Below are 57,671 nucleotides of genomic sequence, written 5' to 3'. Positions count from 1 at the left end.
AATGATAATGTACCAGACCCAACAGGCAGTTTTCCAGAAGGAAAGTATGGGAATCAGATTATTGAAACGTTTACAATTGGTTTCGGAACAGGTGCAGGTACCAATACAGAGTCTTATTTAAAGAGTCTTGCCACATATGATGATGAGAACTCCGGTACCAATGATGATGGTTATTTCTTAGCCTCAAGTCCTACTGAGCTAGCTGCGGCTTTTAAGAAAATTCTTGAAGAAGTAGTAGAACCTAAAGGTACGTTAGCCTCGCCAGGGTACAGTGTAAATGTTAAGAACGGCCTAGAGCACGAAAAAGATATTTATATTCCTGTGTTTGATCGTAAGAACACATCACGCTGGTCTGGTAACTTGAAGAAGTTTAAAATTGTAGATGTCGATGGAAGGCGTTTAATTCGTGGTAAAAACAATCAAAATGCAACAGATGAGTTAGGGGGGTTCACTGCAAGTGCCCTGGATTACTGGTCAGATAGTCCAAATTCAGATCCAGATGGAAAAGCCGTTGAAAAAGGTGGTCTGGCAAATAAATTAACGGATCCTGCTGCAAGAAAAATTTACTCGAATCTGACCGGTGATACAAATATTGCTCTAAGTGTTGGTAATGATAATAAGTTAGACATGTCAGTAAACCCCAATATTTCAAATGCTGATCTGGGTTTGTCTTCTTCATCAAACCTTGCGTATCGTACTCAAATCGTTAACTTTATGCGTGGTTGGGATCAAGGGCTTTATAATGCCTCATCTTCTTCGCCTGGTACTCCGCGTCTCCATATGGGCGACATGCTACATTCAGAGCCCTTGGTCGTAACGTATGAGAAAGGCTCATCTTCTGGAAGCGGCAAGCAGCAATATATATTTGCTGGAACTAATGAAGGATATCTTCACGCTTTTGACACTGAGACTGGAGAAGAGAAATTCGCATTTATTCCCGCTGAATTATTAAAAACACTTTCAGAGCCGCAGTTCCTAAACACAGGTAATCAAGATGATCATAAATATGGTGTTGATGGATCTTTAACTTACTGGTTTAAAGGTGGAGATGACGGTTCTGTTAATAGTGGTGATCAGATAATAGTATATTTCGGGCTTCGAAGAGGTGGTTCATCCTACTATGCGCTAGATGTTACTGATATAGATAATCCAGTGCTTTTGTGGAAAAGGTCATATGACTCTAGCATAGTTGGAAATAAATCAATGGGGCAATCTTGGTCTGTACCGTACCTTGATAAAGTTGGAGTGACTGGTTCTACTTGTATTGACGGCAGTCTGAACTGCCAGGAAGTAGTTATTGTTAGTGGTGGTTATGACGAGGATGAAGATAGAGATAGTGGTGAGCGTACTTTTTGTGCCAACGAAAATTCTATATGTAATATACCTACAGGTAAGTCAGTTACTGTTTGGTACGGAGCAAATGATACTTGGGTATCAAGAGAAAACGTAACCGGCGATATTGCTTGTAGAAATAGTGTATTTGGTGATCCTCTTGTTGGTGTCTTCAAAACATGTGAAATTGAGGAGGATGATGGAGGTTATAATTCAACAATGGAAGTGACAGCAGATGTAGGAAATGACATACAAATTTATAATGCTGATAATGGTGATTTAATTTGGTCTATGCCTGATTCAATGAGGTCGCAGATTCAAAGTAGTATTCCTGGTGGTGTTCGAGTTCTTGATACGAATTATAATGGTTTAATAGATCGTATGTATTTTGCAGATACAGGTGGTAACGTATGGCGATTGGATCTAAGTGAAACATTGAGTTCATCTGATAATTCTTCTGTTTTAACTAAACTAGCATCCTTAGGCGGGTCAGGTAGTAATTCACGTAAATTCTATAATGAGCCAGATGCCGCAAAGATGATATTGAACGGTAAAACGGTCTTTGCAATTTCTATAGGTAGTGGTTTTAGAGCTGGTCCATTAGATAAGGCTATCTCAGATAATTTCTTCGTATTAATCGATGAATCTCCTTACACTGCTTACACGGATGTAAACCCTAAAGCGACTTCGGCGATAGTAACAAGTGACTTGGCAACGTTAAATGTTAGTCTTACAGGTTCATCACAGGTAGATTCTATTAAAGATGCCAATAAAAGAGGTTGGGTTGTTAACTTTGCTGATGCTGGAGAAAAAGTGTTGGGTGGTGCTTTAACCGTTGATGGTGGAGTTATTTTCACTACATTAGTACCTGAAGTAATAACTAATAACAGTTTAATAGATCAATGTGCAGCACCTGCAACTCAATCTAGGTTATATGCGATAGATTTACTAACAGGTGGAGCAATTCTTGATTTGAATGGTGATGGTGTAGTTACAGCTGACGATATTGGCGAATTACAGGGTACAGAGATTCTTAACAAAGTTCAGATTGTCTATAACCCGCCAGTAATAACTGAAGAAACGAGTGATGATGGTGAGCCTACTGGCGATAAATCATGTACTCACCCAGTTGATATTCGTGCAGGTAAGAAGCTGTCTCAATCATCAGGGTATGATGCATGTCGTTTAGAGTCTGTTTATTGGAGTGATCCTCAAGCAGAATAGAAAGTTTTAAGTCTAATATAAGGAGAGGCTCTGAATATGAAATATAAATACAAAATGTTAGCTACTGTTTTAGTATTAAGTGCGCAAGCTATACTTTTTACTAAAACGGCTGATGCTGCAATATTTAAATGTGTAAATGAACAAGGGGCAACTTTCTATAATGATAAACCTTGCCCTAAAGAGAATGTTGAAACAAAGATGAAAGCAGTTAAAGCACCTAAAGACCCATATATTCCTCAGGATATTAAAACTGTAAATATAAATAACGATGTGAATGCAAATGGAGTTTTTGTCGGTGTAAGTTCAAAAGAAGGAGAACTAAATAAGAAACCAAAGGGCAGTAAGTTGTCCCATTATGTTGGTGAACAAGAAAAAGCTACAATTTCAAAACCTGAGTCAGGAACTAACATTGACGTATCGAATTCAAAAAATAAAAACAGTAATAGTTCTCAACCTTCTCTAAAGTCAACGGAGCCTCCTGGAATTATTGAGTAATATAAGGGAGGAATTCCCTTTCTTTGTATGATTGAATATTATTGAGAAAGCGTTCTCTTATCTCGCTTCTGTTTATATAAGAGTATCTTTAGTTGTTTGATTGAAACATGCTTATTAATAGTTTTATCTTCAAACTATATTAATTTATTTATGTCTAAGTTTTTGATCACTCCCATTAAATAAAGTAAAAGAATTCATTTTTGTTTGACTAAATTTATTATGCAAAAGTAATTTTTTATTGGTGGGGTAGTTCCTTAATATATAAATCCTGTTTCGCATAAGGTATTTCAATATTTTCTTCATTGAATCTTTTGTAAACGGCACTATTCAACTTGTGTAAGGTTCGGCCCCTTAATTCTGGGTTTTCTATCCAGCAAAGAAGCTCAAAGTCGAGACTGGATGCGCCAAATGTACGAAAGCGTACTCGAGGTTCGGGTGACTTGGTAACCAAAGGCTCATTCTCTGCAATTCGCATCAAGATATCATCTACCTGGTCGATATCAGTGCCATAAGCCACGCCAACTTTTACTTCTATCCTGAATTTTGGATGTGGTCCGCCACTTTGATTGGTGACTTTACTATTGCCCATAATTGAATTTGGTACAGTTACCTCCACATCTCCACGAGTTATCAAGCGAGTGCTGCGCAATCCAATATGCGTAACTTTACCTCGTTGGTTGCCATCTAAAACAATATAATCACCAATTTTATAAGGTGTATCTGCGAGGATAAATACGCCAGAAAAAAGGTTGGCAAGTGTATCTTTGGCTGCAAAACCTACAGCGATACCGACGATACCCGCAGAAGCTAACCAAGCTGTCATATCGACTCCCCATATTTGGAAAATGATATAAACAGCAACTGCGACAATTAATAGTTTTGATACGTTATCAAATAACGGAAGTGTCTGAGGTTGGATGAGCCTTACGTTATTATTGCCAGCACCCCAAGCCAATTGTTGCAGAATAATTTTGGATACTCTCACCAAAGCAATCATCCAGATAATGACACCTAGAGTTTTAAATCCGAAGATTAAATAATCGGTGAGTTTATCAGTCAGAGGCATTCGATTAACGCCAGCAGAAAAGCCAGTCATCAATAGTGAATAGTAAATAGGGGGTCTGGCTATGGCGAGTAAACGATCATCGAGAAAAGATTTTGTTTTACTGGTTAAGAATTTTAATATGCGGAAGATAAACCAGGAAATAATTGATGCAAAAAGAAAAGTCGCACACATAATGGCAATACCTTGAGGCCAGGGTTCACCATCAAAGTAAGCCAGTAAAGGGGCAAGATACTGTTCAAAGTTTTCCATTGTGTTTCTCGGCAACTCAAATAATTTCGCAACTGTAGCAGATAGTGTTGTAAATAGAAAAACACACCCCCCTACTTATAGGCACTTTTTTATAAGCTATTTTTCATAGTAAATAAATACCACCGTTTGATTTAGAAAGCTTGTGAATCATTTTTAATAACGATAAAATCCCCACCTTGCTTTTTTAGTAGCAAACTTAAATCCTTCTAAGAAGTGCAAATTTTCTTGGGGATAGTTACTAAAAACTTTGCAGGCGCGTAGCTCAGTTGGTTAGAGCATCGTCATGACATGGCGAGGGTCCTCGGTTCGAGTCCGAGCGTGCCTACCAAGCACTAATATCTAGATGTTTAAAAATATCCTAAGAATCAATAATAACAATGGTTTAGCTAGTATTTAAGCATCTAGGTATTCATTTAAGTTTGCTGGTATTAAATTTTAAAGCTGGTATATTTGCTGGTATTACAAATAATACATAAAGTTCATACCAGCACTTATGGCTAAGTACACAACTAGCAACCTCAACATATCAACAGTTACCAAGGCAAAGCCAAAAGACAAGCTTTATCGTTTGCGCGATGGTGGGGGATTATTTTGTGAAGTTTTAACTACTGGCGCTAAGGTGTGGCGGTATAACTATCGCATTCATGGTAAGCAGAAAACTTTCACTATTGGTAAATTTCCTGATACCAGCATATCTGAAGCACGTACCAGCAGAGATGAAGCTAAAAAGCTGGTATCTTCTGGAATAGATCCTTCCCAACAAAAACAAATTAATAAGAAAGCACTGACGGAGAACACTTTTCAGAAAATAGCTGAAGTTTGGCTAAAGCATCAAAAGCCTGAGTGGTCAGCAGAACATTATCGAAGAACTAAGAGCTATTTAGAACGCGATGTTTTCCCTTGGCTTGGTAATAAGGAAGCAAAATCAATCGAAGCTCCCGACATAATACCAATCATTATGAAAGTCTCAGATAGAGGTGCTGTAGATGCTGCAAGTCGTGTAAAGGGGTTTATTCAGCAAGTATTTGATTATGCTTTAGTGCATGGTAAAGCTTCAAGAAATCCAGCTAAAGATATTAATTTGCAGTTGATACTACCAAAACGAATTAAAAAGCATTTTTCAGCAATTACCGACCCTGTAAAGCTTGGCGAATTGTTAAGAGCTATTGACGGGTATCATGGTTCTATTGTAGTTAGGCAGGCTCTAAAACTTGTGCCAATGGTTATGGTCAGACCTAGCGAATTAAACAATGCAGAGTGGATTGAGTTTGATCTTGATTCGTCTATGTGGACGATACCCGCAAAACGCAGAAAACTACCTACTCATATAAAAAACGCAAATAAGCCAGAGGATGAACATCAAGTTCCTTTAAGTTCTCAGGCGGTGACAATTTTAAAAGAAGCCTATCAATACACTGGTAAAAGTAAATATGTTTTCCCTTCTGCTAGGGGTCGTTCAAGACCAATGAGCAACAATGCAATAAGAGTAGCTCTTAGATCAATGGGTTTTGATAACGATACTATTACTACTCATGGTTTTAGAGGCGTTGCATCTACATTTTTAAATACATTAGGTTACAGAAGCGAAGTAATAGAAGCTCAGCTTGCTCATAAAGAAAAAAACCATGTTAGGCGTGCTTATAATCATGCAGATTACTTGCAAGAAAGAACAGTTATGCTTCAAAAGTGGGCTAACTATTTAGATGATTTGAAGAATGATTGTGAAGATTCATTAATAGTAAAAAGTGTTTCGCATTAAAAAAGTTGATGGTTAATGAAAATAATAATAATTAAAGCTGTTATTTTGATTGTAAATTGTTTATTTACGATAGGGGAGAGGTTACGTCATGTCTTCACGTTTTTTCTAAATAATTTTTTTGAAAAACCAATTCTCGAAGAGAAAAAATTTAAAAAATACAAAATTTTACCTTTTTTGCACCATAGGACAAAAGATTATTATCCTTATCCAATTCATGATTGGAAGGATGAGACATTTTATTTGAAAAGCCGTTCTACAAAGGAATGGGCATGGGAATTTCTTAGAAGGAATAAAAATTATCAATATGATTATGATAGATGTAAATTAAAAGGGCATTTTCCAGAGTTCAACAGAATTAATCCAAAACACATTACTTTAGAATTTCAAAAAAAGATAACAGAAAGGTTTAACGAAAGTGGTTCAAGCTCTGGAGAAATTGAATTTATAAACAACCAAATTTTTGACTACTACGCTCGATCGATTGAACAAAAGGATGATACGACTGTTTCACTTTATGAAGCAATTCATGAAAAATATGGACTTTCATTTATAGGTCATCATTCTGACCTAGATCCTAGGTTCGAGATCTCAGAAATTGGTTTTTTTTCGGCAAAGACTGAGTTCATAGACCAAAAATACTATGATTCTGTTCTAAGCAAGCAAAAGAGTCTAGCTCCTATCAGTCCCGAACATTTTGTAATGAGATTTAATGCTAAAGAAGATATATCAAGTCAAATAAGCATTGCTAAAAAGTCTCTTGACATGTTGCGTGAAAAACATGGGAAGAATCATGAAGGTAAATTAACTGCTGAAAAAAACTATATTAAATATATAAGGGTTTTAGATGCTATTTCAGCAGGGATGAATCTTGACGATGATTATAAAGAAATTATGAAAGTAGTAGACCCTGAGACATGGGATGTATGGATTGCTAATCAGACGAGTACATATCCTAAAAACTATGTTGATGGTTGGATAACGTCGGCAAAAGAATTATCAAATACTAAGTATCTCACTTTGTTAAATAAAAAATTATTAATTTAGAATTCTCTATAAAACGATATTTTTCCACTGTATTTGTTTATTTTTGAAAGTAATACAGTGAAATATTATTATTTCAAGTAGACCATTCTCCTATCTTTAAACAACCTGATAGGTGAATATGATGCAAGAAAGTATTTCAAACGCCGAGCTATTAATCACGCTTGGTAACATTAGCAGTTCAACTTTAAATCGTGAAATCAAAGAAAATGGATTCCCAACTCCTGAAAAAATAGGTGCCTCTCTCTACTTTAAATCTGAGTCGGTAGCTAATTGGTTATCAAACATAGCTAATAGAAAAGTATCCTTAAATGATCGCTTACTTTCCTCCAAGCAAATAGAAGTAATATTCAATCGCTCTTCTGCTTGGGTTTGGATGCACTTTCAGAAAAATAAAAAAATGAAAAAGAAGGCTATTTATATTCGTAGTCGTCCTTATTGGCTTGAATCAGATATTCATGCAGATCAAGAGTTGTGCAAATACCTTAAATTGCTGAACCAATCTGAAGTTCGGGAGGTTGCATCATGAATAATCTATATAAATTAGCTCACGTAAGTACTAAATCCCTCAAAAAATCGCACAATATAGCTAAGCCTATTTTATGCATTGCTCATAACCAAAGCACAAATAATGTGAGGGGGAAGAATGACATACATTAAAAAACCCGCTTTCAGTGCTGGTAACACTGAGCGGGCTTATAAAAAGACTATTGAATCAAGTCATGTTAATTCTAACACAACAAATTTATATGATGCTATCTCTGCATTTCAGTTAGTTCTTGAAGATAATGAATTAGGTTATTTGAATGATATTAAAGTAGATGCAGGTATCCAGCGATTTAAATTGGACTCTGATAAAGGTAATGCAAAAAGTGGTTGGTACGTTTTCTATTCGAATGCAGTTGTTTTTGCAGGTGCTTACGGGAATTGGAAAACCGGACTTAATGAGAGTTGGCATTTTAAAAGGAATAATAAACCCCTTTTAATAAAAGAACGTTCAGCATTAAAGAAAATTCGTGATGATATGTCTAAATATCAACAGGCTGAAAAAGAGAAGAGATACGTAAAAGCGAGACGAATAGCTAATAGTGTTTGGGAAAGTAGTTTGCCAGCATCCCCGAATCATCCTTATTTGTTGAAAAAACATTGTATGGATGCTGCTAAGTCATTAAGGGAACAAAAAGGTAATTTACTGGTACCTCTTTACAATCAAAAGCAGCTTGTATCAATTCAGTACATAAACAAACATGGTAAAAAATTCTTTGCTAAAGGTAGTCAATTAAAAGGCTCTTATTTCATGTTTGGGAATATCAAGCAGCCATTTGATGTTGTTTATATTTGTGAGGGTGTTTCTACAGGATGGACAGTTTACATTCTCTCAGGATTTTCCCCAGTATTTTGTGCCATGAATGCAGGTAACCTGACAGCCGTTTCTCTTTCCGTAAGAAAGTGTTGGCCTGATATTAAAATTGTAATCTGTGCAGATAATGATGTTAAAGAGAATAAAGATGTACCAAATATTGGAGTTGAAGAAGCGACAAAGGCAGCATTAGCAGTCAATGGAAGGGTGTCTACGCCTAATATGCCTCATGGTGGGAAATGTGATTTTAATGACCTATATATTTTAGCCATAGAATCAGAAAAGAAATCAATCGGAGGCGGATCCGATGAAAATTAATGATGTTGAAAAACAATTAATTAATGATGATGCGCCTAAAATACAGAAAGAGAATAACGATCAAGAAGTTAAAAAATCAAAAGCAGATAAGCTTGTTGAATTGATAAGTATTAATGCATCTCTATTTCATAATATGGATGATGAAGTATTTATAAGCTTCGAAGTCAATTCAAACGACTCATCAGAAACTCACTTTGAGAACTGGAAGCTTGGTTCCCAAGGTTTCAAAAATTGGGCTTCATACCAGTTTTATACTCATTATGAAACAACTCCTGGCGACGCTTCAATTAAAGATGCAGCAGATACCTTATATGGTTTAGGTTTATACAGAGGTGATGAGATAGAGGTTTATGCTCGTTATGCTCTTCATGAAAGTAAGGTGTATGTAGACTTGGGATGTCCAAAATGGAAAGCAGTTGAAGTCTCTCGTAAAGGTTACAAAGTAATAGAAAGTAGCAATGTTCCTGTTAAGTTTGTTCGGTCAAATACAACTAGAGAAATACCTATTCCGGTCAAAGGAGGTAATATCTCTTTGATATGGAAGCATCTGAATATTGAATCAGAAGATTCGCAATTCTTGTGTTTAGCATGGATTTTAGAATGTATGCGAATTAATAGGCCATACCCTGTGCTTGAAATCACTGGTGAACAGGGTTCTGCAAAGAGTACTTTCCAAAAGCGTCTAAAAGAAATAATTGATCCTAATAAGGTAGATCTTAGGAGTGCGCCTCGTGATGTGGAACGAATTTATTTCACAACACAACACAATCATCTAATAAGTTATAACAATCTTTCTCATCTGACTGCTAACACACAAGATGCACTTTGTGCGCTATCAACGGGTGGAGGTGATGCTTCCAGGAAACTATATAGTGATAGTGAGGAAAAAGTTTTGGAAGCTATGCGTCCAGTTGTGATAAACGGCATTACGCCGCTTGCAACACGTCCTGACCTAGGTGATAGGACTATTGCAGTTCAACTCCCAAGAGTCGTAGGTTATATCACTGAGTCAGAGTTAAATAAAAACTGGGAAAAAAACCAGCCAATGATAATGGGCTCTTTGTATGAGCTGCTAAGCCTAGTACTCGCTGAGTTGCCTAATATAAAAAGACTTGATAAACCTCCACGAATGGCTGATTTTGCTTATTTAGGACAAGCTATGCTTAATGTACAGGGCATTGAGAAATCATTCACTGAAATATTTAAAAGAAATCGTGACAGAGTAGTATTGCGTGTAATCGAATCATCTGTTGTTGCTCAGGCTCTAATCAACCTCATATCAAATGAGGGTGATTTCTATGGAACAAAGGGACATTTACTGGAGCGACTTACTAAATATCGACCAAGATACTTTGATAAGGCTTCATGGCCTAAATCAGCACAGGGATTGATGAATCTTCTTAATAGGATTGCACCCGCATTAAGAGTACATAAGATTGAAATGTTTGAGGAGAAGAATAGGCGCAATGATGGTTTTAGGGTACAAGTCAGGAAAACTATAACTAGAAATTAATTACATCGGGGAAATTTCCATTACATTGAGGAGTTTCTTAGTGTTATTTTTTTGTTCTTACTTAAAAAGATGCGGCCAATGTTCACCATGTTCACCTTTCACCTATAATAACTTTAAATACAATAAGTTAGGGGGTGAACATTGACTCTTTTAATGTTCACCATATGTTCATCATGTTCACCTTTTAGGGTGAACTTTGAATGCACCGGGTGAACATAGGGTAACCCAATGTTCACCCCATTAGACATTGATATAAATAATAAATTTAACTTTGGTGAACATGGTGAACATTGGTCGCTACTCTTTTTATAAAAACTTCAGAATAGGGTGCTGATTTAACTTTTTTGTAGATACAGTTAATTCCTATATTTTATAAAAACTAAAAACTTTTGAGGTATTCATATGGAAAAGATTATTCATGTAGAAGTCTTGGGGGATTTGTCATCTGATGAGATTCAGTTATGTAAAATGTATTGGGAACTATCGGAGGAAACAAACAGATTCAAATATAATATTAGAGAGTTGCTAAAACAATCTCCAAATTACGAAGGAAATGAATACATCTTGTCAAAGATGATTAGTGAAATGACTCAAGCAACTAGCTCCGGTTATTTATGCTCTAGTTGCAATAAACCTGAAATATATAAAAACAGGTCTGCCTATATTCAAAGCTCTAAAAGTAAAGCTTCCAGTTGTAATGTTTGTATCGCTAAAGAAAAGGAAAAGCTATTACTTGAAGAAAGAAGAATGATGCAGCTACAAAGAGAAAGCAAAGAGCGAGAGGAAGTTGAGAGATTTGAGCATATTAGAAAAATTTTTAATGCTCAGTTAAATCAATCAATTCATTTATCTTTTGGTGAGTCAGAAATATCTTTTAAGGACCTTATTTATTTATTGGGCCTTATAAAGCATCAAGTACGAGAAGATTTTGAGATAATCGATACTTACTATTCGAATTTAGAAACTTCTTTGACTCCAGATAAAGATAATGATGTTCAGTTAATTAATAATTTGTTCAAGAAAGGAATCATTAACATAAGTAAAGAAACTTCGATTGAAACTATGTCGATAAGTAACCTTACGGGAGAACTCAACTATTCACCAGCAGAATCAAAATACACGGTGCTTTACGATAAAACAAAATTTGGGTCTTTAAGTCAATTTGTCACTTATCACGAAAATAAACTTATTGATTTTGAATGGGAAGATCATTGGTATGGTGAAGCCAAAGAATTGATAGATACTCTTCGGTTTGAAGAGTGCACTGCTTTTTTAAAACTCATGCAGTCTCAGCATGGTTTCGATTATCGTGTGGGGAAAAAAACAGCTCATGTTTTAAAGCAGTTACTCAATACTTTAAGCGTAGCCCAGGTGTATAGTTTTATTTGGTCAAGCGCTAAAGATTCTGCATCTTATTATCTTCGAAAAAAAGTATCCAAAAGACAGGCCTCTAATACTGTAATAGGTAATATTGAGAGAAAATTTGACAGATTTATTGCTAATGAATGGGATATACCGGCTTACAAGAGAAACTTTGAATTACCTATTTCAAGTGTAAGCCTTGTTTTGTTTAATAAAATTTTTAAATCAGATGATGGAGGATTTAATAAAACAACGGAGCAGCTTATTAGTACTTTCCCAAAATACTATTAGTTGAACTGAGATTAAATTTTTTAATCGTTTCAAAATGATCATTCTAAATCATGATTACGTGAACTTTATACATACTAGCTTTCTTAGGAACACCTCCAACAGCCTTTTTTGGACTTTCTTTATTTCGGGCATAGTCAATAACATTTTGACCAGCTTTTTTACCTTCTTTAGTAGCTACTGCTAAATAACCACCGATCATTCCTAGGCTTCCTTTTATGACAGCAACATCAAAAATTAATAATATTTTAAATTACTTATTTATAAAGAATAAAAATAAATCTGACAAGATTTGAAAAATGGTCATTACTCTGTGTATAGTGATAACCACTCATGCATGAGGTTATTTATATTGAACTAACCTTAGAGGACGTAAAGATGAAATATTTATTAGTATTATTGATTACACTTGGTCTTATGAATACAAGTATAGCTAGAGCTGAACCTGGTCTTGCTAACACTTTGATTAAGTTTAAAGGAATTCCAGATCCCGTAACAAATGGAATTATTATTGGGGCAACTGTTGTTGCTATTGCTGTTGAAGACCCTGAAGTTAAGAAAGGCGGACAGAATGCTATTGATTATGTTCGTGGTAAAAAGAATGGCTTTAAGGCTATTGATCGTGCTTCTAAAAGAGCTCATCGTAGTGTTAAAAGAGGGGCAAAAAGCATAAATAAGCGCATTAAGAAAGTTTTTGGCTGGTAAATGTAAATCACTTATGAAACAAAATAGTCAATATTGTTTCATTTATATTAACTACCTAACCAAACAATAAGCCCTATCGAACTGGTAGGGCTTTCTTTTTAGCTTATACTGAATCAAATCTTATAAATATTGTTTTAAATAAATTACCATACGGCATCATAGCAAACATTCTACAAAAGGGTCATTATGTAAAATGTTTAATAATACAAATCTGCTAAATAATTTAGTGTCTTAAATTGCGTAGCAATTACTTCTTGGCTAGACTGTTTATTTTTAATTACTAAATAGAGAATATATGCTTAAAAGTAGGTGTCTTTTTTATATTTTACCCATTTTCCTAACATTCATTTGGGTATCTCAAGTAAACGCGGCTAGTTGGTGTCCGAAAGATTTAAAAAAACTTAAATCGAAGTATGCAATCGCAATATGTACTGATAATGAATTAGAGAAAGTTTATGATGAATATAGGTTTTTATGGAACAAGGCGAAACGATTACCTAATATAAATCTGAGTAAACTTCATACTACAGACTATGAAGAAGAGGTGTGGAGGGATAAAAACTGCAATAGTACAGCGTGTTACATTAAGTGGGTTAATAAAAGGATTAAAGCATTAGAAAAACTGGTTGGTAAAACAAACCCAAAACAAAAATTTAATATATCTCATAAATCAAGCAATAAACCTGCACCTCAAAAAATTAGTAATAATACTCAGCATTCACACAATGGTCGCTCCCACAGCCATCTTCTTCCTAAGCAGGGTATAAATCATCGTCATGGCAATGGTGCATTAGGTAAAGCAGTAACAAGAAATAACAACATTGCTACTTCATCAAGGCAGAAACAAAACACTTTTAGTAAGCCTGCAACGGCAGGAATTTCAAAATATATAGCAAGAGATCAAAATAATTGTATTCACTATGTGAAATATCCTGAAGAAGGTGTTACTAAAAGAGTTAAGTGGACTGGTAAATGTGTAAATGGTTATGCGAAGGGTGCAGGAAAACGTACGTGGTTTTCAAATGGTAAACAAGATGGGTCAACATCATGGATGAGAAAAGTTAATGCAAAGTCTAGAATAGATCGTGAAATTAAGTATCAAAAAAAGAAGGAACTAGAGAAAAATGAAGTTATAACCAGAAAGTCTCAAATGCTTAATTTTGTTAACAGATATAATATTCGCTCAATACTTTCTCCAGATCCAAAGTCTAGTTCATCATGGGATGTTGATGGAGCTGCGGATTGGGCTTCTACATATAATTTTCCTACTATGGATACCGCTGGAAAGACAGGTAATATATATTTAACTTTTAGTTATAAAGGAAAAAGATATGAAGGTAGAATCTACGGAAAATTTGCAGATGGTTCGCTAGTTGGCGAAGGTTCAGTGAACATTGAAAGAACAGTAAAAGGTAGTTGTGGATTTTGGAGTTGTGAAAGAATTTCTAAAAATTATAAAATCACAGCATCCTCTGATATTAGAGCCAAACTATTAAGCGGTGCTGCTCATATTGCTCCTCAGTTAGGCCCTGCGGCTAGAAGAGTTGCTAGGGAAAAAGCAGCAAAAGCCTCTAGTTCATCAAGCTATAGTTCATCTTCTCAAAAATATGGTTGTAAGTTCTATTGTGAAGGTTCTTTTGGAGCTAGAAAAAGCCCTAGATTTCAAGAAAATACTCCTATGACAAATTCAAGTGATGCTCAAAAATACATAAAAGAAAAATGGGATTCAAGGTGCAGTAAAAACTATTCAGGAGCTTATGGGGTGAATATACCAAGTTGTGAAACTTATTATTACGAATGATTTGAGGAAGTGGCTCAACAGATTGTAGATAGAGCATAATAAAATTATTTTTTATAAATACAATAGCCAATAGCGATTCAAAACCTCATTGGTTGAACATACTAAAGAGCCTTTATCGAAAGATTTAGGCTCTTTTTTTAGGTTTATTTGCAACAAATTTAGTAGTTTTGGTGCATATAACATTCTACATAATGACTATTCTGTAGAATGTTTGGTAGTTAGGTCAATATAAATAGGCGCTTTCTATGGATACTGTAACAAACAAAAATAATCGTAATGTAGAAAGTTAAAGCGGGAGAAGTAATAGCCAACTGCACCAAAAAGGAACCCTTTTAGGGCATAAACTAAATTTAATCCTTTAAGTCCTAACTCCTTGCTCAGCGAAAAAATGCGGGCGAGAGCGAGTAGTTTTTCCGATGTGGCAAATTGTTATGTGATATTAACTTAAGGTGGATAATAATAGAACATCACAGATGTGCAAAAAAACAAAGCTACAAAAGCTAAACCAACGCTAACTGCAACCGACTAAACGCACTGGCAATACTCAAATACCACAAAATATTTTTTGTCTCGCAGAGACAATAACGCCTAGATCATTACAAGCGTGTAATTTTTCTAGTTAGGTATGACCAACTGGTCTTCATACCCTCTCTCTATGGAAAGTTTTATGACTTCTGAATCGGTATGAAACATAATTTTAGAATAATTATAAGGCCTAGGTTTAATTTCAAATAAAGCAGGCACGTATATTGTAATACTTTTATCTTCTTCTAATGAAGCTTTGAAAGGAGAGTTATTATTAATATAGGGAGTCAACGATTTTAATAGTCTTTCGTCCATTCTTTGACGATTCATTCTGGCTTTAATTATATTTTTTTCTAAATATACATTAAATCCAAAATCAGATTCTTTAAAGCGGACTGCATGATCTTGTTGAAATAATCTTAATTGATTAATTATAGAATCAAGTGACTGTTGGTCTGATTTTTTCATAGTACCTCTCTTTAAAGTCAATTTGGGAGTTAAACTTCCGTATCCTAATCAATTATTTTTCATTATTATATTGAAGTTGATATAACCGTATTAATAATAAGATAAACGGTAAATTCCTTACTGGCTATGTTATTTAATTTTGAAATGACACCCTGTGAATTCACCCCCCCGTACTTTTGGGTACTTTTTCTATTTCGCGTCGCAGACACATATCGCCTTGCTAAGCGGAAAAATGTGAGCGCGAGCGAGTCTTTTTTCCGCTTAAGCGACTTGTTAGGTATTTTATTTAATATTAAGTACATACAACTTAGATTACCTTAATAATTTTACCATTTCCAACATGACGAGAGCCTTCTTGAATACGCCAAACTACACCGGAAGCTAATTTAATTTTTAGTTCTTCATGTAATAAAAATTGAATTACTACATTCTTTGATTTTCCTGGTTCTATCCATTCATCTTTTGGAACTGTGATTTGTCCCATACCAAAAACAGGATTTTCAGTAGAACCGAAATTATGATTAGGTCTGTAACCAGATGTAATACCTTTTTCACGACCTGACTGACTGCTTGGTAAAAGAGTTACCTCAGCTTCTACATCTATTGAATGCCAGTCATTGTCCATTGCCATTACTTATTTACCTAACAGTTTATTAGACGCAGTCTGTATTTTGCCTGTTATTACAGATTCCGTCTAACTCTTGGTAGGTTTGTTTCAAAACTCACCGCTACCACGCGGCTAATACCTCTGCGCGTTCCTCTTCGCCTACTAAGTCCATATAAATAGCGGTAGTCTCTAGGCTCTTATGCCCTAGTAGTTTTTGCACGAGGCGAGGATTGCGAGTTTTTTGTGCCATACGAACACCAAAGCCATGCCGTAAACCTTTAGGCGTAGCATGTGCGCCTGTAATACCTGCAGATAGCATTACCCTAGAAATATGTTTCCATGCCATGACACGACGAAAACTTCAAAGCAGGGTGTCTTTACCACCGCCTTTCAGTTTTTGCATCTTCTGGATATGATGCACCAGCTTTAAGGCATCAATAAAATGGTCTGGAACGGGCACGTCCCGATAAATGATTTTATCGCGCTGTTTTAAAGTGCGAATGCTGATTGTTTTAGCGGATAAGTCCACGCGGTCGATGGTGAGTTCTAACGCTTCGGATATTCTGCACCCTGTATAGGCTAGCGTCATGCAAAAAGTCCGCACCTCGGCGCGGTCAAGATCGCTTGCTGATTGTAAAAAGCGTTCTTGTTCTTCTTGAGTTAAATACTTGCGCTTCCCGTTGGAAGTAAACAGTTGTCTCGACATCTGTTTACTGTAGCCGATGATCTGACAGAATTAAAGCGTTGTTTATCGTGCCTGGTTATCGACTAACAGGAGAAATCCAAGCAGAAAAGTAAACAGTTTCCTATGAAAGTGTTTACTCAGTGGTAAATATGAAAAAGTTATCCAGCTCTTCACGCAGTAATATTGAAGTAACCCGGTCATGTTTTTTATGTAAAACCTAATCTAAGTTAGCTGATTGGTTGTGTGTTAAAATGTCTCTATTAGCCACATGCGGAGGTACACAAATGATATTGATCATTGCCATTACTGTGATTACTTGTATAGCTGCTTATTACTTAACTAAGAGGGAAGATGAGCAAAAACAATCATTCACTACTGAGTGTTTAATTGGCTTGATACTCCTTGGGATTTGCGCAATTCCAGCTCTGATACTCATGAGTTTTTTAGAGCACTTCAATGTCCTACAAGAATACAAAGCAATTCCTATGACTTTACCCCTTTTAACTCTAGGTTTTTTAGTGGTATGGGCTACGTGGGGGGAATCTGAAAGTGATAACGGTACTAACAATAAAAAAGACGACTTCACAGCTGAAGCTATTGTATTGACTGCCGTACTTAGTGAGAAAGACAACTCTAATGATTCCGACAGTTCAAGTTCTAGCAGTTCGAGTAGTTCCAGCTCAAGATCTGATGACTTTTTTATTCTGTAAAAAATCTTTAGTAATTGAAATAAAACACAATTTTAAAATTAACCTACGGTCAAACAGTTTAATTCATTCAAATCAGGCTCTAATTTTAGCTCTAAAGTAAATGAATAAAAAAACGGAGCAGGGTTGCAAAACCATTCCTGCTTTGTTTTTGATACTTAAAATTTTCTCGTTAGTTACACCAACTGATTAATTAGTTGATCGAGAGCGTCATACCTTAAAAGATAATCGTCCCGATGGCCTCACATTTGACGAATTTAAGTGTTCGCCTGGTCGGACTCAATCAACAGAATATTCTGTCGAATCACACCATTTTTCACTTTTCCCGCTTGCGCCTTAAAGCCAGATTACGGGTTCTGTATATTGCATAAAAATGCCTCCATGTTTATTTATAAAATCCTGATAGGTTTTCAGGTATAAGCTCTGAATCACATGCCAGAGTCACGTTTTTTTTAACAATTTAAACGGTAAAAAATATTGAGTTCATATAGTGAACCAGTCTTTTTATTCAGTTTTTATCTGCCATTTAACCTACGCCTATTTGCACAGGCTGAGTTAATTCTTTTCTTCTTTTCTGCAGCAATAATCTTTCTTAAACGAGCAATCTCAGCATTGAATTCATCTTCTCGTTGCTGAGATTCTTTTTTGTAGATTAAAAAATCCGTATATTCACGATCTGCTTTTTTACCAGTCTCAAGCCGAAGCTTTTCTTCATGGTTAAATTTAGACTCTAATATTTCAATTTGATCTTTTAGCTCGAGAATCTCTTGGTCTTTTTTATTAGTGAACATTACCGTAAATAAACCTCGGTAATATCAGCTCTAAAATGTCCCATTTCCTGGGAAACAATTTCAAGAGCTGATTGATAGGTGTGTCCTAAACCCTGAATTTCTTTCATTCGATCTTGTGCGTAGCTGTGTCTTAGTCCATGAGCTCCATTCGACCAACCAAATTCTCGTTTTGATGCACTTGAAAAACTTTGTGACCAGGACTTACCAGCACCAATATCATAATGTTGTTGATAGTGTATCCCTCTATCAATTGCATCTTTAGGTTCTTCAAATCGTTTATTTTCTAATCGTTGTGATAACTCTGGTGAAAGTCTTACTTCTCGAATCAATCCACCCTTACCAACAACCGAATAAGAAACAAAGGATAAGCGACCTTCAAAACGTTCATCACTAAATTTACGATGTGTACTGATAGCTTGTTCTGCTAATGGTCTAATCGTATACAGTTCATGTGCTCTAAGTCCTGCCTCTCTGGATATTTCAGTAGCGATAGCGTTATGCTCTTTTTGATGGCTAACAATATGATCAACTTGTTCAAGCCTATATGCTCGGCTTTGAGTTGAAAGTCCCGTATTTATAACATGCGACTTAATGCGTTCTGGCTTATCCACATTAGGAAGAATCTGTAATGCTTGGCGATCTTTATCTAAGGTTTTTTGAGTTACATATTCAGCACGTTCTATCAAATAAGCTACTGCTCTTGAAGTATCTAAAAGTGTTAATCCTTTTCCGCCATTTTCCTTATCCCATTGAGCTGTTAATTTTAAAGAGTCTTCATACGCTTTTGCAGTGGCTACACTATGTATTTTCCCAGACTCTTTCGAGTTATGACTTGCTTTACCTAAAGCCAATGAACGACGAATAGCACGATTGGCTTGTGTTGATGCTTTTGCAAAACTAGCCATTTTGATGCTCCATTTCTGGTAACTTGATCATCCATCGACGAATAACGGTGTGATCAACTCTCCAGCGTTTATTGGTTCGAATCCAGTCAGACAATTCTCGATAACTTGCGCCCGATTGACGTAAGGAAATTAATTCCGCACGATAACGCTCTAATCGATTCTTTCTGAATCGACGCTTGCGACTAAGCGCTTTTCGTTTGCGCAAAGCTTCAAGTTCTTTTGTGGCGTCAAAGTTGGGGCGCAAAATATCTCCTAAGTTAGTGTTCGCGCTCTGTTCAGGCTATTATTAGAGCCTGCCAGAGCGCGAATGCAGATGAGCTAATAATGAAACAATTAATATGTAATAATGTAGCACGGAAAAGCAGAAAAATGAAAATATGTTTATATATCAATTACTTGTGAAGAGTCTAGGTATATAGAAATATATCTAGATATAAAGTGGGTGTAGTTATAAAAAAATAATTTACTAAATTTAGAATTGGTATATTTATCAAAATCGACATGGTTATAACTTTGAGAAATGTATGAAAGAAGAAATAAAGAATAAGATCGTTAGATTGAGAGTATGTGTAGCTTACATGGGGGAAAAGGAGCAAGTGAATTGGTGGCCAAGCAGCTTTTTATCTAGTTCAGGAGAGGCTTTTCTAAGTCCTGTTTTTCCGAAAACAGCTGCACTATCAAGAATTAATGGTGCAAGTTCAGCTGCTCGTGTAATCCATGATGAATACATCGGTATCGGTAACGTCCAGCACCTATTTAGGCTTCCAGAAAATGTAGAGTATGAAATATCACAAAGTTTAATTAAAGATGCCTCGATACTGGAAACCTTAACTTCGGAAGAAGCGGCTTCAGCGGTCTTGCACGAGTTAGCTAATGGCGATACTACGAACGGTGTTGGTCCATTATTCATTAAATCTGATTCATTCGACCAAAATATGGTCACATGCATGGCCGCAGCATACCTTCAAGGTTTTAGTTCTGGTCAACAGGTTTACCCTTACTATCGGAGTAGAGGGTGATCGAAGAGAAGTTCTACACAACACAACTTGGTGCAGGTCTTGGGTTAGTTGGTGAAACGCAGTCTTTACTGGATCTTTGGGTTGAAGGAATGGATATCCAAAGTTTAGTAAATACCGCTTTAGATTCGGGTGAATTTCCTAATATTACAGCTCGTCGCCTTCGTAATATCGTAGCAGAATGTTTTGCACCGCGTTATCTCAAACCAAGTCCTCAGCCTGCGAAATGGCTATCTTTACTTAGCCACCGAATTTCAACAAAATCTTTAAATCAATTGTTCTTTATATACAGCTCTCGAGCAAATCCTATATTACAAGATTTTGTTTCTACACTATATTGGGAGCGCTATGCCTCAGGTTATACTGAGATCACAAATGAAGACTCAACAAAATTTGTTCATAGATCAACTCATGATGGCAAAACTAAGAAATTATGGTCTGAATCAACCATCAAAAGACAAGCATCTTATTTGTTGAGCATATGTGTCGACTATCAACTGTTGCAGCCTTTAAATCGGACTGCACGACAAATAACACCCATCAGGGTTAATCCTTGTGCCACAGTCATTCTGGCCTATGATCTTCATCTTCAAGGCATAGCTGACAATAACCTAATCAATCATCCAGATTGGCTACTTTTTGGCTTACAGGCAGAAGATGTTCGAGATGAGATAAAGCGACTTAGTGTTCATAAATTTTGGATTATTCAAACTGCCGCTGATGTTGTTTCTATCAGTTGGTCTTATAAAACAATGGAGGAGGTCGTAGATGTCATCATTGAAACAGGACTTTGATGAGTTGGTTACCAAGATCCAGCAAGGACGGGAGTTCCAACACGCTAGCTTTGAACCAGTTTATTACTTAGTGTTTTCGCCTAAGCAAATCATCGAGGTTAAGCGACAAACAAAAGCATGGGTTCAAATGCTACAAAAGCAGGGCTTTATTGTTCACACTTTTTCTATTGCTGAGCATGTGAATGATATTCTTAAATCAGTGCCAGCATTTCGCCGCAATCTTTGGCTTAAGCAAGATGCTGCTGCCCCTCAGGAGTGGATAAAAGCTAATAACTCTCTTGCTAATACGCTTAATGATAAAGAAAAAGGCTTGCAAGTGAGATTAAAGCAAAAGCTTAACGAGCTTGAGGGTGATGAGAAGGCTCTGTTACTTGTAACAGACTTAGAAGCACTGCACCCTTATATGCGAATTGGCTCAGTAGAGAGTCAGCTTCAAGGGCATTTTAGTGTGCCAACTGTGTTTTTATATCCAGGCTTACGCACAGGGCAAACCCGATTAAGGTTTTTGGGTTTTTACCCTGAAGATGGTAACTACCGCTCCATGCATGTTGGTGATTAATCCAGTAGAAGGAATAAAAGGAAGAACTATGCAAATTAAACAACTATTTGACCCCACCAAAGGTATTGATCGCGCTATCGAGAAGGTTATTAGTTACGGAACTGATGCTGAGACACGCCTCAAATCAGAAATCTCTGAATATGTGGCTACTGATAGTATCGAAGAGCACTTCGCCGATCTACTTTCAAAAATGCAGTTGGCTATGGAGCAGGGTGGTGAAAATGAAGTTGGAGTATGGGTATCTGGTTTTTATGGTTCAGGTAAAAGTTCCTTCACTAAGTACCTTGGCTTAGCCTTTGATGATTCTGTTATGGTGGAAGGTCGCCCCTTTATTGATCACTTAAAAGATCGTCTAACTAAAGCGCAAACTAAATCTCTACTGACTACAGTTTCAAAGCGCTTTCCAGCAGCAGTCATCATGCTAGATTTAGCATCCGAGCAAGTCGCTGGTGCGACCATGGAAGATGTAGCCACGGTGATGTATTACAAAGTCTTGCAATGGGCTGGATATTCTCGAAACCTCAAAGTTGCCGCCTTTGAGCGCAAATTACAAAAAGACGGTCGGTATGACGAGTTTCTGGGACTATTCAAAACACATGCAGAAGGAGAAGAATGGAAGAGTCTACAAAATGATCCGTTTATTGTTGATGGATTAATTCCAGTCATAGCTCATGAGATGTATCCGCAGCTCTTTAAAACCGACTCCGCATTTTCTACTGAAGCCAGTGATATTATTCGTTTTGAAAATGACCGTGTTGCTGAAATGATTGACATTGCTCGTCAGCATTCTGGTAAAGAGAACATCATTTTTATCGTCGATGAAGTAGGTCAGTATGTTGGCTCTCGCGATAACCTAATTCTTAACTTGGATGGCTTGGCGAAGAACCTAAAAAATATCGGTGATGGCAAAGTATGGATGATTGGTACGGCACAGCAAACGCTTACAGAAGATAATGAAAAGGCTGCCCTTAACTCGCCGCAATTGTTCAAATTAAAAGACCGCTTTCCTATCCAAATAAATTTGGAATCTAGCGATATTAAAGAAATCTGTTATCGCAGGCTGTTAGGTAAATCCCCTGAGGGTGCGGATCAGCTGGGTCAGCTTTTTGATAAAAATGGGCAGGCGTTGCGTCATGCCACCAAATTGGAGGATGCCCGTGTTTACGACGCAGACTTCGACAAAGAGAGTTTTGTAAACCTTTATCCATTCCTCCCAGCTCATTTTGAAGTGCTACTTACTTTACTTGGTCAGCTGGCAAAATCAACAGGTGGTATCGGGCTTCGTTCCGCTATAAAAGTTATCCAAGATGTTTTAGTGGAAGGAGCTAACGGCAAGCCAATAGCTAATGAAAATGTCGGTATGCTTGCAAATACTGTCACACTCTATGACGCCCTAGAAAAAGACATAAAGCGTGCTTTTCCAACCAAGCATCAAGCAGTAGGAAAAGTACAAAGTTCTAATTTCTTTGATAGCGAGTTACATATAAACATCGCTAAAACAGTTGCCGTATTAGAGATATTGACAAATCTCCCAGTAACACGCCAAAACACTATGGCTCTAATGCAATCTAGCATTACTCAAACTCAAGATGAGGCTTCTTTCAATTCAGCTGTAGATGAGTTAATTAATGAAGCCACTATTCCTTTCAGTGAGCAGGATGGCTACCTGAGTTTTATTAGTGAAAAGCTAACTGAAATTCAGCAAGCACGTAATGAAATCGGCTTAAAAACCATCGATCTACGTAGAATTCTTAGTGGTGCTCTTAGGGATTGCTTATCGCCACTACCCAAAGTCCAAGTTGAAGGTTCTTTGGGGGTAGAGACCGGTCTTAAACTTCAAAGCCCAAATGGTCTACCTAGCGGTTTGGCTGGAGAGAGAAACCCTATTCAAACATTGCTTGAGTTTGTTGATCCTAGTGAATATGACAATAATCTGGCCGCACTGGTTATAGACTCTCGAGAAAAAGCTAACCAAAATACAATTTATCTATTGGGACGTAAGCCACCAGAGGTTGATCACCTACTAGCTAACATCTATCGTTGTGAAGAGATTAATCGTCGTCACCGTAACGATGCAGACAAAGAAGTAAAAGAGTACTGTAATGCAGAAGTAGATCGTGCTCAGACTAAGCTAGAGCCAGAGTTACAACGTATTCTCAAGCGATCCATGCAAGCAGGTTCTTTTGTCTTCAGAGGAACCAATACGGCAGTGGATACCTTTGCTCAAGATTTATTAGAATCGAATAAAAAGCATCTCAAAGGAGTAGCAGAACGTGTATACGAGCGATATAGTGAAGCCCCTTATCGTGGCCAAACTATTTTAGCGGAGAAGTTTTTAAAAGCAGGTTTGAGTGGTGCAACCAGTGAGACAGATCCTTTAGGTTTAGTCATAAAGGACAGCAGTGGAAGTTTTACTATCGACGAAAATCATAAAGGCCTAATCAGTATACGTGACTATATAGAACGTAACGGTACTATAGACGGTAAAAAAATAAGTGAAGATTTTAATCGTCCTAAATTCGGCTGGTCCATTGATACCACTCGCTATATGTTAGCTGCTCTGCTTAGTGCAGGTGAAATTAAACTCAAAGTAGCAGGGCGTGAACTAACAAGCGTCGGGCAACAAGCGATCGATGTTTTTAAAACGAACAAATCTTTTGCAAATGTTGGCATATCGTTACGTGACGATAGACCATCCAATGAAATGTGTGCTTTGGCCGCAAAGCGTTTGGGTGAGGTTATTGCCGATGGCAATATAATCATCCCTTTGGAAGAAGAAATTAGCAAGGCTGCGCAGAAAAACTTCCCGGTTTTTCAACAACAGTTTGGGGCACTTGGTGAAAAACTCAATCGCCTCAATGTCCCGGGCCAAGCTAGAGTGGAGGAGTTGCAACAATCACTAAGAGATGTGCTGTTCAATGATTGTTCAGATGCGACCCAACGCATGGGAGCAGAAGAGTCTCCTCTACATAGTAATTTAAAATGGGCAGCTGAGGTGAAAGTCAGTCTGGATTATGGCTTGGAAGCCACTTTATTGGAGTTGGATGCAAAATGTAAGGGTATCAATAACCTTCCAAATTCAGGTGTTCCTGGTGAGTTGAAAGCAGAATTGGCCGATGACATTGAGCAGTTACAGCAACGCTTAAAGCTGGAAGATTTTCATAAGTATCGAGCAGATCTCTCAACCATGTTGGGTAATATCAGAATTCGCGTGTCCGATGCAGCCAGCAAGATGAATCAGGATGTTGAGCAGGGCCTTAAAAATGCCCAAGAAGAATTACCAAGAAGCCCTGGTTGGGATGAGTTGGCTGTCGATGAACGTAATAACTTGTTAGGACAGTTAGAACAATTCAGTTGCGAAGTCGAACAAAACTTAAGCGGTATTCAAACGTTATTGAATCGTGATTATGAAATTACTACATCGTTGCGTGCACTACAGCAATCGGTAAAAGATACTGCTGGTAAACGCCGCTTGCAGCGTGAGCAGGAAAAGCATGATCGCCAAGTGCAGGAGAAAGCAGCTGGGAAATATAATCCTAAAGTACTTCATAGAAAACTGACTGTACCAAAAAACATAAAAAAAGCTTCAAGTATTGATAGTGTTATTACAGAGCTCAAAGACCTTAAACAAGAGCTTAAAAACTACGACGAGCTAGATATAAGAATTGAATTATCTGACAGCGAATAGAATGACTAGGAATAGTAATAATGGCATTTGATAAAGCAACCTGTAATCTTCTGCAAAAGTTTGTGAGTGATGCGCGTAAACTGCTCAGCGATGAGTTTATCCAGCAATTACAAAACATTTATGGTTTAGACCCGGTTATGGGTAGTGTTGCGGAGCTTAGTGATTTGCCAGCACTGAGTCCTAGCGAGCAACAAACGGCATCGCTATTGAGAGATACTTTAGATCATTATCTTGTATCGAACCATAAGTCTGATCCCCATCAGGATAAATCGGTCATTATAGAGGCCTTAGATCGTATCGTTCGAGAGCAAGCATTTACTGTATTAAACCGCTTGGCGGCACTACGTATGGCAGAAGCCAGACAATTCGTTATAGAGTCAGTCAGCCAAGGTTTTCAATCTAAAGGCTTTCAGCTATATCAACGCATTTCTGGGAGCAGTTTAGGTGAAATTGGTCAATCGTATCAGCACTATCTGTTTAGCGTGTTCGATGAGCTAAGTTTGGATTTAGCTGTTTTATTTAATCGTTATTCTAGCCAAGGGCGATTATTTCCACGTGAAACTGTACTGCTCCAATTACTTGATTTAATTAATCATGCCGAACTTGAAATACTATGGGGTGAAGATGAAACGATTGGCTGGATTTATCAATACTGGAATGTTCGTTCTGAAATTGATCAGGCCAGAGGTGAATCTAGAGCTCCAAGAAATAGCCGAGAAATGGCTGTTCGCAATCAATTCTTTACTCCACGCTATGTGGTTGAATTTCTCACTGATAATACTGTTGGTAAAACTTGGTATGAAATGCAGCAAGGCCAAACATCAATATCAGAAATTTGTGATTATCTGGTAATAGATGAAAAAGCTGTTTTTTTACAGAAGGACGATAAACTAACAGAGGAGCAGGCTGCTAGTGATATTCCATATGTACCTTATCGCGAGGCAAAGGATCCTAGGTGCTTAAGGGTAATTGATCCAGCTTGTGGATCAGGACACTTCCTTTTGTATGTTTTTGATCTGTTGATCGCTATTTATGAGGAGGCCTGGGAAAAAGAACCAGAGAATGGCTGGCCTCTTCGTGAGAAATTTGAGCCATTACTACAAACTTACCCAAATTTTGAAGAGTATCAAAAGAGCATCCCTGCTTTAATTATTTCTCATAATTTATATGGTATCGATATAGATCCCCGTGCTATTCAAATTGCGGGTTTGGCTGTATGGCTTCGTGGGCAACGTTATTGGGAGGAAGTTGGCGTAAAACCTGTTGAGCGACCAACAATAATGCGCTCTAATTTAATTTGTGCTGAACCTTTGATTATTGAGCAAGAGCAATTGTCAGCCTACAAGTCAAAGCTACCTATCGGCCAAAGTAATCTCCTTGCAGAACTGCTTAATATTATCGCTGAGAAAATGTCATTGGCTGGAGAAATGGGCATACTGCTAAAGCTCGAAAAGGATATTCGCCAAGCCTTAGAGCAAGTTGAGAAAGAGTTTAAGCGCTATCAGGAATCTGAAATTCAGGATGATTTGTTTGGTCGAGAGCATATTGATAAGATGTTAAATCTTAGTTTTTCAGTACAAGGGCTTAATAGTTCATTTTTTGCTGGAGCTGAAAAGCAGTTAATGAAAGCTTTATCTGGATTTGTTAATAGCAGTAGTTCAACAACAGCTTTTAAAAATAAGTTGTTTGCTGATGATATAGAACACTCATTAGCCTTTATTGACTTAATGAAGTTAAAGTTTGACGTAATCGTGATGAATCCCCCATTTGGTAAACCTTCGGTCGATTCAGAATCATATATGGAAGTAAATTATCCGGATTGCCCAACAGATGTTTATCAAGCATTTGTTAGTCGAGCACAAGAATTACTTATCCCGCTCGGTTTTCTTGGATCTATATCTAGTAGGACCGGATTCTTTCTGAAAAGTTATGAAAGCTGGCGTTCTCGGGTTTTGCTCCGTAAATTTAGACCTTTGTTTATTGCAGATTTTGGTGGTGGCGTACTGGATGCTATGGTCGAAACCGCTGCATATGTTTTGCGTTCAACTAGCGGTGTAGAGGATTTAGCTAACCGCAGAGAAATTCTTGAACAGCTAATTGGAGTAGAGTTATCAAAAAGTGGTGATTTCTCTTTACCTAGGTTCCAGAAATGTAGACTTGAAAAGCTTTCTAGAGAGCAGGCACTTTCTGAATTGGCTAGTCTAGAAGAAGCTGGTTTCATTACAATAGATAATGAAAGCAATTTTAAAGCTCGGAAGTGTGACAGTGTAATTAGAGCAGGCCTTACAGAAATCAACGAATATCATCAGTATCCAAAAATGTTATGTTTTAGATTAGTTGATGAAAAAGATAAAGGTCATAAATTGTATGAGGCAATTACTGGCAAAGATTTATCATCTGTTTTGATTACTAATCCATCGAGTTTTGATGCAATTCCAGGCTCTCCATTTTCATATTGGGTTTCTGATAATTTGCGTAGTGTATTTAATAAATACCCACAGTTTAAATCTGATTGTAGGTCAGCTCGGCAAGGACTTGCTAGTGGAGATGACTTTCGCTTTGCTCGAATGTGGTGGGAAGTTAGCCTAGAAAATATCTCGCCTGTACAATCGCATAACTTTGAAGTCGGAGGAGCATATTGTGAGTTAGAACATAAATGGCAAACCTTCGCTAAAGGAGGTAAGACCACTCCGTATTACTTAGATATTCAAATGGTCTGTAATTGGGCATATGACGGACTCGAGATGAGGGCTTTTGAAAGGAGTGTTATTCGAAATTCCGATTACTATTACAGAAGTGGATTTTCATGGCCGCTAAGGGCCTTGCGATATACTCCATCTGTCTTGCCAAAAGGCACGGTATTTAGTGTGCGTAGTATGTCTGCTTTTTCGTTCAATGAGCCGATAGAAAAATACTTGGTTCTTGGTAATAGTAGTGTTTTCGATAGCATTTTTAAATTAAAACTTGGTAAGGCTCATACTCCAGAGTTCCAAGTTGGCGTTGCCAATGTTTTGCCTGTTCCTTTAAGTGAGATGGACGCTGAAGAAAATAAATTAGTTGGAATCTTTTTAAAACTTTATCATCTCCTTTCATATGGAAGTCAGCATAACGAAGTTTCACGTTTATATTCTGGTTGTTGGTATTCTGCTCTTGGTTCTCATTCGTTATCTGAGTCTGTATCGGCTTATATTACTCTTCACGAAGAAACAGAATGCAAAATTAAAAATTTCCAGGATTGTATTGATCAAAAAGTATTGGATTATTACAATTTGGTTGAAAGTGACCTCCCTGATGGAGGACTTCAGAATAACTGGTCTACCATAACTGGATTACCCGTTGAACAAGATAATGCTCGTTCTTTTATAGCTAAAGATTTACTTTCAAATATATTTGGTCGACTTGTTGGTCGCTTTTGGCAGACGTCTGTTGGAATGGGTAAACGTGATCCTTTTGACCCTTTACCTGTTCCACAGATTAATCAGGATTTAAAGTGCTTGCCATTAAAAGATGGTCAACTTAAAAAGTTGCTAATGAAGGGTATTGTCCCGATCGGTCAGTACTTTATCGTCTCAGCAGATAATGTACTTCCAGATATTTTGACTGAACTATATTCTGACAACACTGGTTTATTAGATGAGCTATTGGCAGAGCTTAATTCTGAAAGTCTTAGCCAATATTACACAAAACCAACAGCATTTTTTGACTATCATCTTTCTCAATACAGTGGTTCTAGTCGCATTGCTCCTGTCTATTTACCACTTACTTCTACAGCAGGTAATTTTACTGTGTGGCTATTCTATCAAAAACTTAATAGAGCAACCTTATTCACTGTATTGAATGATGTGGTCGATCCAGCAGTGAATACTATTGAAGAGCAGCTTTCTCAAGTCAAAGGATCAAATTTAGCAGACGAAGCCAAGCTATCGTCTTTGCTAGATGAAATTAAGGATTTCAGAGATAGTATTCAGGAAGTTTTGTCGACAGGGTTTAACTGCGATATAGATGATGGTGTTGTTATTACTGCTGCGCCATTACGTAATTTATTCAATCACAGTAGTTGGTGTCAGGAGCTAGATGACAAATGGGCAGGTTTAGAAGCCGGTGACTATGATTGGTCAAAACTAGCTTTCAACTATTGGCCAGAACGTGTGCTGAAGAAATGCCAAGAAGATAGAAGTATTGCGATTGCACATGGTTTGGAAACTGAGCTTTGGGAGTATGTTGAGGCGCCAGCAGCTAGAGGTAATGGTACAAAGTGGGTTTGGCAGGCTAAAGAAATGACCCAAGTTGAACTTGAAGTTTACATTGAAGATAAGAAAGTAATAAGGTAAGTCGTAAACATGAGTATTGAACAATATATATCGACACAAGTATTCGAAAAGCGACTTAATAAACGTGTATTAGTTGTCTATGACTATGCACATCGCTATCGCGATATCTGTTTATCGATGGCTTCGGAGGTGGTTTTTGTGGTTGATACCTCAGAGTCCAGTATTGAAAGTCGTGAGTTAGCCTTAGAAACTTTAATTAGTTTTGGTGAGGGTGGCCAAAAACTGCTGATTTATGTCCCTGTGGCCAAACCGGTGACAGATGAAGATCAACAAAAAGATCCATTTAGTATTTACAGTGCTTGTGGTGAAGTTTTTCCTGATGGTGATGGTGATAGGTATTTGAGCCTTTGTTTAAAAGCCAAACCAGATCACCAAACAGAAGTACGCAATGCATTTGATCAAGATCCAAATCCAAGTTTTGCAGTAATTAATGGCATAGGTGGTGGTTTGCAGTGGCCAACACTCAGGGCGCTACTTAATGTTGAATCTTCTCCTGAAATAGTCAGTGCTTTAATGGTGCCTGATGCGGCGCAAAAGAAAGAGTTGGATAGTAATGAGGCCTGGGTAGCTGAAGCGAAGCAACTATTTGAGCAAGTGCTGGGTTTAACCCTCACTACTCGGGGGAAAAAGTGGAAAAGCGTTAGCGAAGAATTGTGGCGTTATGTTTTGTTTAGTGAATTCGTATTTGACCTGCCAGGTGAACTGCCTGCGTGCTTAGCCGGAGTGCCTAGAGCCAATTCAACAGCCAAACCAATTATCGAAAGTCTTTGTGATGGTCTACGTCAGGATCTGCGTAAGCAGGAAGACTATATTAAATACGCTGAGCAGATAGAGCATCCTAATGATTTAAATCTTGAGCAGGTTTGTCGGTCAGTCGATGACTTAGGGATCAGAGATACTTTTCCCTTTGAAGAGCGAACTTTCTTACAGGTGGCGATCAAAGCAATTAAAGATAACGAGCTTGAAGCGCTTAACGAAATCCTTTCACAACGCAAGGTCTCTATTTGGAGTAATCGTGGTGAAAATGAAACCCAATGGGATTTAGTCGCTGCGGCTAAAAGATTGATTGAGTCCTGTAATGACCTATTACGTGAGTTGCCAGAGCATAGTGCTAGCCAGGCCACGCTGTTGGATTATTATCTCACTAGCTTACGTGAGGCTGATCGCTTACAACGTGAATTTGAGCAGGCGGTGACGGACTATTGGGATGCTCTAGGTCTGCTAACTCCTGTAATAGATAAGGCGCGTCGTGAATATCGCAAGTTAGCAGAAAAAGTACAAATCCTCTTTACAAAGCAGTTGGCTGAAACTGGTTGGCCACCCCAGGGACGATTATACAATGCTGATGTTTTTGATGAGATTGTCGCACCTAAATTACAGACTAGTGGCCAGAGAGTGGCTTATTTGATGGTGGATGCCTTACGTTTTGAGTTAGGCCTTGAGCTTGAAAAACAGCTTAAAGATGAATTTGAAATCACCTTAAAGCCAGCTTATGCTTGTCTACCGAGTATAACCTTAATCGGCATGGCCAGCCTTTTACCAGGAGCTGGTAAAGACTTGTCTATTATAAAAGGTGACTCTGGAATGATTCCTATGCTAGGCGACATACCTGTAAGTACAGTGCCGCAGCGCATGAAAATTTTTGAAAAGCGTTTTGGTAGCCGCTTTGCAGAAATGCGCGCTGATGATTTTATAGATAATAACCACAAATTTGATAAGTCAGTAGAACTCGCTGTGTTACGTAGTGTTGAGATTGATACACAATTTGAAAATACGCCTAAAACAGCGCCTAGCGTTATTCTGAGAGAGCTAAAAAACATACGTGTAGCTATAAGTATGTTACAAAATCAGGGATTTAATCAAATAGTAATTGCTACAGATCATGGTTTCTTTATGAATCGTCAAGCCACCGATGGTGATGTGTGTCCAAAACCTGCAGGTGATTGGTACCTAACGCATGAGCGCATTGCGCTCGGTAGTGGTAACGCCGATCATCACCATTTTATTATGCCTGCGCCTCAAGCGGGCATTAAAGGTGATTACAGTCATCTCGCTGGCCCTAGTACTATGGCGGCATACAGCAAAGGAAAATTGTACTTCCACGGTGGAGCATCCTTACAGGAATGTGTGGTGCCCGTAATGGAAGTGAAATTGAAAGGACGTACTAAAGTGGTTCAGCAGTCAAAAGTTTCTTTGAACTACAAAAATGGCACAAAAGTCATTACCTCACGTCGCCCAGTTATTGAGTTGTTTGTTACTAGTGATGACATGTTCGCGCAGACTGAAATTTTGTTAGAAGCACATAATGATTCAGGTGAAGTTATTGGCGAAGCGAAGATTGGAGGTGCTGTGAATGCGGCAACGCGAACAGTGAGTTTGCAGACAGGTGATAGCCAAAAAGTTACTATCATTATGGATGATGACTTTGAAGGTGTTTTTACTATTAAAGCACTTAATCCGAACACCTTGGCTGAATTCGCTCAAGTTAAACTTAAAACAAAATATATGGATATGTAACTTATGGACTTACTAGATGAGAAGTTACTCGAGCACTTCGAAGGAAAGGCTGTAAGAAAAGACCTTTTGCATCGTATCAAAAAAGGTACCAATGTACCGACGTTTGTTTTGGAATTTCTGTTAGCACGTTTTTGTGCCAGTGATGATGAAGATGAAATTCAGGAAGGTTTAAGCGCTGTTCTTGAAACACTTAATGATAATTATGTTCGCCCAGATGAGGCGAATGCTGCTCAATCTAAAGTTGCAACAAAAGGCCGTCATAAGTTTATTGATAAAGTTCATGTTCGCTATGTAGAGAAGGAGAAGCGCCACTGGGCAAGCCTGGAAAATTTCAACTCACAGCGTATTGCAATTGGCGAGAAGTTCTACAAAAATAATGATCGCTTGCTCGAAGGAGGTATTTGGGCTGAGGTGACTCTTTGCCACAATGAAATTGAAGAAGACGATTATGCCTTTTATATCGAAGACTTACGACCAATTCAGCTTAGCCGTTTTGACTATGATGCTTACTGTGAAAAGAGGAAAGCATACAAAAGAGATGATTGGTTAGACATTATTATGCGTTCTGTTGGTCTGGAGCCAACCAAATTGAGTAAGCGCGTTAAATTCCATTTTCTGGCGCGTCTAGCACCTCTAGTAGAGGCTAATTATAACTTTATCGAACTTGGTCCAAGAGGTACGGGGAAGTCTTATTTTTATAGCGAATTCTCGCCTTACTCTACTCTAATTTCTGGCGGTCAGACTAGCAGTGCTACATTGTTCTACAACAATGCTCGCAAGAAAGTCGGTTTGGTAGGTTATTGGGATACTATTGCCTTCGACGAAGTCGGCAATATGCGTGTAAAAGATCCGGATACAATCCAGATCATGAAAGACTTCATGGCTAATGGCCGTTTCTCTCGCGGTGCAGAAGTCATAGCTGATGCTAGCATGACCTTTATCGGTAATTTGGATTTAGGTGTTAAGCAGGTTGTTAATTCTACAGAGTACGATCTATTTCAACCTTTACCTAAAGAGTTTGATCTGGCGGTTATGGACAGATTCTGCATGTATATGCCTGGTTGGGAAATGCCTAAAAATAGCTCTGAGTTTTTAACGGACAACTATGGTTTTATCACCGACTACTTGGCAGAGGCGTTTCACTATCAGCTTAAGCATACAAATCGATACGAAGAAGTTAGTAAGCGTATAAAGCTAGGAAAGTGTGTTGAGGGTAGAGACGAGAAGGGTATTAAAAAGACAGTAGCATCTTATCTAAAAATGCTTCACCCCCATGGAGAGTGCTCTGATGAAGAATTTGAAGAGTATGTGGTTTATGCCATTGAAGGTCGCCGCCGCGTTAAAGAGCAAATGAACAAACGTAAGCCTGATGATGAATTCATAAACATTGAGCTTTCATTCTTTAATGTTGAAGATAAGGAGATCGTAGTAGATTGTCCAGAGACAATTGGGGTTGAAGCAACACTTAATCCTATTAAACCTGGCTATGTCACAGAGTCGTATGATGAGGGTGAGAGTCATAAGCCAGAAGTAATAAAAGAACCTGAAAAAGATGCTAAAGAAGCTTCTCATTTGACAGATAGTATTGACATGGAAGCCCCCGCAATTGCTGAAGTAATCTTGCCAGGGCTCAAAGAGCAACACTACACAATTACTTATGACTCCACAGGTTACAGTTATGAATCTATCATAGTGCCGTATCTTGAGGGAGCAAAGTCGGTAATTATCGAAGACCCATATATTCGTGCAAATCATCAGATACAAAATTTTATACGTTTCTGTGAGGCGATTTTAAAGCAGCCTTCAATTAAAAAAATCCAATTAATCACAAGCTATGATGAGAAGACTGACGTTAAAGAGATGGCTGAACGGCTCCAGGATGTAAAGCAAAGTTTATTAGAGCTAGATGTAATGCTAGATTTAAACGTCAACGAAAACATGCATGATCGTGAAATTCGTATTGATAATGGATGGATAGTTAAAATTGGTAGAGGTCTCGATTTTTTCCAAAAACCTGATAGCTGGTATGGTGTGGGTGTGAATGATCTCTCTTTGAGGAAGTGTTTGGAAACCAAAATAGATATCTTTAAAAATTAATCATATTGTTTTCCTTAGTAAGAAGAGGCTACCTGATAGCGGTTGATGAGGTTTAATGTTTTACGATAATCATAAAACTCAAAATTTATGATTTTTTACAAATTACTCTGTTGTCTATGATTATAGTATTGTTGTGTGGTTTACTTTGAAGCAAGCCTACCACTCTATCTACCTTGAAAGTATTGAAAATTACTATTCATATCAACCAATGATAAATGGATTTAGGTAATTTGAAGTCGCTGATTTGGATGTATCATATTCATACCTAGATTTAGTAGCGAATACTTGAAATTCATAATATTGCATCATGAAATGAATCGAAAAATTATTTTATGGTGATGTAATATTGTAAAACTCAGACATAATGAGTACTATCCACATTTTTATAGTTGGGTGTCGATACTAGATGCTGGTATTTTTGCTGGTATAGGACGAATCGACAATTTAAATTAACCCAATCTTATTAATAGGTTACAGTGTTGGATGTTAGTCCGAGCGTGCCTACCAAATACTTAATTTAATTTTGTGTTTTTTTGTAAATAATAAACACGTGGCCTCTCGTAAGGGTCACCACTGGGGAATAACATGCCAACAATCACTTTGCCAGACGGCAGTCAGCGTTCATTCGACAACGCAGTATCCATTTTAGATGTGGCAGCAGATATCGGTCCGGGTTTAGCCAAAGCTACACTTGCAGGTGCTATAGATGGAAAACAATACGATGCTAGTCATATCATCGATGAAGATGTATCGCTGAGTATAATCACAACTAACAGCCCAGAGGGTGTGGATGTTATACGTCACTCTTCGGCGCATTTAATGGCTCAGGCTGTTAAGCAATTATTCCCTGAAGCACAGGTTACTATTGGTCCTGTGATTGAAGATGGTTTTTTCTATGACTTTTCATATGAGCGTGCTTTCACGCCAGAAGATGTAGATGCTATCGAAAAACGTATGCAGGATTTGATCAAGCAAGATTTACCTGTAGAACGTAGTGTCATGTCTCGAGATGATGCGGTTAAGTTTTTCCGTGATATGGGTGAAACGTATAAAGCTGAAATCATTGAAAGCATCCCTAGTGATGAAGATCTATCTCTTTATAAGCAAGGTGATTTTATCGACCTTTGTCGTGGGCCACATGTTCCAAGTACCGGTAAAATTCCAGCGGTTAAGTTAACTAAACTTGCTGGTGCTTATTGGCGTGGTGATTCTAATAATGAGATGTTACAACGCATTTATGGAACAGCATGGGAAAACAAAAAAGCACTTAAGGCTTATTTGCACCGTGTAGAGGAAGCAGAGAAACGCGATCATAGAAAAATAGGGCGCAAGCTAGATTTATTCCATATTCAAGACGAAGCACCAGGGCAAATTTTCTGGCACGATAAAGGCTGGACAATTTATCAGGTGATTTCTCAGTATATGCGTGAGCAACAACGCTTACGCGGTTACAAAGAGGTGAATACACCTGAGTTGGTAGACTTTTCTTTATGGGAACGTTCTGGTCACGCTGCTAAGTACAGTGAAGACATGTTCTCATTAGAATCTGATGGTCGTCAGTTCGCACTAAAGCCGATGAATTGTCCGTGTCATGTTCAAATATTTAATCAAGGCCTTAAGAGTTATCGTGACCTTCCTTTAAGGATTGCAGAGTTCGGTGCATGTCATAGAAATGAGATGTCTGGAGCATTGCATGGTTTGATGCGTGTGCGTGGTTTTGTTCAAGACGATGGTCATATTTTCTGTACTGAAGAGCAGATCCAACCAGAAGTAGCAGATTTTATTGAGTTCCTTCACGATGTTTATCGTGACTTCGGTTTTGATGATGTTATCTATCGCTTATCAACGCGACCTGAGAATAGAGTAGGAAGCGACGAAGACTGGGATAAGGCAGAGAAAGCATTAGGTGATGCCTTGGATGCGCAGAACCTTGATTGGGAAGAGTTACCAGGAGAAGGTGCTTTTTATGGTCCTAAAATTGAATTTTCTTTGAAAGACAGTATTGGCCGTGTGTGGCAATTAGGAACAATTCAGGTGGATTTTTCTATGCCTGTGCGTCTTGATGCAGAATATGTGTCAGAAGATGGGTCGCGTAAACCACCCGTTATGCTGCATCGTGCAATATTGGGTTCTTTCGAGAGATTTATTGGAATATTGATTGAGCATCATGAAGGTAAGTTTCCACTTTGGTTATCACCTGTTCAAGCCGTTATTTTGAATATTACGGATAAACAGTCTGATTTTGTGAGAAAAGTTGAAAATACCTTGAAAAAAAGCGGAATTAGAGCTGTTTCAGACTTGAGAAATGAGAAGATAGGCTTTAAAATTCGCGAGCACACGCTTCAACGCACTCCCTACCTTTTGGTGGTTGGTGATCGAGAAGTAGAAACTAACTCAGTTGCAGTGCGTACACTATCTGGTGAAGACCTTGGTAGTTTACCTATTGATGAGTTAATAGAACGAATAACAAAAGAAAATGCTAGTTGCGGAATACCTGAATAGTATTATTCTATTTATGTATATTTATAAGTTATAGAGGATAAAGAATATCGCTAAACCAAAGAAGAATCGGGTCAATGATGAGATTAACGTACCACAAGTTAGACTTATTGATAAGGACGGCGAAAACGTAGGTGTCGTTAAAACTACTGATGCGATGGAAAGAGCTGCAGTAGATTCATTAGATTTGGTTGAAATTGTACCAACGGCTGAACCACCTGTATGTCGCATTATGGACTACGGTAAGTTCAAGTTCTCACAGAGCAAGCAAAAAGGCGCAAACAAGAAGAAGCAGAAGAAGACTCAGGTTAAAGAAATTAAAATGAGACCTGGAACTGATATTGGCGATTACAATATCAAGTTGAAAAAGTTGATTGAGTTTCTTCAGGAAGGGGATAAGACGAAAGTAACTATCCGCTTTAGAGGTCGTGAAATGGCCCATCGCGAATTAGGTATGGAAATGCTTAAACGTGTAGAGAAAGATCTGGAAGAATATGGATCTGTTGAACAGTTTCCAAAAATGGAAGGTCGTCAGATGATTATGGTGATTGGTCCAATTAAGAAAGAAAAAGGTCAGGCTTAAACTTTTAGGATTGTAGTTTTATAACTGCAACTTAAATAAAGACCAAGAATTTATATCATTCCTTAAGGAGAGGCACTCTTATAGGAATGTTTTCACTCATCATAGTTTCGTTTCGAATGTTTAGATTGTTAAAAATTTAAATAGAACTATGACCAATAATGGAGAGTTAAGATGCCTAAGATGAAAACCAACAGCGGCGCTGCAAAGCGTTTCCGCAAGCGTGCTAATGGCACGTTCAAGTGTAAGCAGTCACATCTGCGCCACATCCTTACTAAAAAAAGCAGCAAACGTAAGCGTCATTTACGAGCTGGTGATGTCGTCGAGAAAGTCGATACACCAATGGTTCGCAGAATGCTTCCGTACGTTTGAGATCAGTAACGCTTTAAATAGAGAAATGAGGATATAGAAAATGGCAAGAGTAAAACGTGGTGTTACGGCACGCGCAAAACACAAGAAAGTATTAAAGAAAGCTAAAGGTTATTACGGTGCACGAAGCCGAGTTTATCGTGTAGCGAATCAAGCAGTTACTAAAGCAGGTCAATATGCATACCGTGACCGTCGTCAAAAGAAACGTCAATTCCGTAGTTTATGGATTGTTCGTATCAATGCGGCAGCTCGTATGTTTGATATGTCTTACAGCGTATTCATGAACGGTCTTAAGAAAGCAGAGATCGAAGTCGATCGTAAAATGTTAGCTGATTTAGCTGTACATGATATCGATGCTTTTGGACAGTTGGCTGAGAAGGCAAAAGCTGCCCTAGCTTAGTTTACTGTTCCGTCTGATTGTTATTTATAAGCAATAAGCTTTTTCTTATAACAGACGAATAAAAGATGTAAATCAAAGCGAGGAAAGGTTTCTGCCTTCCCTCGCTTTTTTTGTGCAAAATTTTTGTTGCTCGTTTTTACTAATGAAAACGTAGATTACTAAACAAATACTCAATAACGGATTACGGAGACTTCAGTGGACAAACTGACAGAACTCATGCAACAAGCTCAACAGCAGCTTGATGCGGCAACTAACCTCACAGAACTTGATGATGTACGTGTGCATTATCTTGGTAAGAAAGGGTTAATCACTGGTCAACTAAAGCAGTTGGGTCAATTACCTGCTGAACAACGACGTGAAGCGGGACAAGAGATCAATAAAGCTAAACAGGCTTTATCTGAATTAATTAATACTAAGAAAGAGTCTCTTGAAGTTGAAGCATTAAATCAGCGATTACAAAATGAGAGTCTGGATATCTCTTTGCCTGGCCGCAAAATGGGTGAGGGGAGTTTGCATCCTGTAACTCGCACCGCCAAGCGCATCGAAGAAATATTCATGCAGTTAGGTTTTGGTGTTGAAGTGGGTCCTGAAATTGAAGATGACTATCACAATTTCACTGCGTTAAATATTCCAGATCATCATCCATCTCGAGCATCTCACGATACTTTCTATTTTGGTGATGGAACTTTATTAAGAACGCATACTTCGCCTGTACAAATTCGTACTATGGAAAACCAAGAGCCACCTTTGCGTATTATCGCGCCAGGTCGTGTATATCGCTGTGATTCAGATGTAACTCACAGCCCCATGTTCCATCAGGTTGAAGGTTTGATGGTAGATAAAGACGTTACTTTCTCTGATCTTAAAGGCATTTTAGAAGCATTCTTTAAAGCATTTTTTGAAGTAGAAGACTTACCAACTCGCTTTAGACCTCATTACTTCCCATTTACAGAACCTTCAGCAGAAACAGATATTCAATGTGTGTTGTGCCAAGGAAAAGGTTGTCGTGTTTGTGGTAATACAGGTTGGATTGAGGTGATGGGTTGCGGCATGGTGAACCCAGAAGTATTCCGTCATGTTGGGATAGATCCAGAGGTATATACAGGTTTTGCATTTGGCTTCGGTATTGATCGTTTAGCCATGCTGAGATATGGCATTGATGATTTACGTAAGTTGTTTGATAACGATGTACGTTTCCTAAAGCAGTTTGCGTGAAGTTGATATTAAGGTAAGTAGAAAGCTATGAAAGTAAGTGAAAACTGGTTAAGAGAATGGGTTGAACTCGATGCAACAACAGACGAAGTTGCGCATCAACTCATTATGGCAGGCACAGAATTGGATGGTATTGATCCCGTTGCTTCTGCTTTCACTGATGTGAGAGTGGGTCAAATCAAGAGTATCGAACAACATCCTGATGCAGATCGTTTACGCGTCTGTCAGGTTAATATTGGTAGCGATGAGTTATTACAGATTGTTACTAATGCAACTGTTGTGCTTGAGCAAAAAGTCCCTGTTGCAATGATAGGAGCGATTCTTCCTAGTGCTGATGCAAACGAAAAGCCACTTAAGATAAAAAAGGGAAAATTACGCGGTGTTTTATCACAAGGTATGTTCTGTGGTTCTGAAACGCTTGGTATGGGTGAGGCTGGAGAAGGTCTACTTCCAATTCCTGATAGTGCTGAACTAGGTAAAAACTTAAGAGAAGTACTAGATTTAGATGATGTTGTACTTGATTTAGATGCAACGCCAAACCGTGCTGATTTATTGTGTGTAGCAGGTGTAGCTCGTGAGTTAGGTGTAATCATGCAAGCGCCTGTAACTGAGGTTTCAGTTAAAGCAGCTTCACTCGATCACGAACAATCTTTCCCGGTAAAAATTACAGCTGATGATTTATGTCAACGATATGTTGGTAGAATTATTAATAACTTAGACGTCAAAGCTAAGACTCCTGATTGGATTGTTGAAAAATTACAGCGTTCTGGAATTCGCAGTTTAGGTCCTGTAGTTGATATCACTAATTACGTGATGCTCGAGCTAGGTCAGCCTATGCATGGTTTTGATTTCGATAAGCTTAGCGGCGGTATTGATGTGCGAAATGCGGTCGAAGGTGAAAAGCTAACACTGCTAGATGGCAAAGAAATTTTATTAAGCGCTGATACGATGGTTATCGCGGATGAAGAAAAAGCGCTCGCTCTAGCTGGAATTATGGGTGGTGAAGATAGTTCGGTTACCGATGATACCCAGAACATATATTTAGAAAGTGCTTACTTTGTTCCTGAGAAAATTATGGGGAAATCTCGTAAGTACGGACTTCATACGGACTCTTCACATCGTTTTGAAAGAGGAGTATCTCCAGATTTACAAGTTAAAGCGATTGAACGTGCATCTGAGCTTATTACAGAGATCTGTGGTGGCGAAGTAGGGCCATTCAATGATGTCAGTACCAGAGATGATCTGCAACAGCGTGATGCTGTACATTTCGAGCGCAGACGTATCAAGCGTCACCTCGGTATCGAGATAGACGATACGCGTGTTGAAGATATCCTTACGCGTCTAGGCTGTAATGTTGAAACTACTGAAAATGGTTGGAATATCACTCCGCCAGTTTTCCGTTTCGATTTGGCTACGCCTGAAGACTTTGTCGAAGAAGTTGCCCGTATCTATGGTTACGATAATATTCCCGCTCGTTTACGCCCAATGGAACCACGTATCGCAAGAAAAGAAGAAACGCTGGTCGATGAGAATACATTACGTAATATTCTTGTTAATAGAGGCTATCAGGAAGCAATCACATATAGTTTTGTGCCACCTGAAGTTGAATCACTTTTAAGCCCTGATCAAGAGCAAATAGCGTTATCAAATCCGATTTCTGAAGAGTTGTCGATTATGCGCAGTACCTTGTGGTCAGGACTAATTCCGGCGCTTGATAAGAACGTAAAGCGTCAACAGCCACGTGTACGTTTCTTTGAAACAGGTCTAAGTTTCTTAAAGACATCTGAAGGTTTGACTCAAAGAAAGAAATTAGCTGGCGCCATCACTGGTAATGTTTATTCAGAGCAGTGGAATGCAGAATCTAGAAGTGTCGATTTCTTTGATCTTAAAGGTGATGTGGAAGCGTTATTGGAAGAAGCAACAGGTCAAACATTCGAGTTTGTAAAGTCTGATCATTCGGCATTGCACCCTGGACAATCAACCAATATTATTTCTGATAATCAGGTTGTTGGCGTTTGCGGAGCATTGCATCCTGCGGTTGAGAAGAAACTGGATTTAGATCAGCAAGTGTTTGTTTTTGAACTGGATATGGATAATATCTCGCACAAGAAACTACCAGAATATACCAAGCTTTCACCTTATCCTTCAGTCCGTAGAGATCTTGCATTGTTGGTGAATAAAGACGTTGAGTACTCTACAATTGCTAAGGTACTGAATAGTTTGAATATTCAGCAGATTGTTGATAGCTTTGTATTTGATGTTTATTCTGGGGAGAATGTAGATTCTGGGCAAAAAAGTCTCGCTTTAGGCTTGATTTTTCAGGATTTTTCGCGCACCCTAGAAGAACAAGAAATCAGTGCCCATGTTGAGAAGATCATGGAAGCGCTAAATAATCATACAGGGGCAGTATTAAGGTAAAAATATATAGGAAAATAGCAGACTTTATTTTTTTCTATTTACTATATGTGGCCGTTGTTATTTACACAAGGAGAGCAGCACTTATGACATTGACGAAAGCAGGCATGGTTGAACATCTGTTTGATGAATTAGGGCTAAACAAACGAGAAGCTAAAGAACTCGTAGAAATGTTTTTTGAAGAAATTAGAACTGCTTTGGAAGAAGGGCAAAATATTAAATTATCTGGTTTTGGAAACTTCATGTTGCGCGATAAAGCACAACGTCCTGGAAGAAACCCGAAATCAGGTGAAGCAATTCCAGTCAGCGCTCGTCGTGTTGTAACTTTCCGTCCTGGTCAAAAACTAAAGCAAAGAGTAGAAAAGTATGCTGGAAGCATCCAATAATAAAGAACTACCTGCAATACCGAGTAAACGGTATTTCACAATAGGGGAAGTCAGTAATCTTTGTGGCGTTAAGGCTCATGTCTTACGCTACTGGGAACAAGAATTTCCTAACCTAAAACCGATGAAGCGTCGTGGAAATCGTCGTTACTATCAACGTGATGATGTGCTTTTAATTCGTCAGATTCGTAGTCTTCTGCACGAGCAGGGTTATACAATCAATGGCGCGCGTCAAAAGCTATCAGGTGTTGAAGCAGATGATGATAGTGCAAAGGCTAATCAATTATCACGTCAGATAATCACAGAGTTAGAAGATATTTTAAGAGTGCTTAAATCTTAGAAAGTCAGCCTTAGATAAATAATAGTTTATTTAACTAAGCTTTTGTAATCTCTAGATAAATATAGAAAAACACACCCCCCTACTTATAGGGGGTTTTTATTGTCTGAAGGAAATGTAAATTCATCGGGTAGAAAGAATACTCGATTAATTTCTTGGTAGTTATTTTGCTCATCTCGATTAATTTCAACATAGCATTGCGCTCTATCTTCAAAAATTTTCACAGGATTGTTCTGCAGATCAATGATATCTTTATGATTGAGTTCGGATAACCAAAGCGTTTTATTCAACGCTAAATATTTCCCTTCGGTTATGTCGGTGATATTAGAATAACTCCATAAGCCTCTGAGATGATTCTCCGTAATTCCTTCAGCAGTATCGCTACTTCCTTCAGGGTAGAACAATCTGCCTTTAATAAAACAATGTCTTTCGTCTATTTGTTCGTCAACTTTGTGAGAGAAATATTGTTCGTGTTTTTTACTCAATTGAGATTGATGACTTAATAAATGGTCTAGTTTTTTGCCTAGTTGATCGGTTGTGTTTGTACCAAACCAGCGATACGGATCTTCATAAGGTTTTGTTCCTAAGTAAAATTTAACACAGACTTCTAGGTGGATATTTTTGCCTGTCGATACTTCCTTAATTATGAAGTCAATCTCACCATAGGTGACTCCTTCTTCAATAATCTGGATGTTTTGTTGAATCAGTTCGTAGTTGGGGCTGATGCTTAGCCAATACGAAACTAAGGCTTCGAATCTATGCCCTAAGCGTTTGCTCTTTACTTGATGTAAATGCTGTTCTAAGGGTGATGGATCTTTGTCTAGTTCAATTAAGGTTGCGAGGCAGTCCTTGTATTCGTTTTGGCATTTATCGTCGTCCCACCAGTAGGTATTACCGATATGTCCCGATTGTATTGGTGGGCTAGCAATCACCCATGTAAGGTCACGAACTAATTTTGTGCTAAAAGTAGGGGGGTGATCTTTCATAGTATTAATATTTAATCATTGGATTATTTGCCCGCTTTTTGCCAAATCAAAATACGATTATTTGCTGGCATGGCGATATCATCTACAAACTTCATATCACCTTGCTCTGCGAGGTCATTGAGTTTCTCAAAGTCCTTGATGCAACTTTTAGGGTCATTGTTCTTCAGCCATAGATCAAAGTTTGCATTACTTTCGCTGGTATATTCACCGTTATAATTAAATGGGCCATATAAGATAAAATAGCCTTCAGCTTCCAGAAGAGGGCAAGCATTTTTGAAGTAATCAACTACATTATCCCACGACATAATATGTACCGCATTTGCTGAGAAAATAGTATCGAAAGTTTCTTTAGGCCATTGATCTGTAGAGACATTAATTGCTAACGGTGATCGAGTATTTTCTAAATCAGCATCATCTAACCAGAGTTTTATACCATTGTGATACATACTTTGATCACTGGTTTGCCAGATCAAATGCGGCATATGTTTAGCAAAGAAAACAGCGTGTTGCCCTGTACCACTTCCTATCTCAAGAACGTGTTTTTTGTCTTTTAATAAGGGTAATAAGACATCGAGTATGGCTTGCTGATTTTGCACGCAGGATTCTGAAAATGGCTTCTGGATATTCATCATAGTAGTTCAGTTAAGTTACTTTTCTTCTTGATAAGGAGATTTGAGTGAATCCATATAAGCCTTCACGCCTGCTTGCTCATGTTTAACATAGTTTTCAATAGATTCTTGAAAAGGTGAATTATTTAGCCAATGGCTAGATCGGGTCAGCGTAGGTATAAAGCCTCGCGCAATTTTATGTTCGCCTTGTGCTCCGGGCTCAAATGTCTGTAATTTATGTTCAATACAATATTCGATACCTTGATAGTAACAGGCTTCAAAATGGAGTTTGTCTATTTGTTCAATACAGCCCCAATGTCTACCATAGAGAATAGTATCGCTTGCGAACATTAGAGAGCCTGCAATGCATTCTTCCTGTCCGGTATCGCTACCTTCAGGCTGTTTAGATAGATCATCAGCTAGTACTAGAATGACTTGATCTGGCAGGGCATGTGCAACTTCTTTAAAGAAGCCTTCGTTTAGGGTAGCGGTTCCATATTTTTCAGCGAAGGTTTGCTCGTAAAATTTAGAGAAGTTTTTCCAGTCTTCATCTGTCGCAGTGTGACCATTTAATATGCGTAGGTTAACAGCCTGTTGTTCTACTCTTCGGCGTTCTTGTCGGATATTTTTACGTTTCTTGGGTGTCAGCTTTGCCAAAAAGTCATCAAAAGTAGAGTAGTCTTGATTGTGCCAATGAAACTGACAATCATGACGTGCGAGCAGCCCGTAATCTTCCAGCCAGTCCTGTTCATCACTATTTGCAAATAAACAATGAAAACTACTGTAGTTTTGTTCACCAGCAAATTGCTTAATGGTCTCTATCAATAATGGGTAAAGCTCGTCAGATCTTCCTGATTCGCATAAAAGTCGTTGACCACTAGCGGGCGTATATGGAATTGATGAAACTAATTTAGGAAAATAGGGAATGTTATTTCTATGATAGGCATCTGACCAAGCGTGGTCGAAAACAAACTCTCCATAAGTGTTAGTTTTTGTATAAAGCGGCATTGCAGCAACTAGTTGATCTTCTTCATAGATGGCTATGTGACAGGGATGCCAACCGAACTCCTGACTTGCACAGCCGTGAGTTTCTAATGCAGAGAGAAATTCATGACGTACAAATGGGTTATTGTCTTTAACCAATTTATTCCATGAATCGCCAGGTATTTGCGATATTTCTGAGTGAATGTTTATCTGCATTTATTTAATTTAAAAGCTATTATCTACATTGTTAGAGTATGAAATATAAGGACTATTTTCAAAATTGAAAGAGTATCATAGCAACGAATCGGAAAGTAAAAAGAAACTAAAGAAACGAGGTATCTTCTCTCGAGTCTTGAGGCTCTTTGCACAAGCTACATTGCTTTCGGTCCTGCTCTTATTTGCGGTACTGTTGGTTTTTCGCTGGGTGCCGTTACCGACATCCTCTTTTATTTATAAACAGAATTCACTCGCCGCTAACGCTCCTGAAATCTACGAAAAAGCCGCCTATCAATGGGTGGATTGGGAGAAAATACCTCCGCACCTTGCATTGGCTGTTGTCGCTGCAGAAGATCAACGTTTCCCCAATCATTGGGGGATTGATACGATTGAGTTGAAAAAAGCGCTAGCCCAGAATAGTAGAGGGAAATCTGCACCGCGCGGCGCTAGTACTATCACACAGCAAACAGCGAAAAATTTATTTTTATGGAATCAGCGCAGCTATATTAGAAAGCTAATTGAGGCTGGTTTGGGTGTATCACTGGAAATCGCCTGGCCTAAGAAACGTATTCTCGAAGTTTATTTGAACATCGCTCAATTTGGTGATGCTATTTTTGGAGTGAAGGAAGCGAGTCATTTATTGTTTGATAAAAAGGTGCAGGATTTATCGATGGAAGAATCTGCAATGCTCGCTGCAGTTTTGCCTAAACCTGCGATATCCAATGTGAATGATCCTAGTCCTGCATTGGTCAAACGTCAAAAGTGGATTTTGAAACAAATGAAGCAACTTGGCGGAACTGATTACATTCGTAAACTTTAGTTATCTTGATAGCTTAATGAAAATTCATACATAACTGAATAATTGGTTTTTATAGACATAAAAAAAGGAGCTAAATAAGCTCCTTTTTTAAAAGATTAATAGCAATGAAATTACTGTGCATTAATCCATTGACCATTACTGTTTTTACAGGCTCGACCATGAACCTGTTGCTTGCGCCCATCTATCCACGCATCCATTACATAGTCACGACATTGAGTCTGCTGACCATTTACATTGCCTTCGTATTTATTGATGGGTGTAAATTCGTAATTGGTTTTGGTGTTAGGGTTATCCCACGCTACTCTTTGATTATCAGGAGTAGTCTCGAGAGATTGGCTGATTCTACGCTGATCTTCCTGATCTAATCCGCGACCTATATTGCCACCAACCATGCCACCAACTACAGCGCCAATGACAGTCATTGCCGTTTTTCCACTGCCCTTGCCAAACTGGTGACCAACAACGCCACCTAGTACTGAACCTGCAATAGCGCCTTGAGACTCTTTACTGGTATTGGAACAACCACTTAAAACGAACACTGATGAAAAGATAGCAATAAACACAGAAGTAGTGATTACTGATTTAATTGATGATTTGTTATACATGTTTTACCCCTTATATATTTTTTAGTTAAGTTCTTCGGTTATTGGATGCATAACATCACTATAAGTTCCAATAGAAGTAGTGGGGTATGATTTATATCAAGTAATTGATCACCTGAGATTAAAAAAAGTATATTGAGAAAGAATATTTAATCGATTATCAAGCTTGTCTTAAGTTGCCCGCATTACAAAGAATTTCGTATGGGATGGTTTCGGCTTTTTCTGCAATGCTATCGACGCTTAGATTTTTACCCCATAGTTCAGCCCAGTCACCAACTTTTATTGGGTTCTCTTTATGATCGTCAGCATTCACGACAATCATATCCATAGCCACACGACCCAGTAACTCGGTCGTTTTTCCGTTGATCCATACAGGTGTGCCACTTGCTGCATGTCTTGGGTACCCATCGGCATAACCACAGGCAATGACAGCAACTTGCATATCTTTAGGGCACTGCCAAGTGGCAGAATAGCCAATGCAATCGCCTTTTTTCAAGGTATGAACTGAGATGACAGGTGCTTCGAAAGTCATGGCTGCCTGTAAATCAAAAGAGTCACTGTCTTTGTCTTTATCAGAAAAAGGAGAGCTGCCGTAAAGCATGATACCAGGACGAACCCAGTCAGCATGTGCATCTTTCCAGACTAGAACGCCCGCAGAATTACACAGGCTTTTTGGTGCATTTATTCCTTCACAAGCTTTATTAAAAGTCTTTACCTGGTCCAAAGTTGTTTCTTTATCTGGTTCATCAGCGCTCGAGAAATGAGTGGCAAGCATGAGGTTGTCAGGATTTACATGAGGATGATTTTTTAGTTTGGTGTAAAGATCATGGATGCGATCAGGTTGAAAACCTAGTCTATGCATACCAGAATCAACTTTTAGGGTAATGTCAAAACGATGATTTTTCTTACCTTTATTGGAATATTGATCTAATAGTGTCAATTGACGTTCTTCGTGCACCATCAATCGTAAATTCAAATCCGCAGCGATATTCAAATCATCATTATTTTGATGGCCTTGGAGAATCTTGATGGGTAAATCAATGCTACCTTCACGCAGAACAACAGCCTCTGGTACACAAGAAACCGCAAAAGCATCAGTATTCGGGTATAGAGTTCCAGCTGTTGCTACTGAGTTATGACCATAGGCATTGGCTTTAATCACAGAAAAGACTTTAGAGTTCGGTGCGCATTCTCTGGCGCGTTTTAAATTATGCTGTAAAGCTTCTGGATGAATGGTAATGCGTGCGGAACGTTTCATAAGCTACTTTCAATTAAATTATAGAGCAATGTAATAAGAAGAGAGGGTTAACTATCCGGAGCGTAAATATCAGGCATGAAGTTATCGAAGCGGGTGTATTTACCGGTAAAGGTCAAACGAATTTTACCAATTGCACCTTGACGTTGTTTGCCGATGATTACTTCAGCCATGCCTTTGTCTGGTGAGTTTTCATCGTAAACTTCATCACGATAGATGAACATGATAACGTCGGCATCCTGCTCGATCGCTCCAGATTCACGTAAATCTGACATGATAGGACGTTTATTTGGGCGTTGTTCCAAACTACGGTTTAACTGAGAAAGAGCAATCACAGGACATTCTAGTTCTTTAGCTAATGCTTTAAGTGATCGAGAAATCTCAGAAATTTCTGCGGCACGGTTATCTGATTTGTTATTTGTTTGCATCAACTGAATATAGTCTATAACAATACACCCCATACAGCCGTGTTCACGATGTAGTCGACGTGCTTTTGCACGCATTTCCGTGGGAGACATTGCCGCAGTATCATCGATAAATAGTTTGGTTTCTCCAAACGTTTTTACTGCCATACCTATTCGAGGCCAATCTTCTTCACGAATTTTACCAGTACGAATATCATTCAAGGGTACACGACCTAATGACGCAAACATTCTTAATACCAGTTGTTCTGCGGGCATCTCCATACTGAATATGGCTACCGGCTTTTTATCGTTTACCGCAATAAACTCCGCTACGTTCATAGAGAATGTTGTTTTGCCCATCGAAGGACGACCAGCAACGATAATCAAATCACCTTTCTGCAAGCCAGAAGTCATGGCGTCAAGATCGGTGTAACCAGTTGAGGCTCCAGTGATGGATTCCGTCGATTTACTTAATTCATCGATTTTTGCTAGCGTTGATTTAAGAAGGTTCTTAATCGTGTGGAAATCTTGTTTACGATTACCTTGTTCTGCTATTTCGAATACTTTTTTCTCTGCTTCATCGAGCAGCTCTTTACTGGGTCTTTCTCCCGCATTGAAGGCGTCTTCCGAAATTTCAGAGCCAATGCTAATGAGTTGGCGTAATACAGATTTTTCACGAACTATATCAGCGTAGGCTTTTATGTTTGCTGCACTCGGCGTGTCTTTAGCAAGTGTACCTAAGTAGGCAAGCCCACCTGCATTGTCTAACTCATCTCTGTCTTTAAGCCACTCTGATAATGTAATCACGTCGCGTGGTTTATCTGTCTCAGCTAGCTCTGCAATAGAACGGAAAATGAGGCGGTGATCATGTCGATAAAAGTCGTGTTCGGTAATGACGTCCGCTACTTTATCCCACGCCATATTTTCCAATAATAGGCCACCGAGTACAGATTGCTCTGCTTCGATAGAATGAGGGGGAACCTTTAAATGTTCTACAGATGAATCGTGGGTGAGTATTGCTGACATGGGTTTAGTTTATCTTGGATAGCGTTTAATAGTTAGTACCAAATCTTATGAATAGATTGGTTATAAGCTGTGGATAAATTGTGAATAAAGTAGAGAGGATTTTGAATTGTAAGTCACCCCCCTACTTATGGATGATTTTACGTTTTTGTAGTTTAAAAATGTAAATAGAATTTATGCATAGCTGGGCTGTTTTTCTACTTCATTCCTCGGGTTTTCTTTATTGTATCGTATGCGGTTTGAATTTCCTGAGAGCGTTCGGTGGCTTCTTTAATCATTTCTTCGGGAAGGCCTTGTCCCATAAGTTTGTCCGGATGATATTCACGAACCAGACGACGGTAGGCTTTTTTGATCTCAGCATCGGTATTTTCTTTAGTCACTCCTAACGCTTGATAGGCTGCATCAATAGCATTAACGGATGTGTAACCGCCAACCCCAGAACTGTGACCGCCTTGTTGGTAATGCCCCCCTGAGAATTGATCCTGGCCGTGTAGCATTGCCATAAGCTGTTCGAATGCTTGTGGTGAGTAGCCAAACTGCTGTGCGATAGAACGTAATAAATCAGTTTCTGCTTGTTCTAATTTACCATCAGCAATCGCCACACGAATCAGATATACCATCACCATTTGCTTTAGGTTGGGTGATGTTGCATTTACCCGGTTGAATTCCTGAATCAGTGGTTCGATATCGTAGTCTGCTTTTGCACCTTCCTGAAAATGATTAATCGCACGTTTACGATTCTCGGTACTCATATTGAGTTGTTTCATGAAGGTTTCAACGTGAGCGATTTCTTCTTCAGAAACACGCCCATCAGCTTTTGCCAATTTTCCCATTAAGGTGAAAACTGTTTTAAAGAAAGCTGCTTGTTTATTCGTTTTTATGCCAGTTATACCGCCAACATTACCAAAGCCACTGAGTTGTCCAATGAGACCACCAGAGAGTTTGAAACTAATAAAGCCGCCCACAAGAAGTCCGATAAAAGCCATAAAAAAGCTATCAAAAATGAAGTAAAACAGTACGGCGGTTATATATTTTATAAATTTCATCGTGGAATCATGGTGGTTTATAGGGATTAATCAAGCATCGATCGCGCCATATTGTGTTCTAGGCAAAGTTATGAACATGAATGCAAAAGGCCATTTTACTGAAACGATAATTTATTTACAGTTTAATTCTCGATTAGTTGCGGTTTGCTTAATGTTTACAAGTATTTTCCAGGCATTCTTTTTAAAAAAAATAGGTTAATTAAAAGCGTTGCGATAAAAATCAGGAAGAGGGGTCAATGTCCCCGTTTCTGCCCAACCTTTTTCTTTAGCTGTATTGCTAAAACTCTGAATGCGTTTTTCATCTAGGGGATGGGTACTAAAAAATTCAGCGGGTGCTTTTGAATCCATTGCAGCGCGCTCATTATGAAAAATTCGAAACAGCTCTGCACCACCATTTAGATGCCCATAAAGTGCTTGCAGGGTATTCATTGCTTCAAGATCCGACTGTTTTTCCATTTCACGACTAAAGTGCAGGGTAGAGAGCAGCCCGGTATCGCCGAGTATTTGGCTGTCAGCGCTTCTACCTAGTGTTGTCATAGCAATCGACACCGCAATACCGCTGCCTAAGGATTTTATGGGGTGTCGATATTTTACGTGAGCAATTTCATGTCCCAGCAAGGTGACTAAGGTATTTTCGTTTGGAAGTTTTTCCAGTAAGCCTTTAAACATAAATACATTTCCACCAAGGGTGGCAAAGGCATTCATCGTATCCGAATGCATATAGTGTATTTTGATTTTTATTTCTTCAGGAAGGTTTTGCGTCTTACTAATCTTATCCGCGAGTTGTTGTAAGTATTCGGTGATCTGTTGATGTTCTTTATTGTCATCATGAGCGGAAACATCGTACAAACCCGCTACTTTCTTCTCTGCGTTGTACGGGATCAAGCCGGCTAACCAACTGCCGCCAACACTAAGTACTAGCGAAACGAGTATAACAAGCGCAATCGATCCTATTAACAGTGTAGAAAATTCCTTTAAAGGGTTCTCTTTGCTGGTATTAATGTCTTCGGGTATTTGCGGATTTTCGTATTGCATAAATTTGGGTAGATACCGATAGTATTGGCTTAATTTTATTAAAGCTTTTTCAAAGCTGTGCCATAGGCATGTACTTCGATAATGGGCATTTTTCTACTGTCTTGTCCTGAAATACTGGAAGTCTCGTATTTCACATTAAAGACTAATTCTGCACCAAATTGCTGTGCCTGATCTTTCATGCGCAATACGGCTTCGCGTCTTCCTCTATCTAGTAGCGTTTCGTAGGTACTGATTTTCCCGCCGAATAAATTGCGCAAACCAGCGACAAAAGTTTTGAAGTAATCGTTAGCGATGACGACATTTCCGGAAACCAGTTTTTGTTCGTACCGATTATCCTGAGGAGGCATTCGGCTTGCCATCGCTGGCAATTGATTCATCACTTTTTCTCTTTCGATCAAGCTGATGAAATGTTTTTTTTCTGCGCGACGGCCAAAGAAATAACCCAATGTAACAAGGACGGCGACGATGAGTATTTGATCCATAATATTTACCGTAAAACGCGTTTAAAAAGTGTCTGATGCTAAAAAAAATAATCTAGTTTAAGGTTTCAAACAACAAAACAAAATACTCGCTAAAAGTAGGGGGGTGACTAATGATTAACTATATGTAGGTATTTGGAAACAATTAGTCATCACCATCAAGAATAACAGCAGTACCATACACATAAATTTCAGCTGCCCCCGCCGTGATGCTGGAGGTGGAAAATCTCACGTTGAGTACCGCGTTAGCGCCCACCGAACGGGCTTGCTCAATCATGCGCTCGGTGGCTTCTTCACGTGACTCCTGTAATAGTTCGGTATAGGCAGTGAGTTCACCACCGAACATATTTTTAATTCCCGACATGATGTCACGACCGGCGTGCTTGGCACGAACAGAGCTACCTTGAACAAGTCCTAGGTGTTTGGTGACTTTTCTACCCGTCATAAATTCAAGGTTTGATATCAACATGTGGTAATTCCTTAACAGATTTAATGTGTTTTAGTAGTGTATCAGTTGCTACTTAGTTCATATATGAGTTAGAAGTATGTTAGATTTTATAATTCAGAAACAGCCTTTTTAATACGTTTAATCGCTTCTTCGAGTAACGATCGACGACAGGCAAAGTTGAGTCTAATAAAGTTTTTATCACCAAAATAGACACCTGCTGATATGCCGATGCCTGCGTTTTCAAAAAAGGATTCTGCATTGTCGAGTGCTAGTACGGAGACATCGATCCATGCGAGATAGGTCGCTTCTAAAGGGAACATCTTCAAACCTGGTATAGCGTTGATTTCTCGTAACAGATAATCGTGGTTATCTCTTAAATAATCGATCTGCTGTAGTCTCCAGCTTTCGCCATGTTTAAATGCCGCCTCTGTCGCAACTTGACCGAGTAAATTGACTTCAGGCGCTTTTTCTAAAACGTCTTTTGCAAACTTTTTACGTATTTCTTCATTGGGAATAATGGCAAACCCAAAACTTAAACCTGCTACGTTATAGGTTTTACTTGCCGCCATTAAGGTAATACTGCGATTTGCCGCATCTTTATTAAGATTACCGAATGGATGATGCTTTTTATCCTCATCCAAAATTAAATCGCAGTGAATTTCATCCGAACAGATCAATAAATCATGTTTCTTACAAATCCTCTGTAAATTTAGTAGTTCTTGTTCGGTATAAACAGTACCCCCGGGATTATGTGGGTTACAAAATAAAACCATTTTGGTGTTTGATGTTATAGCTGCTTCCAGAGCATCTAAATCCAGAGACCAACGTTCGGCTTCTAGGCGCATCGGGATTCTGATTCGTTTTCTCTTGGTATTAGCAACGACGAAATTGAAGGGGGGATAGATAATTTCAGGCACAATGATTTCATCACCTTCGTTTCCTGCGAGGAGAGAAGAGAACGTTAATCCATTAACAAGGCTCGAAAGTGGCACAATCCATTCGCTTTTAATTGGCCAGTCATAATGATAAGACAGGTGCGAAATAATGGCTTCACGGACACCAGTAGAGCCTTGTTCGGTATAACCAAATACACCTTGATCTACTCTTTGGTGTAATGCTTCCAAAATGGCAGGGGCGGTTTCAAAGTCTGAGTCTGCTATCCAAAAGGGGATGATATCTTTACCTTGATACTTATCCCATTTCTTGCTGTAACTGTTCTTTCTGTTGATCTCTTTATCAAAATCAAATTTGGTATCGTTATTTTTAAACTGTTGTTGCAGGTTATCAGTCATGTTTCATTTCCTGATCTATTTGAGGCACAATGTATTAAGTTTAAACGTTTTATCATTCATCGGATGCCATTAAATGGCGTATAGAATATGGCACAAACAACCCTGATAATCAGCACTTTAAAGAAAACTCTTAAATCTCATGGAAAAACCTATGCTGATGTCGCGAAATATCTGGAGTTGTCCGAAGCAAGCGTAAAGCGCATGTTTGCTCAGCAGACAGTGAGTTTGAATCGTTTGGATGCAATTTGTCAGATGCTGGATATGGAAATCACCGAACTGATGCAGAAGGTAAATGATTCTACAGCAAGGCAAATCAGTGAACTGAGTGACGAGCAAGAGCAGCAATTAGTCAGTGATAGAGAGCTGTTACTGATTACGATTATGGTAATCAACAACTGGACTCTGGAAGAAATTCTACAGGCTTATAACTTCACAGAAGCACAATGCATTCAGCATTTAGCCAAGCTTGATCGTTTGAATATTATCGAACTACTGCCGAATAATAAAATTAAGATAAAAATATCTTCAAACTTTAAATGGCGAAATAACGGTCATATTCAACGATTTTTTAGGGAGAGTATCGAATCGGAGTTTTTCAATTCTAAGTTCTCAAAGCCGGAAGAAAAGCTAGTCGTTTTGAATGGTATGTTGTCGCAAGAATCAAATGCAATTTTTCAAAGAAAACTGGAACGACTTGCCAGAGAATTTGATGAAATGGCAAAAGAAGACGTCACACTTTCACTGAGTGAACGTCTTGGTTATACCTCGGTTTTGGCCGTGCGTGATTGGCGCTTTACTGTGTTTGATGTCTATAAAAGATAAGACATAGACCTTAATTAACTTGTTATATTTTTGGTTCTAATCAATTGGAGCATGAAGTTTCGTGCCTTCTACAATGACACCACCTCGATTTCCAACATCTATCTCGCCGTAGCGTTCCTTAAAGATTGGCGGCAGTTCTCTGTCGTCAGGCACACTTAACCATAAGCGTAATAGGTGACGTCTGTTTTCTCGCTCTGGCCAATCCATAAAACCACGTCTGTCGTGCAGCATGTTGTGATTGTGTACAAATTGCATGTCGCCCACTTCCAGTTTCATCGATAGGTTGAGGCTTTCATCATTCGCTAATTCATCGAACATATTAAGCGCATCGACATAATTTTCTGGTAACTCTGGTACGCCGTCAAAGCGTTGTCCGGAATTGATATACTGCCTTTGATAGATAACCGTTAATTTTTCCTTGAACCAGCTAAACACAGGTATGGTGAAAAAAGGTTTTTGTCCTGGTTCGACTTCACCTCTTTTATCTGTAGCGACGGGAGAGAACAGTAATTTAACTAAATCTGGTCGACGTTTTAACATTTCATTATAGATCGACTCTGCACTCACTAAGAGCGACTCACCGCCGGACTTTGCCGTCTTTAAACAGATGAGGCCAACGACATCAGCACTATCTGTGTGAAACGTTTGGCGCGAATTCGTTTGGTAAATTCTGCTGTTTGGGTCGTTTTCATCTGCGCCGATATCACGCACATGGCCCAATAGATGACCTGCGGCATTTTGTGAGCGAGGATTGCCAAGATGGGAGCCGATTCCCATAAAGAGCGTGGCAACTTCTTCTCTATTATAGGTAGAGATATCTAGACCTCTGAATAGCTTGAAGCCTAAGCCATCGGTAAGCTCTGACTTGATTTTGTTGAGCTTATTCCCTAGCAAAGGTAGTTGAAAGTTATCTTTAGATATTGCTTCTAGCTTTAAATCAGATGCAATAAATTTTGCAACGGCCTCGTTAATCTCATCAATATCTTCCTGCTTAAACGTATAAACCCATTTTTCTCGTGTATTTTTGATGGAAGGACCTTTCCAGGCCGTTTCTGTAGTTAATGTAGGAGGGAATTTAGACGAGTAAATAGGTGGCAGGGTATTCATCAAACATTCCTTAAACTAAAAGTATTAAAAAATAAGCCTTAAATTGAACCGCTAAAAAGAAGTTTTTTTAATGGTTTAATTCTTCTAGTGATGTTTCTTTCTTGAAAATTTCAAAAAAAACGGGCTCAAAGTAGGGGGGGTGACTTAGTGCTAATTACTCATTATAAATTAACTCAGGAACAGGGCAATTTTCTAATGAATATTTATTTTTGTTCATTAATTAAATTATTTTTAAGTCAGAAAAATGAAAAATATTTAATTTAATTTTCATTTTATTTGCTTAATTTTTGAACAAAAATTCGCTATTAAAACCATCAACTTAAGTGTGGTTTTTACAAAAAAATTGAAATTGAAATTTAGTTTTTATGAAAACTAAATGAAACTATTTGAAATTCACTAAGTCCTATTTTCCGAAGCGACAACATCAATATTATGAGGTGGCAGCGAGGGAATCGACTTGTGCCTTATTTTAATAAGTTGTTGTTTCATAATTATTAAATAATATTTAAAACTTTTTAAGGAGTCAAATATGACTATCAAAAAAACAGCAGTAGCAACTTCAATTTTATTGGCAATAGGTTTTAGTTTGCCAGGATTTGCAGAAACCAAAACTGAAATAGTTGACGGGGATGCTGTGACCATCGATTGCATTACATCAGCGGAAGTGGATAAGATGTCAGACGAGGATAAGGCAAATCTGAAATTGCCAATCTGTGAAGAAGTTGAGAAGAATGCAGACGGAACGACGGCTACACAATAGTCTAGTTTCACAAAGCACCTGCAAAACGACAGGTGCTTTGTCATTTTTAAATCCTGGCTTTTCAGAAAAAAGTGGTGAAATAAAAAAATCATGATATTGATTCTTTCTGAAAAAAACATCTCGACATCAAACCAAAAATAACGGAGTGTAATTTTACTGCTTAAAAATAAAAGTATTAAATATCGATACCCTGAATATGTGTTTTTAACACTATTCTTGTTTCAATAGTCAAAAGCTGATCAGTACGATTATTCTTTTCGCATATTGATTCTAGACCTTGTTTGACGCTCTTGCGCAGACTCTCTAGTAATCAGTTTATATGCTTAGAAAGGATGTTGAAATGATCAAAATTTGGCAAATTGCTATTAATAAATCTGCAACTGACACTGCACCTAATACTGGAACTGCAAAAGAGCACAATGTATCAGAACTGATAAATCCACATCATAGATATCCAAATAGATATCAAAGAGCGCTTTATACAATTTGTTTACTCTTTTTGGCTGTTGTTGCCCTGTCAGGATGTTCAGGTTTGGTAAGTCAGAAATCTGGACAACATACCGTTTCAAGTAGTTTAGCGAGTTTTTTATATTCAGGAAAAGATTCTAACAAAGTTGAAAAGTCTGGCCCCGCGTTACTAGAGCTTCCCATCAAAGTGGGAATAGCATTTTTACCGTCGCAACATTGGCGAAGTCGCTCGTTAGACGAAAGCACAAAATATCAACTTCTAAATAAAGTTAAACAGTCCTTTGGTAAACACCCTTTTATAGAAAATATATCTATCATTCCTAGTACCTATCTTAAACACCATGGAGTTCGGAAGGGGCAGGGTTTCGACACCCTCCAGCAAGTGGCCAATATTCACGATGTTGACATCATTGCCTTGGTTTCATACGACCAACTGACCCGATCAGAACAAAACAATGCTTCCTTACTCTATTGGACGATTGTCGGCATGTACGTTATTCCGGGCAATGAAAATACGATACAAACCTTTGTCGATACTGCCGTATTTGATGTCCGTAGTCGTAAGTTATTGATGCGTGCGCCAGGGGTGAGTAAATTAGCTAAACGATCCACTGCTATCGGTGTTGATAGTGTGGTGACTCAAAAATCACGACAAGGTTTCGATATGGCTTTTGACGATATGATTAAAAATCTGGATCTTGAGCTGATTCGCTTTAAGGACAGAATTAAACATGATGGTTGGGTTAAAACAAATAGTGGCTCGGTCAAAATAACGAATCAATCTGCTTATTGGGCGGCAGGATTTATAGATGTGAAATTTTCACTGCTTTTAATATTGTTGTTTCTATTACACATAAGAACCACGTCCTTAGGACGTGGAAGAGGTTCAAGGCTCTAGCCTCAAGAACCTACTCAGGT

General features: G+C 38.4%; 48 protein-coding genes, 1 tRNA gene and 2 pseudogenes (1 of these 51 running past the window's edge). 31 read left to right on the top strand and 20 right to left on the bottom strand.

Annotation, left to right across the window (positions count from 1 at the left end):
• Both Q1A31_RS11460 and Q1A31_RS11455 read left to right on the top strand, forming a co-directional pair.
• Window positions 1–2,556, top strand: the 3' portion of a protein-coding gene (locus tag Q1A31_RS11460; protein WP_299876458.1) for a PilC/PilY family type IV pilus protein. 936 nt of this gene lie to the left of the window's left edge; 2,556 of the gene's 3,492 nt are visible here — the last part of the coding sequence; its start codon lies beyond the left edge, outside the window; its stop codon occupies window positions 2,554–2,556.
• A 36-nt stretch (window positions 2,557–2,592) separates the two neighbouring features.
• Window positions 2,593–3,051 carry a DUF4124 domain-containing protein gene (locus Q1A31_RS11455; protein WP_299876456.1) on the top strand — a complete coding sequence of 153 codons (459 nt, stop codon included), beginning with the start codon at window positions 2,593–2,595 and terminating at the stop codon, window positions 3,049–3,051.
• Between the two features lie 235 nt (window positions 3,052–3,286).
• On the opposite strand, the gene Q1A31_RS11450 is transcribed toward Q1A31_RS11455, so the two are convergent.
• Complete coding sequence (locus Q1A31_RS11450; protein ID WP_299876454.1) at window positions 3,287–4,366, bottom strand: mechanosensitive ion channel family protein; 1,080 nt, start codon at window positions 4,364–4,366, stop codon at window positions 3,287–3,289.
• A gap of 251 nt (window positions 4,367–4,617) precedes the next feature.
• Between Q1A31_RS11450 and Q1A31_RS11445 the strand changes: the two genes are divergently transcribed.
• The 7 genes from Q1A31_RS11445 (at window position 4,618) to Q1A31_RS11415 (ending at window position 12,010) form a co-directional block, all read left to right on the top strand.
• A tRNA-Val gene (locus tag Q1A31_RS11445) sits at window positions 4,618–4,694 on the top strand.
• A 165-nt stretch (window positions 4,695–4,859) separates the two neighbouring features.
• Window positions 4,860–6,125: an integrase arm-type DNA-binding domain-containing protein gene (locus Q1A31_RS11440; protein ID WP_299876452.1), complete on the top strand. Its 1,266-nt coding sequence runs from the start codon at window positions 4,860–4,862 to the stop codon at window positions 6,123–6,125.
• A gap of 15 nt (window positions 6,126–6,140) precedes the next feature.
• Window positions 6,141–7,169: a DUF6499 domain-containing protein gene (locus tag Q1A31_RS11435; protein WP_299876450.1), complete on the top strand. Its 1,029-nt coding sequence runs from the start codon at window positions 6,141–6,143 to the stop codon at window positions 7,167–7,169.
• Between the two features lie 118 nt (window positions 7,170–7,287).
• Entirely contained in the window at window positions 7,288–7,695 is a 408-nt protein-coding gene (locus Q1A31_RS11430) for a hypothetical protein (protein ID WP_299876448.1), read from the top strand.
• 117 nt (window positions 7,696–7,812) lie between these two features.
• Window positions 7,813–8,844, top strand: coding sequence for a toprim domain-containing protein (locus Q1A31_RS11425; RefSeq protein WP_299876446.1), 1,032 nt, complete (start codon window positions 7,813–7,815; stop codon window positions 8,842–8,844).
• Complete coding sequence (locus Q1A31_RS11420) at window positions 8,834–10,357, top strand: hypothetical protein (protein ID WP_299876444.1); 1,524 nt, start codon at window positions 8,834–8,836, stop codon at window positions 10,355–10,357. Before Q1A31_RS11425 ends, Q1A31_RS11420 begins: the two co-directional genes overlap by 11 nt.
• Window positions 10,358–10,759: 402 nt before the next feature.
• The gene (locus Q1A31_RS11415) at window positions 10,760–12,010 is read left to right on the top strand and encodes a hypothetical protein (protein WP_299876442.1); all 1,251 of its coding nucleotides are present in this window, start codon (window positions 10,760–10,762) and stop codon (window positions 12,008–12,010) included.
• A 43-nt stretch (window positions 12,011–12,053) separates the two neighbouring features.
• On the opposite strand, the gene Q1A31_RS11410 is transcribed toward Q1A31_RS11415, so the two are convergent.
• Window positions 12,054–12,209 carry a hypothetical protein gene (locus Q1A31_RS11410; RefSeq protein WP_299876440.1) on the bottom strand — a complete coding sequence of 52 codons (156 nt, stop codon included), beginning with the start codon at window positions 12,207–12,209 and terminating at the stop codon, window positions 12,054–12,056.
• A 176-nt stretch (window positions 12,210–12,385) separates the two neighbouring features.
• Between Q1A31_RS11410 and Q1A31_RS11405 the strand changes: the two genes are divergently transcribed.
• Together Q1A31_RS11405 and Q1A31_RS11400 are read left to right on the top strand one after the other, a co-directional pair.
• Window positions 12,386–12,712 carry a hypothetical protein gene (locus tag Q1A31_RS11405; RefSeq protein WP_299876438.1) on the top strand — a complete coding sequence of 109 codons (327 nt, stop codon included), beginning with the start codon at window positions 12,386–12,388 and terminating at the stop codon, window positions 12,710–12,712.
• Window positions 12,713–13,007: 295 nt separating this feature from the next.
• Window positions 13,008–14,513, top strand: coding sequence for a hypothetical protein (locus Q1A31_RS11400; RefSeq protein ID WP_299876436.1), 1,506 nt, complete (start codon window positions 13,008–13,010; stop codon window positions 14,511–14,513).
• Window positions 14,514–15,128: 615 nt separating this feature from the next.
• On the opposite strand, the gene Q1A31_RS11395 is transcribed toward Q1A31_RS11400, so the two are convergent.
• The 3 genes and pseudogenes from Q1A31_RS11395 to Q1A31_RS11385 form a co-directional block, all read right to left on the bottom strand.
• On the bottom strand, window positions 15,129–15,506 hold the full coding sequence (locus tag Q1A31_RS11395; protein ID WP_299876433.1) for a hypothetical protein: 378 nt from the start codon (window positions 15,504–15,506) through the stop codon (window positions 15,129–15,131).
• A gap of 307 nt (window positions 15,507–15,813) precedes the next feature.
• Window positions 15,814–16,137 (bottom strand): hypothetical protein, encoded by a 324-nt coding sequence (locus Q1A31_RS11390; protein ID WP_299876431.1) that lies wholly within the window; start codon window positions 16,135–16,137, stop codon window positions 15,814–15,816.
• 97 nt (window positions 16,138–16,234) lie between these two features.
• Window positions 16,235–16,819, bottom strand: a pseudogene (locus Q1A31_RS11385) (tyrosine-type recombinase/integrase).
• A gap of 263 nt (window positions 16,820–17,082) precedes the next feature.
• Between Q1A31_RS11385 and Q1A31_RS11380 the strand changes: the two are divergent.
• Window positions 17,083–17,508: a hypothetical protein gene (locus Q1A31_RS11380; protein WP_299876429.1), complete on the top strand. Its 426-nt coding sequence runs from the start codon at window positions 17,083–17,085 to the stop codon at window positions 17,506–17,508.
• 512 nt (window positions 17,509–18,020) lie between these two features.
• Here the strand turns inward: Q1A31_RS11380 and Q1A31_RS11375 are convergent.
• The 3 genes from Q1A31_RS11375 to Q1A31_RS11365 are packed head-to-tail and all read right to left on the bottom strand — an operon-like array spanning window position 18,021 to window position 19,445.
• Window positions 18,021–18,296: a hypothetical protein gene (locus tag Q1A31_RS11375; protein ID WP_299876427.1), complete on the bottom strand. Its 276-nt coding sequence runs from the start codon at window positions 18,294–18,296 to the stop codon at window positions 18,021–18,023.
• On the bottom strand, window positions 18,296–19,201 hold the full coding sequence (locus Q1A31_RS11370; protein ID WP_299876425.1) for a hypothetical protein: 906 nt from the start codon (window positions 19,199–19,201) through the stop codon (window positions 18,296–18,298). The genes Q1A31_RS11375 and Q1A31_RS11370 overlap by 1 nt, the downstream gene beginning before the upstream one ends.
• Entirely contained in the window at window positions 19,194–19,445 is a 252-nt protein-coding gene (locus Q1A31_RS11365) for a hypothetical protein (RefSeq protein ID WP_299876424.1), read from the bottom strand. The genes Q1A31_RS11370 and Q1A31_RS11365 overlap by 8 nt, the downstream gene beginning before the upstream one ends.
• Window positions 19,446–19,725: 280 nt before the next feature.
• Here Q1A31_RS11365 and Q1A31_RS11360 point away from each other — a divergent pair, with 280 nt between their 5' ends.
• The 15 genes from Q1A31_RS11360 to Q1A31_RS11290 all read left to right on the top strand — a co-directional run bounded on the left by Q1A31_RS11360 (window position 19,726) and on the right by Q1A31_RS11290 (window position 42,401).
• The gene (locus Q1A31_RS11360; protein WP_299876422.1) at window positions 19,726–20,220 is read left to right on the top strand and encodes a BrxE family protein; all 495 of its coding nucleotides are present in this window, start codon (window positions 19,726–19,728) and stop codon (window positions 20,218–20,220) included.
• Window positions 20,217–21,011, top strand: coding sequence for a BrxA family protein (locus Q1A31_RS11355; RefSeq protein WP_299876420.1), 795 nt, complete (start codon window positions 20,217–20,219; stop codon window positions 21,009–21,011). Before Q1A31_RS11360 ends, Q1A31_RS11355 begins: the two co-directional genes overlap by 4 nt.
• Window positions 20,986–21,570 carry a BREX protein BrxB domain-containing protein gene (locus Q1A31_RS11350; protein WP_299876418.1) on the top strand — a complete coding sequence of 195 codons (585 nt, stop codon included), beginning with the start codon at window positions 20,986–20,988 and terminating at the stop codon, window positions 21,568–21,570. Before Q1A31_RS11355 ends, Q1A31_RS11350 begins: the two co-directional genes overlap by 26 nt.
• 28 nt (window positions 21,571–21,598) lie before the next feature.
• A complete protein-coding gene (gene brxC / locus Q1A31_RS11345) occupies window positions 21,599–25,258 on the top strand; it encodes a BREX system P-loop protein BrxC (protein WP_299876416.1) in 3,660 nt (1,219 codons plus the stop codon).
• 20 nt (window positions 25,259–25,278) lie between these two features.
• Window positions 25,279–29,589 (top strand): DNA methyltransferase, encoded by a 4,311-nt coding sequence (locus tag Q1A31_RS11340; RefSeq protein ID WP_299876414.1) that lies wholly within the window; start codon window positions 25,279–25,281, stop codon window positions 29,587–29,589.
• 9 nt (window positions 29,590–29,598) lie between these two features.
• Window positions 29,599–32,106, top strand: coding sequence for a PglZ domain-containing protein (locus Q1A31_RS11335; protein ID WP_299876412.1), 2,508 nt, complete (start codon window positions 29,599–29,601; stop codon window positions 32,104–32,106).
• Between the two features lie 3 nt (window positions 32,107–32,109).
• Entirely contained in the window at window positions 32,110–34,203 is a 2,094-nt protein-coding gene (gene brxL, locus Q1A31_RS11330) for a BREX system Lon protease-like protein BrxL (RefSeq protein WP_299876410.1), read from the top strand.
• A 585-nt stretch (window positions 34,204–34,788) separates the two neighbouring features.
• Entirely contained in the window at window positions 34,789–36,705 is a 1,917-nt protein-coding gene (gene thrS / locus Q1A31_RS11325) for a threonine--tRNA ligase (protein WP_299876408.1), read from the top strand.
• Window positions 36,706–36,742: 37 nt separating this feature from the next.
• Window positions 36,743–37,285: a translation initiation factor IF-3 gene (gene infC / locus Q1A31_RS11320; RefSeq protein ID WP_299876511.1), complete on the top strand. Its 543-nt coding sequence runs from the start codon at window positions 36,743–36,745 to the stop codon at window positions 37,283–37,285.
• 171 nt (window positions 37,286–37,456) lie between these two features.
• Window positions 37,457–37,654 (top strand): 50S ribosomal protein L35, encoded by a 198-nt coding sequence (rpmI, locus tag Q1A31_RS11315; protein ID WP_131906962.1) that lies wholly within the window; start codon window positions 37,457–37,459, stop codon window positions 37,652–37,654.
• A gap of 40 nt (window positions 37,655–37,694) precedes the next feature.
• Window positions 37,695–38,051: a 50S ribosomal protein L20 gene (rplT, locus tag Q1A31_RS11310; protein ID WP_131906961.1), complete on the top strand. Its 357-nt coding sequence runs from the start codon at window positions 37,695–37,697 to the stop codon at window positions 38,049–38,051.
• Between the two features lie 195 nt (window positions 38,052–38,246).
• On the top strand, window positions 38,247–39,266 hold the full coding sequence (gene pheS, locus Q1A31_RS11305; RefSeq protein WP_299876403.1) for a phenylalanine--tRNA ligase subunit alpha: 1,020 nt from the start codon (window positions 38,247–38,249) through the stop codon (window positions 39,264–39,266).
• A 27-nt stretch (window positions 39,267–39,293) separates the two neighbouring features.
• Entirely contained in the window at window positions 39,294–41,681 is a 2,388-nt protein-coding gene (pheT, locus tag Q1A31_RS11300; protein WP_299876401.1) for a phenylalanine--tRNA ligase subunit beta, read from the top strand.
• 83 nt (window positions 41,682–41,764) lie between these two features.
• On the top strand, window positions 41,765–42,064 hold the full coding sequence (locus Q1A31_RS11295) for an integration host factor subunit alpha (protein ID WP_131906958.1): 300 nt from the start codon (window positions 41,765–41,767) through the stop codon (window positions 42,062–42,064).
• On the top strand, window positions 42,045–42,401 hold the full coding sequence (locus tag Q1A31_RS11290) for a MerR family transcriptional regulator (protein WP_299876396.1): 357 nt from the start codon (window positions 42,045–42,047) through the stop codon (window positions 42,399–42,401). Before Q1A31_RS11295 ends, Q1A31_RS11290 begins: the two co-directional genes overlap by 20 nt.
• 83 nt (window positions 42,402–42,484) lie before the next feature.
• On the opposite strand, the gene Q1A31_RS11285 is transcribed toward Q1A31_RS11290, so the two are convergent.
• The 3 genes from Q1A31_RS11285 to Q1A31_RS11275 are packed head-to-tail and all read right to left on the bottom strand — an operon-like array spanning window position 42,485 to window position 45,192.
• A complete protein-coding gene (locus tag Q1A31_RS11285; protein ID WP_299876394.1) occupies window positions 42,485–43,384 on the bottom strand; it encodes a DUF1853 family protein in 900 nt (299 codons plus the stop codon).
• 23 nt (window positions 43,385–43,407) lie between these two features.
• Window positions 43,408–44,016 (bottom strand): DUF938 domain-containing protein, encoded by a 609-nt coding sequence (locus Q1A31_RS11280; protein WP_299876392.1) that lies wholly within the window; start codon window positions 44,014–44,016, stop codon window positions 43,408–43,410.
• Between the two features lie 15 nt (window positions 44,017–44,031).
• Window positions 44,032–45,192: a GNAT family N-acetyltransferase gene (locus Q1A31_RS11275; protein WP_299876390.1), complete on the bottom strand. Its 1,161-nt coding sequence runs from the start codon at window positions 45,190–45,192 to the stop codon at window positions 44,032–44,034.
• A gap of 64 nt (window positions 45,193–45,256) precedes the next feature.
• Between Q1A31_RS11275 and mtgA the strand changes: the two genes are divergently transcribed.
• On the top strand, window positions 45,257–46,012 hold the full coding sequence (mtgA, locus tag Q1A31_RS11270; protein ID WP_299876386.1) for a monofunctional biosynthetic peptidoglycan transglycosylase: 756 nt from the start codon (window positions 45,257–45,259) through the stop codon (window positions 46,010–46,012).
• Between the two features lie 383 nt (window positions 46,013–46,395).
• Here mtgA and Q1A31_RS21000 read toward each other — a convergent pair.
• The 8 genes and pseudogenes from Q1A31_RS21000 to Q1A31_RS11230 all read right to left on the bottom strand — a co-directional run.
• Window positions 46,396–46,500, bottom strand: a pseudogene (locus tag Q1A31_RS21000) (glycine zipper 2TM domain-containing protein); the annotation flags it as partial.
• 274 nt (window positions 46,501–46,774) lie between these two features.
• Window positions 46,775–47,872 (bottom strand): alanine racemase, encoded by a 1,098-nt coding sequence (gene alr / locus Q1A31_RS11260; protein ID WP_299876382.1) that lies wholly within the window; start codon window positions 47,870–47,872, stop codon window positions 46,775–46,777.
• A 47-nt stretch (window positions 47,873–47,919) separates the two neighbouring features.
• A complete protein-coding gene (gene dnaB / locus Q1A31_RS11255) occupies window positions 47,920–49,299 on the bottom strand; it encodes a replicative DNA helicase (RefSeq protein ID WP_299876380.1) in 1,380 nt (459 codons plus the stop codon).
• A 194-nt stretch (window positions 49,300–49,493) separates the two neighbouring features.
• Window positions 49,494–50,342: a co-chaperone DjlA gene (djlA, locus tag Q1A31_RS11250; RefSeq protein ID WP_299876379.1), complete on the bottom strand. Its 849-nt coding sequence runs from the start codon at window positions 50,340–50,342 to the stop codon at window positions 49,494–49,496.
• 195 nt (window positions 50,343–50,537) lie between these two features.
• Window positions 50,538–51,377, bottom strand: coding sequence for a M48 family metallopeptidase (locus Q1A31_RS11245; protein ID WP_299876377.1), 840 nt, complete (start codon window positions 51,375–51,377; stop codon window positions 50,538–50,540).
• A gap of 38 nt (window positions 51,378–51,415) precedes the next feature.
• Window positions 51,416–51,859: a YbjQ family protein gene (locus Q1A31_RS11240; RefSeq protein WP_299876375.1), complete on the bottom strand. Its 444-nt coding sequence runs from the start codon at window positions 51,857–51,859 to the stop codon at window positions 51,416–51,418.
• Between the two features lie 142 nt (window positions 51,860–52,001).
• Window positions 52,002–52,325 carry a YbjQ family protein gene (locus Q1A31_RS11235; RefSeq protein ID WP_299876373.1) on the bottom strand — a complete coding sequence of 108 codons (324 nt, stop codon included), beginning with the start codon at window positions 52,323–52,325 and terminating at the stop codon, window positions 52,002–52,004.
• A gap of 86 nt (window positions 52,326–52,411) precedes the next feature.
• The gene (locus Q1A31_RS11230; RefSeq protein ID WP_299876372.1) at window positions 52,412–53,596 is read right to left on the bottom strand and encodes a MalY/PatB family protein; all 1,185 of its coding nucleotides are present in this window, start codon (window positions 53,594–53,596) and stop codon (window positions 52,412–52,414) included.
• Window positions 53,597–53,683: 87 nt separating this feature from the next.
• Between Q1A31_RS11230 and Q1A31_RS11225 the strand changes: the two genes are divergently transcribed.
• A complete protein-coding gene (locus Q1A31_RS11225) occupies window positions 53,684–54,418 on the top strand; it encodes a helix-turn-helix transcriptional regulator (RefSeq protein WP_299876370.1) in 735 nt (244 codons plus the stop codon).
• 36 nt (window positions 54,419–54,454) lie between these two features.
• On the opposite strand, the gene Q1A31_RS11220 is transcribed toward Q1A31_RS11225, so the two are convergent.
• Window positions 54,455–55,525 (bottom strand): TauD/TfdA family dioxygenase, encoded by a 1,071-nt coding sequence (locus Q1A31_RS11220; RefSeq protein ID WP_299876368.1) that lies wholly within the window; start codon window positions 55,523–55,525, stop codon window positions 54,455–54,457.
• A 529-nt stretch (window positions 55,526–56,054) separates the two neighbouring features.
• Here Q1A31_RS11220 and Q1A31_RS11215 point away from each other — a divergent pair.
• Both Q1A31_RS11215 and rhlP read left to right on the top strand, forming a co-directional pair.
• Window positions 56,055–56,285 carry a hypothetical protein gene (locus tag Q1A31_RS11215; RefSeq protein WP_299876366.1) on the top strand — a complete coding sequence of 77 codons (231 nt, stop codon included), beginning with the start codon at window positions 56,055–56,057 and terminating at the stop codon, window positions 56,283–56,285.
• A 340-nt stretch (window positions 56,286–56,625) separates the two neighbouring features.
• Window positions 56,626–57,651 carry a rhombotarget lipoprotein gene (gene rhlP, locus Q1A31_RS11210; protein ID WP_299876364.1) on the top strand — a complete coding sequence of 342 codons (1,026 nt, stop codon included), beginning with the start codon at window positions 56,626–56,628 and terminating at the stop codon, window positions 57,649–57,651.
• The last annotated feature ends 20 nt before the right edge of the window (window positions 57,652–57,671 follow it).

This window comes from uncultured Cocleimonas sp., from assembly GCF_947495625.1.
In the GTDB taxonomy this organism is placed as follows: Bacteria; Pseudomonadota; Gammaproteobacteria; order Thiotrichales; family Thiotrichaceae; genus Cocleimonas.
The sequence above is the reverse complement of the archived record's forward strand: the minus strand, read 5'-3'. Positions and strand labels throughout refer to the sequence as shown.

Bases quoted from the DNA above. Each gene is read 5' to 3' on its own strand.
- Q1A31_RS11230 (WP_299876372.1), bottom strand. From the start codon at position 53,596: ATGACTGATAACCTGCAACAACAGTTTAAAAATAACGATACCAAATTT.
- Q1A31_RS11440 (WP_299876452.1), top strand. From the start codon at position 4,860: ATGGCTAAGTACACAACTAGCAACCTCAACATATCAACAGTTACCAAG.
- Q1A31_RS11455 (WP_299876456.1), top strand. From the start codon at position 2,593: ATGAAATATAAATACAAAATGTTAGCTACTGTTTTAGTATTAAGTGCG.
- Q1A31_RS11220 (WP_299876368.1), bottom strand. From the start codon at position 55,525: ATGAATACCCTGCCACCTATTTACTCGTCTAAATTCCCTCCTACATTA.
- Q1A31_RS11375 (WP_299876427.1), bottom strand. From the start codon at position 18,296: ATGTTCACTAATAAAAAAGACCAAGAGATTCTCGAGCTAAAAGATCAA.
- Q1A31_RS11435 (WP_299876450.1), top strand. From the start codon at position 6,141: ATGAAAATAATAATAATTAAAGCTGTTATTTTGATTGTAAATTGTTTA.
- rhlP (WP_299876364.1), top strand. From the start codon at position 56,626: ATGATCAAAATTTGGCAAATTGCTATTAATAAATCTGCAACTGACACT.
- Q1A31_RS11245 (WP_299876377.1), bottom strand. From the start codon at position 51,377: ATGCAATACGAAAATCCGCAAATACCCGAAGACATTAATACCAGCAAA.
- Q1A31_RS11420 (WP_299876444.1), top strand. From the start codon at position 8,834: ATGAAAATTAATGATGTTGAAAAACAATTAATTAATGATGATGCGCCT.
- Q1A31_RS11370 (WP_299876425.1), bottom strand. From the start codon at position 19,201: ATGGCTAGTTTTGCAAAAGCATCAACACAAGCCAATCGTGCTATTCGT.
- Q1A31_RS11405 (WP_299876438.1), top strand. From the start codon at position 12,386: ATGAAATATTTATTAGTATTATTGATTACACTTGGTCTTATGAATACA.
- Q1A31_RS11215 (WP_299876366.1), top strand. From the start codon at position 56,055: ATGACTATCAAAAAAACAGCAGTAGCAACTTCAATTTTATTGGCAATA.
- Q1A31_RS11280 (WP_299876392.1), bottom strand. From the start codon at position 44,016: ATGATGAATATCCAGAAGCCATTTTCAGAATCCTGCGTGCAAAATCAG.
- Q1A31_RS11450 (WP_299876454.1), bottom strand. From the start codon at position 4,366: ATGGAAAACTTTGAACAGTATCTTGCCCCTTTACTGGCTTACTTTGAT.
- Q1A31_RS11425 (WP_299876446.1), top strand. From the start codon at position 7,813: ATGACATACATTAAAAAACCCGCTTTCAGTGCTGGTAACACTGAGCGG.
- Q1A31_RS11350 (WP_299876418.1), top strand. From the start codon at position 20,986: ATGTCATCATTGAAACAGGACTTTGATGAGTTGGTTACCAAGATCCAG.
- djlA (WP_299876379.1), bottom strand. From the start codon at position 50,342: ATGAAATTTATAAAATATATAACCGCCGTACTGTTTTACTTCATTTTT.
- Q1A31_RS11415 (WP_299876442.1), top strand. From the start codon at position 10,760: ATGGAAAAGATTATTCATGTAGAAGTCTTGGGGGATTTGTCATCTGAT.
- brxC (WP_299876416.1), top strand. From the start codon at position 21,599: ATGCAAATTAAACAACTATTTGACCCCACCAAAGGTATTGATCGCGCT.
- Q1A31_RS11395 (WP_299876433.1), bottom strand. From the start codon at position 15,506: ATGAAAAAATCAGACCAACAGTCACTTGATTCTATAATTAATCAATTA.
- Q1A31_RS11360 (WP_299876422.1), top strand. From the start codon at position 19,726: ATGAAAGAAGAAATAAAGAATAAGATCGTTAGATTGAGAGTATGTGTA.
- rplT (WP_131906961.1), top strand. From the start codon at position 37,695: ATGGCAAGAGTAAAACGTGGTGTTACGGCACGCGCAAAACACAAGAAA.
- Q1A31_RS11335 (WP_299876412.1), top strand. From the start codon at position 29,599: ATGAGTATTGAACAATATATATCGACACAAGTATTCGAAAAGCGACTT.
- Q1A31_RS11235 (WP_299876373.1), bottom strand. From the start codon at position 52,325: ATGTTGATATCAAACCTTGAATTTATGACGGGTAGAAAAGTCACCAAA.
- Q1A31_RS11430 (WP_299876448.1), top strand. From the start codon at position 7,288: ATGATGCAAGAAAGTATTTCAAACGCCGAGCTATTAATCACGCTTGGT.
- Q1A31_RS11410 (WP_299876440.1), bottom strand. From the start codon at position 12,209: ATGATCGGTGGTTATTTAGCAGTAGCTACTAAAGAAGGTAAAAAAGCT.
- Q1A31_RS11285 (WP_299876394.1), bottom strand. From the start codon at position 43,384: ATGAAAGATCACCCCCCTACTTTTAGCACAAAATTAGTTCGTGACCTT.
- thrS (WP_299876408.1), top strand. From the start codon at position 34,789: ATGCCAACAATCACTTTGCCAGACGGCAGTCAGCGTTCATTCGACAAC.
- alr (WP_299876382.1), bottom strand. From the start codon at position 47,872: ATGAAACGTTCCGCACGCATTACCATTCATCCAGAAGCTTTACAGCAT.
- Q1A31_RS11400 (WP_299876436.1), top strand. From the start codon at position 13,008: ATGCTTAAAAGTAGGTGTCTTTTTTATATTTTACCCATTTTCCTAACA.
- Q1A31_RS11225 (WP_299876370.1), top strand. From the start codon at position 53,684: ATGGCACAAACAACCCTGATAATCAGCACTTTAAAGAAAACTCTTAAA.
- Q1A31_RS11380 (WP_299876429.1), top strand. From the start codon at position 17,083: ATGATATTGATCATTGCCATTACTGTGATTACTTGTATAGCTGCTTAT.
- dnaB (WP_299876380.1), bottom strand. From the start codon at position 49,299: ATGTCAGCAATACTCACCCACGATTCATCTGTAGAACATTTAAAGGTT.
- Q1A31_RS11240 (WP_299876375.1), bottom strand. From the start codon at position 51,859: ATGGATCAAATACTCATCGTCGCCGTCCTTGTTACATTGGGTTATTTC.
- brxL (WP_299876410.1), top strand. From the start codon at position 32,110: ATGGACTTACTAGATGAGAAGTTACTCGAGCACTTCGAAGGAAAGGCT.
- Q1A31_RS11390 (WP_299876431.1), bottom strand. From the start codon at position 16,137: ATGGCAATGGACAATGACTGGCATTCAATAGATGTAGAAGCTGAGGTA.
- Q1A31_RS11340 (WP_299876414.1), top strand. From the start codon at position 25,279: ATGGCATTTGATAAAGCAACCTGTAATCTTCTGCAAAAGTTTGTGAGT.
- Q1A31_RS11275 (WP_299876390.1), bottom strand. From the start codon at position 45,192: ATGCAGATAAACATTCACTCAGAAATATCGCAAATACCTGGCGATTCA.
- pheT (WP_299876401.1), top strand. From the start codon at position 39,294: ATGAAAGTAAGTGAAAACTGGTTAAGAGAATGGGTTGAACTCGATGCA.
- rpmI (WP_131906962.1), top strand. From the start codon at position 37,457: ATGCCTAAGATGAAAACCAACAGCGGCGCTGCAAAGCGTTTCCGCAAG.
- Q1A31_RS11290 (WP_299876396.1), top strand. From the start codon at position 42,045: ATGCTGGAAGCATCCAATAATAAAGAACTACCTGCAATACCGAGTAAA.
- Q1A31_RS11295 (WP_131906958.1), top strand. From the start codon at position 41,765: ATGACATTGACGAAAGCAGGCATGGTTGAACATCTGTTTGATGAATTA.